45 protein-coding genes (2 of these 45 cut by a window edge) are annotated in these 57,671 nt (G+C 41.6%); 10 read left to right on the top strand and 35 right to left on the bottom strand.

The window, feature by feature from the left end:
* Nucleotides 1–654 carry the 3' portion of a 3-hydroxyacyl-CoA dehydrogenase NAD-binding domain-containing protein gene (locus tag ID165_RS06710; RefSeq protein ID WP_192349594.1) on the top strand. Its footprint begins 225 nt before the window's first position, so the window shows 654 of its 879 coding nt (coding positions 226–879); the start codon falls outside the window, past its left edge; it ends in the stop codon at nt 652–654.
* Between the two features lie 306 nt (nt 655–960).
* Here the strand turns inward: ID165_RS06710 and topA are convergent, their stop codons facing one another.
* The gene (gene topA, locus ID165_RS06705) at nt 961–3,288 is read right to left on the bottom strand and encodes a type I DNA topoisomerase (RefSeq protein WP_192349593.1); all 2,328 of its coding nucleotides are present in this window, start codon (nt 3,286–3,288) and stop codon (nt 961–963) included.
* A 154-nt stretch (nt 3,289–3,442) separates the two neighbouring features.
* On the opposite strand from topA, the gene ID165_RS06700 reads away from it, so the two are divergent.
* Together ID165_RS06700 and ID165_RS26655 are read left to right on the top strand one after the other, a co-directional pair.
* The gene (locus ID165_RS06700; protein ID WP_192349592.1) at nt 3,443–3,910 is read left to right on the top strand and encodes a histidine phosphatase family protein; all 468 of its coding nucleotides are present in this window, start codon (nt 3,443–3,445) and stop codon (nt 3,908–3,910) included.
* A 138-nt stretch (nt 3,911–4,048) separates the two neighbouring features.
* On the top strand, nt 4,049–4,330 hold the full coding sequence (locus ID165_RS26655) for a hypothetical protein (RefSeq protein WP_225587015.1): 282 nt from the start codon (nt 4,049–4,051) through the stop codon (nt 4,328–4,330).
* Between the two features lie 309 nt (nt 4,331–4,639).
* Here the strand turns inward: ID165_RS26655 and ID165_RS06695 are convergent, their stop codons facing one another.
* Nucleotides 4,640–5,413 (bottom strand): DUF1080 domain-containing protein, encoded by a 774-nt coding sequence (locus ID165_RS06695; protein ID WP_192349591.1) that lies wholly within the window; start codon nt 5,411–5,413, stop codon nt 4,640–4,642.
* A gap of 214 nt (nt 5,414–5,627) precedes the next feature.
* On the opposite strand from ID165_RS06695, the gene ID165_RS06690 reads away from it, so the two are divergent.
* The gene (locus ID165_RS06690; protein WP_192349590.1) at nt 5,628–6,527 is read left to right on the top strand and encodes a neutral zinc metallopeptidase; all 900 of its coding nucleotides are present in this window, start codon (nt 5,628–5,630) and stop codon (nt 6,525–6,527) included.
* Here the strand turns inward: ID165_RS06690 and ID165_RS06685 are convergent.
* The gene (locus ID165_RS06685) at nt 6,522–7,898 is read right to left on the bottom strand and encodes an exonuclease domain-containing protein (protein ID WP_192349589.1); all 1,377 of its coding nucleotides are present in this window, start codon (nt 7,896–7,898) and stop codon (nt 6,522–6,524) included. The two genes, ID165_RS06690 and ID165_RS06685, sit on opposite strands and share 6 nt — an antisense overlap.
* Before the next feature lie 230 nt (nt 7,899–8,128).
* Here ID165_RS06685 and ID165_RS06680 point away from each other — a divergent pair, with 230 nt between their 5' ends.
* Together ID165_RS06680 and ID165_RS06675 are read left to right on the top strand one after the other, a co-directional pair.
* On the top strand, nt 8,129–10,435 hold the full coding sequence (locus ID165_RS06680) for a TonB-dependent receptor (RefSeq protein ID WP_225587014.1): 2,307 nt from the start codon (nt 8,129–8,131) through the stop codon (nt 10,433–10,435).
* A gap of 10 nt (nt 10,436–10,445) precedes the next feature.
* Nucleotides 10,446–11,045, top strand: a complete 600-nt coding sequence (locus tag ID165_RS06675; protein WP_192349588.1) for a hypothetical protein — start codon at nt 10,446–10,448, stop codon at nt 11,043–11,045.
* 85 nt (nt 11,046–11,130) lie between these two features.
* On the opposite strand, the gene ID165_RS06670 is transcribed toward ID165_RS06675, so the two are convergent.
* The 4 genes from ID165_RS06670 to rmuC all read right to left on the bottom strand — a co-directional run bounded on the left by ID165_RS06670 (nt 11,131) and on the right by rmuC (nt 15,947).
* Nucleotides 11,131–11,640 (bottom strand): hypothetical protein, encoded by a 510-nt coding sequence (locus ID165_RS06670; protein WP_192349587.1) that lies wholly within the window; start codon nt 11,638–11,640, stop codon nt 11,131–11,133.
* A gap of 99 nt (nt 11,641–11,739) precedes the next feature.
* Nucleotides 11,740–13,188: a TrkH family potassium uptake protein gene (locus tag ID165_RS06665; RefSeq protein WP_192349586.1), complete on the bottom strand. Its 1,449-nt coding sequence runs from the start codon at nt 13,186–13,188 to the stop codon at nt 11,740–11,742.
* A gap of 3 nt (nt 13,189–13,191) precedes the next feature.
* Nucleotides 13,192–14,538, bottom strand: a complete 1,347-nt coding sequence (trkA, locus tag ID165_RS06660) for a Trk system potassium transporter TrkA (RefSeq protein ID WP_192349585.1) — start codon at nt 14,536–14,538, stop codon at nt 13,192–13,194.
* Nucleotides 14,539–14,702: 164 nt separating this feature from the next.
* Nucleotides 14,703–15,947 (bottom strand): DNA recombination protein RmuC, encoded by a 1,245-nt coding sequence (rmuC, locus tag ID165_RS06655; protein WP_192349584.1) that lies wholly within the window; start codon nt 15,945–15,947, stop codon nt 14,703–14,705.
* 467 nt (nt 15,948–16,414) lie between these two features.
* On the opposite strand from rmuC, the gene ID165_RS06650 reads away from it, so the two are divergent.
* Nucleotides 16,415–17,629, top strand: a complete 1,215-nt coding sequence (locus ID165_RS06650; RefSeq protein ID WP_192349583.1) for an Nramp family divalent metal transporter — start codon at nt 16,415–16,417, stop codon at nt 17,627–17,629.
* 93 nt (nt 17,630–17,722) lie between these two features.
* Here the strand turns inward: ID165_RS06650 and ID165_RS06645 are convergent, their stop codons facing one another.
* Nucleotides 17,723–18,274, bottom strand: coding sequence for a GNAT family N-acetyltransferase (locus tag ID165_RS06645; RefSeq protein ID WP_225587013.1), 552 nt, complete (start codon nt 18,272–18,274; stop codon nt 17,723–17,725).
* 298 nt (nt 18,275–18,572) lie between these two features.
* On the opposite strand from ID165_RS06645, the gene ID165_RS06640 reads away from it, so the two are divergent.
* A complete protein-coding gene (locus ID165_RS06640) occupies nt 18,573–19,364 on the top strand; it encodes a hypothetical protein (RefSeq protein ID WP_192349582.1) in 792 nt (263 codons plus the stop codon).
* Nucleotides 19,365–19,857: 493 nt separating this feature from the next.
* Here ID165_RS06640 and ID165_RS06635 read toward each other — a convergent pair whose 3' ends face one another.
* The 15 genes from ID165_RS06635 to holA all read right to left on the bottom strand — a co-directional run bounded on the left by ID165_RS06635 (nt 19,858) and on the right by holA (nt 37,646).
* A complete protein-coding gene (locus ID165_RS06635; protein WP_192349581.1) occupies nt 19,858–21,042 on the bottom strand; it encodes an MFS transporter in 1,185 nt (394 codons plus the stop codon).
* Nucleotides 21,039–22,058 carry an L-glyceraldehyde 3-phosphate reductase gene (gene mgrA / locus ID165_RS06630; protein ID WP_192349580.1) on the bottom strand — a complete coding sequence of 340 codons (1,020 nt, stop codon included), beginning with the start codon at nt 22,056–22,058 and terminating at the stop codon, nt 21,039–21,041. Before mgrA ends, ID165_RS06635 begins: the two co-directional genes overlap by 4 nt.
* Before the next feature lie 23 nt (nt 22,059–22,081).
* A complete protein-coding gene (locus tag ID165_RS06625; RefSeq protein ID WP_192349579.1) occupies nt 22,082–23,416 on the bottom strand; it encodes a YfcC family protein in 1,335 nt (444 codons plus the stop codon).
* A complete protein-coding gene (locus tag ID165_RS06620) occupies nt 23,417–24,541 on the bottom strand; it encodes a serine hydrolase (protein WP_192349578.1) in 1,125 nt (374 codons plus the stop codon).
* A gap of 345 nt (nt 24,542–24,886) precedes the next feature.
* Nucleotides 24,887–25,822, bottom strand: coding sequence for a DUF5996 family protein (locus ID165_RS06615; protein ID WP_192349577.1), 936 nt, complete (start codon nt 25,820–25,822; stop codon nt 24,887–24,889).
* A gap of 49 nt (nt 25,823–25,871) precedes the next feature.
* Nucleotides 25,872–26,570 (bottom strand): NAD-dependent deacylase, encoded by a 699-nt coding sequence (locus ID165_RS06610; protein ID WP_192349576.1) that lies wholly within the window; start codon nt 26,568–26,570, stop codon nt 25,872–25,874.
* Between the two features lie 210 nt (nt 26,571–26,780).
* A complete protein-coding gene (gene trmB, locus ID165_RS06605) occupies nt 26,781–27,440 on the bottom strand; it encodes a tRNA (guanosine(46)-N7)-methyltransferase TrmB (protein ID WP_192349575.1) in 660 nt (219 codons plus the stop codon).
* Nucleotides 27,441–28,838, bottom strand: a complete 1,398-nt coding sequence (locus ID165_RS06600; RefSeq protein ID WP_192349574.1) for a folylpolyglutamate synthase/dihydrofolate synthase family protein — start codon at nt 28,836–28,838, stop codon at nt 27,441–27,443.
* 3 nt (nt 28,839–28,841) lie between these two features.
* Nucleotides 28,842–29,798 (bottom strand): energy transducer TonB, encoded by a 957-nt coding sequence (locus ID165_RS06595; protein ID WP_192349573.1) that lies wholly within the window; start codon nt 29,796–29,798, stop codon nt 28,842–28,844.
* Between the two features lie 6 nt (nt 29,799–29,804).
* Nucleotides 29,805–30,194: a biopolymer transporter ExbD gene (locus ID165_RS06590; RefSeq protein WP_192349572.1), complete on the bottom strand. Its 390-nt coding sequence runs from the start codon at nt 30,192–30,194 to the stop codon at nt 29,805–29,807.
* A gap of 4 nt (nt 30,195–30,198) precedes the next feature.
* Nucleotides 30,199–30,885, bottom strand: coding sequence for a MotA/TolQ/ExbB proton channel family protein (locus ID165_RS06585; RefSeq protein WP_192349571.1), 687 nt, complete (start codon nt 30,883–30,885; stop codon nt 30,199–30,201).
* A gap of 1 nt (nt 30,886) precedes the next feature.
* Entirely contained in the window at nt 30,887–31,672 is a 786-nt protein-coding gene (locus tag ID165_RS06580) for a hypothetical protein (RefSeq protein WP_192349570.1), read from the bottom strand.
* Nucleotides 31,673–31,739: 67 nt separating this feature from the next.
* On the bottom strand, nt 31,740–33,455 hold the full coding sequence (locus ID165_RS06575; protein WP_192349569.1) for a TonB-dependent receptor: 1,716 nt from the start codon (nt 33,453–33,455) through the stop codon (nt 31,740–31,742).
* 3 nt (nt 33,456–33,458) lie between these two features.
* Nucleotides 33,459–36,446, bottom strand: coding sequence for a tetratricopeptide repeat protein (locus ID165_RS06570; RefSeq protein WP_192349568.1), 2,988 nt, complete (start codon nt 36,444–36,446; stop codon nt 33,459–33,461).
* Nucleotides 36,447–36,617: 171 nt separating this feature from the next.
* Entirely contained in the window at nt 36,618–37,646 is a 1,029-nt protein-coding gene (gene holA / locus ID165_RS06565) for a DNA polymerase III subunit delta (protein ID WP_192349567.1), read from the bottom strand.
* 417 nt (nt 37,647–38,063) lie between these two features.
* On the opposite strand from holA, the gene ID165_RS06560 reads away from it, so the two are divergent.
* Complete coding sequence (locus ID165_RS06560) at nt 38,064–38,792, top strand: tetratricopeptide repeat protein (RefSeq protein WP_370539739.1); 729 nt, start codon at nt 38,064–38,066, stop codon at nt 38,790–38,792.
* Between the two features lie 418 nt (nt 38,793–39,210).
* Here the strand turns inward: ID165_RS06560 and ID165_RS06555 are convergent, their stop codons facing one another.
* The 3 genes from ID165_RS06555 to ID165_RS06545 all read right to left on the bottom strand — a co-directional run bounded on the left by ID165_RS06555 (nt 39,211) and on the right by ID165_RS06545 (nt 42,564).
* A complete protein-coding gene (locus ID165_RS06555; RefSeq protein ID WP_192349566.1) occupies nt 39,211–40,260 on the bottom strand; it encodes an IS110 family transposase in 1,050 nt (349 codons plus the stop codon).
* 532 nt (nt 40,261–40,792) lie between these two features.
* On the bottom strand, nt 40,793–41,635 hold the full coding sequence (locus ID165_RS06550) for a universal stress protein (RefSeq protein WP_192349565.1): 843 nt from the start codon (nt 41,633–41,635) through the stop codon (nt 40,793–40,795).
* 8 nt (nt 41,636–41,643) lie between these two features.
* Nucleotides 41,644–42,564, bottom strand: a complete 921-nt coding sequence (locus ID165_RS06545; RefSeq protein WP_192349564.1) for a glyoxylate/hydroxypyruvate reductase A — start codon at nt 42,562–42,564, stop codon at nt 41,644–41,646.
* Nucleotides 42,565–42,750: 186 nt separating this feature from the next.
* On the opposite strand from ID165_RS06545, the gene ID165_RS06540 reads away from it, so the two are divergent.
* Nucleotides 42,751–43,596 carry a DUF2911 domain-containing protein gene (locus tag ID165_RS06540; RefSeq protein WP_192349563.1) on the top strand — a complete coding sequence of 282 codons (846 nt, stop codon included), beginning with the start codon at nt 42,751–42,753 and terminating at the stop codon, nt 43,594–43,596.
* A gap of 241 nt (nt 43,597–43,837) precedes the next feature.
* Here ID165_RS06540 and ID165_RS06535 read toward each other — a convergent pair whose 3' ends face one another.
* From ID165_RS06535 to ID165_RS06495, 9 genes are all read right to left on the bottom strand, one after another.
* Nucleotides 43,838–45,559, bottom strand: a complete 1,722-nt coding sequence (locus ID165_RS06535; protein WP_192349562.1) for a sodium:solute symporter — start codon at nt 45,557–45,559, stop codon at nt 43,838–43,840.
* Between the two features lie 103 nt (nt 45,560–45,662).
* Nucleotides 45,663–48,122 carry a PIG-L family deacetylase gene (locus tag ID165_RS06530; protein WP_225587012.1) on the bottom strand — a complete coding sequence of 820 codons (2,460 nt, stop codon included), beginning with the start codon at nt 48,120–48,122 and terminating at the stop codon, nt 45,663–45,665.
* A gap of 82 nt (nt 48,123–48,204) precedes the next feature.
* Nucleotides 48,205–49,335 carry an acyloxyacyl hydrolase gene (locus ID165_RS06525; protein WP_192349561.1) on the bottom strand — a complete coding sequence of 377 codons (1,131 nt, stop codon included), beginning with the start codon at nt 49,333–49,335 and terminating at the stop codon, nt 48,205–48,207.
* Nucleotides 49,336–49,512: 177 nt separating this feature from the next.
* Nucleotides 49,513–50,724: a lipopolysaccharide assembly protein LapB gene (locus ID165_RS06520; protein WP_192349560.1), complete on the bottom strand. Its 1,212-nt coding sequence runs from the start codon at nt 50,722–50,724 to the stop codon at nt 49,513–49,515.
* 27 nt (nt 50,725–50,751) lie between these two features.
* The gene (gene gyrA / locus ID165_RS06515) at nt 50,752–53,325 is read right to left on the bottom strand and encodes a DNA gyrase subunit A (protein WP_192349559.1); all 2,574 of its coding nucleotides are present in this window, start codon (nt 53,323–53,325) and stop codon (nt 50,752–50,754) included.
* Between the two features lie 96 nt (nt 53,326–53,421).
* Nucleotides 53,422–54,447, bottom strand: a complete 1,026-nt coding sequence (locus tag ID165_RS06510; RefSeq protein ID WP_192349558.1) for a hypothetical protein — start codon at nt 54,445–54,447, stop codon at nt 53,422–53,424.
* Between the two features lie 95 nt (nt 54,448–54,542).
* The gene (locus ID165_RS06505; protein ID WP_225587011.1) at nt 54,543–55,052 is read right to left on the bottom strand and encodes a hypothetical protein; all 510 of its coding nucleotides are present in this window, start codon (nt 55,050–55,052) and stop codon (nt 54,543–54,545) included.
* 115 nt (nt 55,053–55,167) lie between these two features.
* Nucleotides 55,168–55,827: a ribulose-phosphate 3-epimerase gene (gene rpe, locus ID165_RS06500; RefSeq protein WP_192349556.1), complete on the bottom strand. Its 660-nt coding sequence runs from the start codon at nt 55,825–55,827 to the stop codon at nt 55,168–55,170.
* Between the two features lie 197 nt (nt 55,828–56,024).
* Nucleotides 56,025–57,671 carry the 3' portion of a S8 family serine peptidase gene (locus tag ID165_RS06495; RefSeq protein WP_192349555.1) on the bottom strand. The gene runs 18 nt beyond the window's last position, so 1,647 of the gene's 1,665 nt are visible here — the last part of the coding sequence; its start codon lies beyond the right edge, outside the window — the gene reads right to left on this strand; its stop codon occupies nt 56,025–56,027.

Raw genomic sequence — 57,671 nt, 5'->3', positions numbered from 1 at the left:
AATCTTAAAGAAGCACTTCAGCGGGTTGATCTTGTCAGTGAAAATGTAACTGAAAATTCTGAAGTCAAAATGAACGTATGGAAAGAAATAGGAAATCTGGCCGCAAATCATACTATTTTTACGACCAATACCTCTTACCTACTTCCATCTCAGTTTGCCGAAATATCGGGAAGGGCGGAGAAATTCTGCGCATTTCACTTTCATGATGTATTTCATTCCAGAGTTGTGGACATTATGCCGCATGTGGGTACTGCTGTAGAGGTGATTGGTATTTTAGATGATCTTGGAAGAAAGCTGAATCAAGTACCTATTTTGATTAAAAAAGAAAACCCAGGTTACATTTTCAATACGTTGTTGATAGCTTGGATCGATGCTGCAGGCAGACTATTGACTGGAGAAATAGCAGAAGTAGAAGCTGTAGATAAATCCTGGATGATAAATTTCAATATGGCGGCAGGCCCCTTTGGGATCTTGGACAAGGTAGGATTGGATACGGCATGGCACATCACCAACTCCAAAAGAAATCAGGCGTCGAGAGCTTTTGCAGCATTGCTCAAAACCTACGTGGATCAGGGGAAACTGGGAGTCAAATCCGGTGAAGGCTTCTACACCTATCCAAATCCCAGCTATAAGCAGCCAGATTTTTTAAAGTAACTTGTTTCAGGATCCACAATTGTTCACCTGACTTAATTTCTTTAGGGTAATAATCAAAAGGAAGTAGCTCACCAACCCTTTCCCACCCCATGTAACTGTTACTACCCATCCAAATGGCTCATCTGGTGTTAGCTAAAAAATGTGGCCAATGGAATTAGCCTGTCGATATCGTAATCAGCTACAGTTCTCTTAAAAATTGTCTGCGCTAAAGCCGAAAAATTCCTCCGAGACAGAAACAAGCCTAAAACAATCTTTGATAGAATTGAATTAGGCTTGTCTATATAAAGTCCAAACTAGCTGTGTTAATTACTTTTTCTTGGCAAATCGCCCGCCCTTTTTCTTAGGTTCAGGCTGATTTTCAATAATATGAATCGTCTCTTCATATGTCAATGCTTCAGCTTCCTTATCCTTGGGTATCTTATAATTATTCTTACCCATCTTGATATAAGGCCCCCATCTACCGTTCAAAATTTGAATTTCAGGATTCTCATCAAAGGATTTAATATGTTTCTTTGCATCTGCTTCACGTTTGTCTTTGATCAGCTGGATTGCTTCCTCTTCAGTGACACTTAGTGGATCCATTTCTTTTGGAAGCGAAACAAATGAGCCATCATGACGAACATAGGGGCCAAATCTTCCTATGGCTGCCACCATTTTCTTATCCTCAAACATCCCGATATCACGAGGTAATTTGAACAACTCAAGTGCATCCTCCAGGGTGATATTCTCAATAAACTGCCCCTTTTTTAAGCTGGCGAACTGTTTCTCTTCATCTTCAGCATCACCGATCTGAACCAATGGACCAAACTTACCAAGTCTGGCAATTATCGGCTTTCCACTGACCGGATGATTCCCAAGTTCCCGGCTTGAGTTGATATCCTGTCTGGAAACCTGCTCGGTATCCTCTACATTCTTATGGAAATCCCCGTAGAAAGAATCCAGCATATCCTGCCAAACTTGCCCTCCTGCTGCGATATCATCAAATTCCTTTTCTACTCTTGCTGTGAAGCTAAAGTCAATAACATTTGGAAAATGCTCTACCAAGAAGTCATTCACCACCATTGCGATATTGGTAGGGAAAAGTTTCTGTTTCTCAGCTCCCGTATTTTCAGTTTTGGTTGCATCCTTGAATGCTCCCTTGGCAATGATCATTTCAACATATTCCCTAGGCGTGCCATCTCTGGATTCCTTGATCACATATTCACGTCTTTGTATGGTAGAAATTGTAGGTGCATAAGTGGACGGACGCCCGATTCCCAGTTCCTCCAACTTCTTTACCAACGATGCTTCTGTATATCTCGGAGCAGGTCTGGAGAATGTCTCCCTGCCTTTCATTTCCTGAAGATTTAAATTTTGACCAATAGTCAAAGGCGGCAAAAGTGCCTTGCCATCGTTGCTGTCATCCTCTTCCGGCTCATCATCTGTATCTTCCAAGTACACTTTAAGAAATCCGTCAAACTTGATGATTTCTCCGGTAGCAACAAGATTTTGTGGTTGATTGGAGATATCAACCGTAATAATAGTTTTCTCCAATTCCGCATCTGCCATCTGCGAAGCGATAGAACGCTTCCAGATCAGCTCATAGAGGCGTTGCTCGTTACGCTCTCCCGAAACATGGGAGTTGGCAAAGTCTGTAGGACGGATGGCTTCGTGAGCTTCCTGGGCACCTTCTGACTTTGTTGTGAATTTTCTTGATTTATGGTATTTGTCACCGTATGAATCATGAATCGCATTTTTGGCAGAAGCCATAGCGTCATCAGACAGATTCACACTGTCTGTCCTCATATAAGTAATCTTACCTGCTTCATACAGTTTCTGCGCTACAGACATGGTCTGCGCCACTGAGAAATAAAGCTTTCTACTCGCCTCCTGCTGAAGTGTAGAAGTGGTAAAAGGTGCTGCGGGAGATTTTTTCCCCGGTTTTTTCTCTAGATTAGCTACCGAAAAATCAGCTTCAAGGCATTTCTTTAAAAACTCCTCAGCTTCAGCTTTAGTATCGAATTTCTTAGGAAGTTCTGCTTGGAATGTCTTTCCTTCTACCTCGAAAATAGCCGTGATTCGAAAGCTGGACTTAGCCTTATGTTTCTCTATCTCCCGCTCCCGGTCTACGATAAGACGAACTGCTACCGACTGAACCCTACCTGCAGAAAGTCCTGTTTTGATTTTTTTCCAAAGTATGGGAGAAAGTTCAAACCCTACCAATCGATCCAAAATACGTCTTGCTTGCTGTGCATTTACCAGATCTATATCAATTCCTCTCGGATTTTCGATTGCTTTGGTAATCGCATTTTTGGTAATTTCCCGAAACACAATTCTTCGGGTATTCTCATCCTTCAGCTTCAATACTTCTTTTAGATGCCAAGAAATCGCCTCTCCTTCACGGTCATCATCACTCGCTAGGTAGACGGTTTCTGCATCCTTCACCAAAGCTTTGAGATTTTTGATCACCTCCTTTTTGTCGGCCGTGACCTCATAGGTGGGATTAAATCTATTTTTAATATCGATCGCTTTATCGCCTTTAGGCAGATCCCGCACGTGACCGTAGCTGGATGCTACCTTATAGTCCTTGCCAAGATATCCCTCAATGGTTTTGGCTTTGGCTGGTGACTCGACGATAACAAGGTTTTTTGACATAAAAAGCAATATTTCTGGGCATTCAAGCCCGTTTAGAAAAGCTAAAAATAGATGGCATTGTATTCTCGTCCAAATATTTAAAATTAAGCAGACCCGAATTGGTGGGATTTTTGATTAAAGTAACAATTACTTTTGAGGTTATAAATCACTTATCATGAAGCAATTGTTTTTACTCAGACACGGAGAAGCAGGTTTTTCCCAAGGTTCGGATTTTCAAAGACAACTCACCAAAAAAGGTCGAGAAAACCTGATCCGCATGGCCGAAGGCTTAGTTCCAACCCTAAAATCCGTTGATTTGATGTATTGCTCTACCGCAGAACGCACCTTGGAAACTGCTAATTTGATAGAGAAACACGTTATTATTAAGGAGAGTATCTTCACACGGGTGATCTATCAAGGCGACATGGGCAATATGATCGAACTACTTGAAAAAACTTCTTCCTCTGTGCAATCTTGCCTTTTGGTAGGCCACAATCCTACCATTAGTCTGCTTCTAGCGCACATTTCCGGGGAGCATTATCTGGGATTGCAGCCTGGGATGATGGCTGTAATGGATTTGGAAATATCAGATTGGAAAATGATCGGCTTTGGAACCGGGATCTTGAAAGAGATAATTCAATAATTAAAAATAATATCAAGGCAGCTCGCCCCCCCCGTAAAAACCACTTTTTCCATTTTTATCAAAAAAAACTATAGATAGATCGGATTATCAAACACAGTTACTCTATATTTGGATTATAATTCAGAGATAATTTGAAAAGTGAAGCCAACAATCCAAACCCTCACATTCTCTCTACCCGAAAATTCTTCTCCAAATTCGGAACTTTACATCCCGAAGCCTAGCCCAAAATATTCGAATGAATCCATCGCCGTGGAACCAAAATTTGATTTTAACCCTGACTTTGCATTAGGATTAATAGCAGCCTGTCCCGATTCTTTTCGGGAAGGGTTCAAACTGCGGGAAAATCAGTCACTTTGGAGATCTAGTCGTAGCAACCGCTACGGTGAGAGCGAAAAATGTAACATAGCGACTGATTTTTAGGCGGTTTGAAGCCTCAGCAGATTTTCTAATGCATAATTCGATTAAATCAAATGGCTAAACCGTTGAGTGCCCTTTTGAGTGCCCTTTATAGAATATAACTACCCAAATTATGATTGCCCCGACTAAAGTTTCCCCATTGTAAACTCAGTTTGTAGCTGAGAAATATAAGTTGCTTTATTCACCAAGTGTCTGATTTAGATTTAGCCTCAAAAAATCTTGGAAGAACAAACAGTCTTTCAAATGTTGTTTGAAACAGAATCAGATTAAACAAAAAGGCCCTGAATGGTATGGATTTAGGGCCTTTTTAGTTTAGAAGTCAGTAGACTTTCCGTCCAAATCAAGCTTTTTGATCCAGATATTTCTGTAAAACACATCGTGCCCTTCGGCCTGCAACTTTAACCCACCGGGAGTATCCGTAATTCCCTTTCCACCGTCATTTCCACCGTCCAAACCGGAGTTTGGACCGCCCCATACTTGTTGTATCTCCTTGTCTTCATGGATTTTCACACCGTTCAGATAGACTGTCGCCCTGGGCTTGGCTACCAGCTGGCCATTTTCAAAACGTGCCGCTTTAAACTCAATATCATAAGCATTCCACTTACCCAAACCATAGTATTCTTTGGAAGTAGGTATATGTTCATTGATTAGTGCAGCCATACCATGATCACCGTAATCTCCGTCTAGGATCTGGATCTCATATCTGTTTTGCAAGTAAACACCGGAGTTGCCTCCTTCATCTTTTATAAAAAACTCAACGTGAGCCCTAAAATCCCTGAACTTGTCTTTGGTCACAATATCTGCTGCCCCATACAAACCTCCCGCTGCCGCAGGATCATTACTGCTGATAGCCTTGCCCCCATCTACAGGATCCGTTACCTCGAGCCATTTGATAGGCATTTCCGCCCCAAATCTTGGGCCTTCCCAATACACCCAATTTTTCTCTAAGGATTTCTTTGAGCCATCCAGATAAAGTTTAGCTCCCTTCTCAGGCTTTACCCCAACTCCTGTTTGGGCATGCAAAACAGTAAATGCCAAGCCAAGAGCCAAGCTGAGCGAAAGTTTTCGAATAATTCCGGAATTCATAAATTTTGCGATTAGATTATTTTTTTTGAAATAAATTTAAGACAATGTTCAATTGTTGAATTTGGTTAATTTTAAACAAATTCTAACTTTTTATGCAATGAAATCGAGCATGACTCAAAAGTCACTCACTGGGATGATTATAAACCCGGGGAGATTCCCTGTCCGACGACAGGCGAGCATATGATATGGCCTTTAAAAAACAAAATATAATCAGATGAAATGGGAAGGAAGAAGACGTAGCTCCAATGTAGAGGATAGACGTGGCAAGAGCGGTGGCGGAATGAGCGGAGGAGGATTTAATCCTATGCTTATTGGCCCCCTGCTCAAGATATTATTTTCCAAAACCGGACTGATCATCGTTGGTATAGTCATTGCCATCTCGGTGATCACGGGCACTAACCCGCTTACCTTTTTGGGGAATTTCATCGACGGAGGCAGCCAAGGTTTTACCACTGAGTCCAATTACACTCCATCTGCGGAGGAAGATCGGCTGGCTGCCTTTAGCGAAACCATTCTGGCAGATACAGAAGATGTATGGAATAAGCTTTTGGAAAGCTATAGAGAGCCTACTTTGGTTCTGTACAGTGGACAGGTGTCATCTGCCTGTGGACTTGCCTCCAGTGCCACAGGCCCTTTCTATTGTCCCGGAGACGAGAAATTGTATATAGATCTGAGTTTTTTCAGGGACATGGAAGTGAAATTAAATGCTCCGGGAGACTTTGCCCAAGCTTATGTCATCGCTCATGAGGTAGGCCATCATATTCAGAAAATCATGGGGATCACTGATCAACTGAACAAACTGCGTGGACAGCTGAGTGAAAAAGAATACAATCAATATTCAGTAAGACTAGAACTGCAAGCAGATTTCTTGGCAGGAGTCTGGGCTCACCATAGCCAAAAATCTCTGGGATGGATGGAAAAAGGAGACTTGGAAGAAGCATTGAATGCTGCCAATGCTATTGGGGATGATCGTCTACAAAAGCAAGCTACCGGCCGCGTCACTCCAGATTCTTTCACTCACGGCACCTCGGCCCAGCGAATGAACTGGTTCAAAAAGGGCTTTGAAACAGGGGATATTAATCAGGGCGACACATTTAATGCTGCTAACTTATAGGTTGTATTTAGCCGACTCCAAAACCATAATCTGCTCAGCCCTTAGCTGATGGATAAATTGCCGCAAAAGGTAATAAGTCTCAGGTACCTGTACTACAGGATTCAGTTGGGACGGAATATCGTTGGAAATCCGGTCATTTTCCAAGTAGGAAAATTTGCTCAGCATACCGCTTTCAAACATACAATAAGCAGTTTCAGTCGGGTTTCTTCCATCCAGCTTGATCAGGATTTCCTTTTGACTCTCCCTGATCTTTCCCATAAACTCCGTCACACGCTTATTATATTCCTTTGGCTCCTCTTTGAAGCTGCAAGCTCCATTGCAACTCAGATCATCTACCGGATCACAGTTCGCTTTTCTAAGACCACATAGTTTGGGACACAAACCATACGTCTCAATACCTGTTTTCAGAAATGCATTTGCTTCCTCTAGGGAGAAAAAGGACTCTATAGGTTTGAAAAACTTGGTAATCTTAGAGATCTGAAACCTCCCATAGCCCGAATTATCCTCATAATGGAACAAGCCCAGCATACGTTTAGGAAGCTTCAAAGCAGAATTATATTTAGGCCATAATCTTTTGATTTCCAACGCTTCAAATAATAGTGCCATAAATTCACTTCCTGTAAGCTCCCACCTTAAATCAAAGACTTCCGCCTTAAGTTTTTGCTTAAGGTTTGGAAGTAACTGTCCTGAAAAGTGGCTCTTAAACCTTTCTCTGATATTTATCGCCTTTCCCACGTAGATGGCTTTGCCATGTTCGTCAAGCATATAGTAAACACCGCAGGCGGTCGGAATTTCCCTGAATTTTGAATGGGGAAAATTTGGCGGCAAAAAGGCTTCTCCCGTATTTTTCTTAAGCGATTGGTTGATAATCTGATAATCTGATTTGATCATTCGATCAAATAATATAGCCGTGGCTTTAGCATCACCCATCGCCCTGTGCCTAGCTTCAATCTGTATTTTTTGACTTTCGCAAAGTCTTCCCAGACTATAGGAGCCCATGCCAGGATATACTTTTCTGCTTAGGCGGACAGTGCAGAGTTTAGGTGTTTTGAGCTCCTTTCCTACTTTCAAAAATGCCTCACGAAGGAAGCCATAATCAAAACTGACGTTGTGAGCCACGAACACTCTACCATCGAGCAACTCCCATAGATCTTCCTGAATATCCGGAAAAGTGGGTTTATGCCTTACCATGAAATTATCAATTCCCGTCAACCCGGTGATATAGGTTGGAATCGCTTGTTCAGGATTCAGAAGCGTCTGATATTCTCTTACAATCGATTCTCCATCGTGTATCAAAACAGCAATCTCCGTAATACCACCATGCTTCGGTGCTCCACCGGTGGTTTCAATATCTACTATGGCAAATTCCATTTGCTAAAAGTATGAATTAGAATTTTCAGTTCAGAACAGATATCACAGAATGACATGATTTGTCTAGGTTTTGCCTAATCATAACTTAAAAGCAAATTATCAACACTTACTGGTAATCCAAATAACTATCAAAGGGCTCATTTGCTCTTATTTTTTACCATTTATCCCATTAATGCAACTTAGTTTCATTTATTCTAGTTTATAAATTCTACGACTTCTATTTTTGCATTGTGAATTTGAAATTAGGACTACTGCTAACATTGATTCTGTTGCTTGGATTTAAATCCCAAGCTCAGGATTGCAATCTTTCGATACGAGGAAAAATCATCCATTTGGAAAACAATGAGCCAATAGATGCTGCCTATGTGTGGGTTATTGAAGCAGAAGAAGGTGCTATCAGTGATCAAAATGGAAATTTCACTATAAAGAATCTCTGCCGTGGAACTTATACACTTACCATACAATACCTTGGACATAAGGATGTAAGGGATACTGTCCAACTGGAATCCAATACATTCAGCAAAACATACCGTCTGGAAGATGAGGCATTCGAGCTTGGTGGAGTAGAAATCCATGGTCATCGGGATGCGGTACAGACCACAACGGCCGTATCCGCTCTTTATGGGGAAAAACTAATGGAATCCAGAGGTGAAAACCTTGGAGAAAGTCTTAAACGAATCTCCGGTGTTTCCACCTTTTCTACAGGAAACAGTATTTCAAAACCCGTGATCCATGGTATGCATAGTAATCGGATTATGATTATGAACAACGGCATCCGATTAGAAGGTCAGCAGTGGGGAGCTGAGCATGCACCTGAGATCGACCCATTTCTTGCAGATGAAATCACGGTGGTGAAAGGTGCAGAAACAGTGAGGTATGGTCCAGAGGCAATGGGCGGTGTGATTTTGGTAAATCCTCCTCCTTTACCGACAAAAAGCACAAGCAAGACAAGCCTAAACCTGGTTGGCGGATCAAATGGCAGAATGGGTAACATCAATGTGGTCCACATAGGTGGTTCAGAAAGAATCAAAGGCTTAGGTTATCGTATTCAAGGCTCAGCCAAACGATCAGGAAATGTGAAGTCTCCCGGATATTTTCAAGAGAATACAGGAGTAAGCGAGCTTAATCTTAGCAGCTCCCTTGGCTATAGTAGTTCGAAACTTGGCGCGGAAGCTTATTACAGTCTTTTCAACACAGAATTGGGGATATTAAATGATTCGCATACCGGCAACCTTTCAGATTTAGAAAATGTCATTGCCAACGGCCGACCATTCGCAGATGGGGAATTCAGCTACGATATTGTCAATCCAAAACAAAAGGTAACCCACCACTTGGCTAAGCTAAAGTCTCACTACCATATCTCGGGAAGCTGGAAATTGAATTTTCAATATGGCTTTCAGCTCAACCATAGGCAGGAATTTGATAAAAGACGCGGGAGCCTGAACGATAAGGCCAGCTTAGATCTGGAACTGTACACCAATACCATTGACCTCTATGTGAACCATACACACAAGAATGAATTGAGCGGAACTTGGGGAATAAATTTCATCCAGCAAGCCAATACCAATGTGCCCGGAACCGGGGTAACGCCATTGATCCCCAACTATGACATGGTAAATACAGGTTTGTACGCAATGGAAAAATACTCAAAGGGACCATTGGAAGTGGAAGCTGGGGTGAGGTATGACTTTCGAAATGTCAACACCGCCAGATACATCAGCGAAGAGTTAAGGACTTCCAAATTAGATTATCAAAATTTCTCAGCCTTCATTGGAGGGCTCTACCATATCAGTCCAAATCTTACTTTCAATACCAATGTTGGCTCAGCTTGGAGACCACCGAATGTGAATGAGCTATTCAGTGAAGGATTGCATCACGGAGCAGCAGCTGTGGAAATAGGAAACCCGGATATGGATTCAGAAAAATCACTCAAGTGGATCAATGAAATCCAGTACGATGGCAAAAAAACGCATTTGGAGCTTACCGCATATCTCAATCCTATACGCAACTACATCTACCTCAATCCTACAGGTGAAACCTATGTGAGTCTGAGAGGTACATTCAATGTATACGAATACTTACAGGCAAATGCATTTTTCTACGGAGTAGACTTTGCGGGAAGTTATGAGTTGACAGATAAAATCAGCGGCTATCTAAAAGGCTCGATCGTACAGGCAAAAAACACGGATAACAAAAGTTATTTCCCGTTTATCCCAAGTAATCGAATGGATTGGGGAGTTTCTTATGACTTCGCGAAAGTCAGTGATTCGCGTACGAATAAACTAACCTTAAGCAATGTTCTGGTAGCTGAGCAAAAAAGGGAACCTGATTTTGACATTGCTCCTCCACCTCCTGCCTATGCCCTATTCAATATTTCTTACCAAAAGCAATTGAATATAGGCGATGATAAGCTAAATCTTGGACTTCAGGTGCACAACCTGTTGGACACAGACTACAAAGATTACATGAATCGCTTCCGATACTTCACCTACGACATGGGAAGAAATATACTTCTAAAAATCAATTATGAATTTTAATCTTCAACTTATGAAAACCACACACAAACTTTACCTCATCGCCTTAGCACTAATTTCTTTTGCAGCATCAAGTTGCAGCAGTGATGATCCCGTTCCGGAAAATGACGGTGAATTAATTACCGATGTCACACTTACCTTTCAGGAAATTGACGAAAGTGGAAATGCAGTAGGCGACTCTTTTGATTTCACAGCTTCTGATGCAGAAGGTATAGAAGTCGGTTCGGCTCCTGACATAGAAACTGTGACGTTGACCAAAGGAAAAACTTATCAGATGTCCATAGAAGTTTACAACTCTATAGCAGAAGAAGACATCACGGAAGAGATACAAGAAGAATCAGATGAGCATCAGTTCTATTTTCTAGGTTCAGCTTTTGTAGGCACTCCTGTGCTGTCTTACGAATACGATGATGAGGGAGGAGTCATATTGGGATTGAAAGGAATAGTAACCGTAGCCTCAAATCCGGGTACGAATAATGCCACTATGAGAATCTTGCTTCGTCATGCCTTGGACAAAGGCTATCCCGGTGCAGACAATCCACATTTTGAAGACTATGCGCAAGCCGGTGGAGAATCTGATCTGGACATTCCATTTCCACTTATTCTGGAATAAGCAAAGCTCACTTACTCTCTTGTTCTTTTATCCAAATTGTGTCGCAAATACGGCACAATTTGGTTTTACGGAAGTACTGGAAAAATCAAAAATTTGGAGAACAGATAGCTATCTCGGAAGCATCGAATTCCAATGTTTCATTTTGGTTTGAGCCTATACCTCCGGCTACCAAAATCACTCTATAATCAGGCCCTTCGTTGGCCAAATGGACTTTTACATGTCCGTCAAAGCTTTGGAAATCTTCATAACTCAGCTTATCTCCATTCATCAAAGCTCCAAGTACGGTTTTGCTGTGAAGATCTGATCCGCTTACAGAATTCAGCATTGCAGCCATGGGAGCTTCCGGATCTGAATAATTCCCATAATGCAAGTGAGCAGGGAATGTAGTGGAAGAAGTGCTTCTTTCTCCTTGCAACTGTATCGTCAACTCCAGATTACCATCGGTTAATTCTCTGACAGTAAGTGTTCCCGTATAGTCAAATTCACTGGCTTTGTAAAGCTGATACTCTAACTTCTGTCCAGTATAAATATCAGGATCAGATTCACTACAAGACCAAACACTCACCAGTAAAAAGAAGAAGAATATTTTTTTCATAATAAAAAGGCTTTCAATGCTCAACGGAAAGATATTCAATTCAGTTATCAATTTGGCTAAAAAGTTATAAGGACAAGAAACCACTGTTCAACTATCAAATTAATTAGCTCTCCAGAAGAAAGGAGTGAATAAGATCAACAGCGTAAATAGCTCCAATCGTCCCAGCAGCATAATTACCGCTAAGAAAATTTTGGCAGCAGGAGAGAAAAACGCAAAATTATCCACCGGCCCCACCATGCCTATTCCAGGACCGACATTCCCCAGCGAAGTAGCTACAGCTCCCAGTGAGGTAGCCAAATCATATCCCATAAGGGAAAGCGCCAAAGCTCCCAACACAAACGTCAACAAATAGATCAACAAGAAATTCATGATATGGGTGATGATTCTACCTGTAACCCGGTCACCGTTGATCATCAAAGGGACAATTGCTCTGGGATGAACCAAACGCTTGAATTCCAACCAAGAATTCTTTATAAATGTTAGGTGCCTCACAAACTTGATCCCGCCTGCCGTAGATCCTGCACAGCCCCCCAGAAATAGCATCATAAAGCAGATAAAACTAATTCCCTGACCATACTGAGTATAATCATCCGTCACAAATCCTGTCGTGGTGACAATTGAGACCACCTGAAATAATGACTTTCTAAAGGCCAATTCATGGCTTACACCTCCATAAGCAAAGATCGGATAGTAAAGCACTATTGAAAGTCCAAGCAGCGTCATTCCGTATGTCTTGAATTCATCACTTTTAAAAACCCGCTTGAACCTCCCCATCAGACCGAAATAGATCACTGTAAAGTTGGTGCCCGCCAAAAACATAAACACAATTGCTACATATTGAATAAAAGCAGAATCATAGTAAGCCATACTGGCATTTTTGGTTGAAAACCCTCCCGTCGCTAGTGTAGTAAGCGCATGATTTATCGCATCAAAAAACGTCATTCCACCCGCCCAATACAGCAGTGCGGCCAAGCCGGTAAGCCCTACATAAACGTACCAAAGTCGCTTGGCTGTTTCAGATATTCTTGGATGAAGCTTGTCAGAAGTCGGCCCGGGAGATTCAGCCACAAACAATTCAATTCCACCAATTCCAAGTAAAGGAAAAATCGCTACCGTTAAGACAATTATTCCTAATCCCCCAATCCATTGGGTCATACTTCGCCAAAAAAGCAAGCCTTTTGGCATCGCTTCTATATCTATCAATATAGAAGCTCCTGTAGTGGTAAGACCTGACATAGTCTCGAAAAGTGCGCTGGCAAATCCATCAATCTGATTGCTGAGCACATACGGAAGCATCCCAAATCCGGCCATAAAAATCCAGCTCAAAGCCACAATCAAATACCCTTCTCTCTTGCGGATATTTTGATCTTGCTTGGAAAAAGAGAAAAACAATGTCATCCCAAAGATCATAGTAATCAATGCCGAACTAAATATCGGCCAAGGATCTTCGTCGAAATAAATAGAAAAAACAGCCCCCGGAAGCATTAGGAGAGAAATTAGCACCAAGAGTGCTCCCATGATCTTTCCGATTTCTTTGAAATGAATCATGTCTTAGTGAAACAGTTTTTCGAGTGCGGTCTTGGCCTCGGGCAAAGCCAAAACTATTGCTTTGTCATTCAAATCCAGTTGAAAATCCCCGTCCGGGATAAAAACTTTCTCTCCACGTATCACTCCTGCCACAATAGCAGAATCCGGGAAATGCAATTCTCTCAATGGTTTTTTGACTAAACGGTTATTCTTGCAAACGGAATATTGGATAAACTCAGCATCTACTCCGTAGATACCCGAAACAGCCTCAACAGTTCCCTTTTTCAGAAATCTTGAAATTTCATTTGCAGCTACCAACTTTTTATTGATCAATGAATCTACTCCTATACTGTGTGAAATATGGATATATTCCCGAGTATCCACATGTGCGATGGTTTTATAAACCCCGTGATTTTTGGCTGTCAAACTTGCAATAATATTGGTTTCGGAAGACTCTGTCAGAGCAAGGAATGCATCCATCTGTTCTAAGCCCTCTTCAATCAAAAGTTCTACATTTTTATAATCACCGTTGATCACCAGTGAGCTTTTAAGGTTTTCTGCCAGCCACTTGCACCGCTCTTTATCTTTGTTGATCAATGTCACGCGGAAGTGATCTTCCAACCGGAGCGCTGTGGTCAAAGCCATGTCATCCCCACCGATGATCATTACATTCTTGATTGTATGCTTTACCTGCCCCAACACTTCCATAATGGTCTGGGTGTTTTTCTTATTTGAAATAAAAAAAACGTGATCATTGTTACGGATAATTGTTCCCCCTCGGGGTATAATTGTCTTTTGATCCCGAAGAATCGCAATAATCCTAATATCTTCAAAAATCGGATTGGACTTGGTATCCATGATCCGCTGGTTGACCAAAGGGTTGCTTTGATCCAGCGTGATTCCCACGATATTTAGCTTTCCTCCCTCAAAATCAAAAACCTCCGTAAAACTAGAGTTCTCAATCATATTAAAAATATGCTTGCTACAAAGCATCGTAGGAGATATCAAATTGTCAATACCTAAATTCTGAAAATAGGACAGATTCTCAGAATCCATATAAGAGTGATTTCTCACTCTCGCCATCACGCGCTTTGCTCCAAGTTGCTTCGCCAAAACCGCGGTGACAATGTTGGTTTTCTCTGAGGTAGTGACAGCCAAGACCATGCTCGCTCTATTCACATTAGCCCGCTTGAGAATTTCAAAGGAAGTAGCATCTCCCTGCACAGTCAACACGTCAAGTTTGGACGCTACATAGTCCAGAACTTCCCTGTCCGTATCTATCAGTGTGATGTCCTTATTATCGTAACTTAATTGCTCTGCGAGGTGGTAACCCATATCTCCTGCGCCTGCAATCACAATGTTCATCCCCATAGAGGTAATTCCCGTGATTTTTGAAATGGCAAAAATAGTAGCTTTCTAGATGGTAATCAGCTATTAAGCTATTTCTTTTCCGCCTTACAGGCCAAAGTAACAAAGCTAAAATCTAAAAACTCATTTTTAGGTGAGTTTTTTCAACTGTAATTCCCACATTATCCTTAGTCTTCGAGCAGCTTATTACTCTCCGCTTCCGGGAGCTCCTGTATGTCCTTTAGCTTCCGCTGGATCACCCTCGTCCTCGCTCCCACCAATTTGTCCAACTCGGAATTCGCCTCCGTAAGCTTCTTTTGAGTCTTTTCTATCAGTTCGCCAAACTTTCCAAATTCTGTCTTAATTGCTCCCAAGATCTGCCAAACCTCAGAACTTCTTTTCTGAATAGCCAGCGTTCTAAAACCCATCTGGAGACTGTTCAAAATCGCAGAGAGTGTCGTAGGCCCCGTCACAAGTACTTTATAGTCTTGTTGGATTTGCTGCGAAAGTCCCGGTTCACGGAGAATTTCTGCATAAAGGCTTTCTACCGGAACAAAAAGTATGGCAAAATCCGTCGTGTAAGGCGGATGAATGTATTTGTTCTGAATATCCTGCGCGGCTTTTCTCACTGCTTTATAAAGCTCATTTCTATACATTTCTATCTCCGGCTTAGATGCCACTTCATATGCATCTACCAATCTTAAGAAAGACTCCTGAGGAAATTTAGAATCTATGGGAAGCAAAACAGGTTCACTTTGACCGGGCATCTTGACAGCAAACTCCACACGCTCCCGGTTTCCTTTCCCCACCGCTGCATTCAACACGTATTGGTCAGGAGAAAGCAAATTCTCCAAAATAGCCTGAAGTTGGTATTCCCCCAGCACTCCACGGCTTTTCACATTGGTTAGTACCCGCTTCAAATCCCCTACTCCGTTGGCCAGATTTTGCATTTCACCAAGCCCTTTTTGAACTGCCTGAAGCTGATTGCTGACCATCTCAAAAGATTGACCAAGACGGGTTTCCAGTGTTTTTTGAAGTTTTTCATCGACAGTCTCCCTGATCTTTTCCAATCTCAATTCGGTCGTTTTCATCAAGTCTTCCTGTCTGCGGTTAAGTTCACCGAACTTTTCCCGCTGAAGGGTATTGAAATCCTGAACATTTTGTCTGAATACCTCGCCAAAGGATTTTAGGGCTTCATTTTGATCTTTGGAATTGGCACGGATGCTATTGAACACCAACTGAAATTGGTTAGTCAGGTTTTCATTGGCTTCCTTTCTGGATTGAGCCAGCGCTGATTCCAGTTCTCTGCTCATTCTGGCAAGTTCATTTTGCAGGAAAGCTTTTTCCTGATCATTCCCTTTTTTCAGGAAAAACAAAACCAAAAAACCCACTTGTAAAAAGACAAGCAGTATTAAAATATAATCAGTCGACATAGGTAATCTGTATAGCTCCGTGAAAATAGTCCTTTCATCCTTTTACGCCTAAAGATGAGAGCTATTTAGCGACAGACTCCGTCGGTATTTCTTCCATTGACACATGCACTTGTATGGTCAGAAAAACAATTAATTTAAAGTCTGGAACGGTTTCTTCAAATGGATGGGCATGAACTAAGAAACATCAAGAATCCTTACGTAGCCATTTATTACGTCGATGGCTGTCATTCCGGGGTAGCATATTTCTCTTCACTTTCTTCTACATGGATATCATTTCCAAAAAAGTAACAGTTATACTACAATGGCGAATAATGGTTTACCCGCCAATAATTTTTAAATTAGTTTGATCTAAATCCCAAAAATTGGCTTTTTTGAGTTTCTTTACTCAGTTAGCCAAAAGTGTAAGGTGCGGAAATCAGTTCTTTTCTTCAGGTTAACATAAAAGATGACTAGTGAATCTTAACGCTATGTTTAAAAATCTCGGCCCTGGGCCTATTGTAGCAGCCGCTTTTATTGGCCCGGGTACGGTCACCGTATGTACACTTGCAGGAGTCAATTTTGGATTTTCATTACTGTGGGCTTTGGGATTATCAGTGATTTCCACGGTGGTTCTTCAGGAGATTTCAGGAAGGCTGGGACTAATTACCGGCAAGGATTTGAGTCAGCTCATCCGTAATCAAAAAGGCAATCCAATCTTTCGATATTTTTCCATTGTATTGGTTTTGTTAGCTATAGGATTGGGAAACGCAGCCTACGAATCCGGAAATATATCCGGGACGAATTTAGGAATGCAGATTTTTTGGGAAGCACCTACCTTAACCCTTCCCGGAATTGAAGTCCAGTCCGGCAATCTGATCTTGGGAATTCTGGCCTTTACACTGCTGTGTTGGGGCAATTACAAATCCCTAGAACGGGTGCTTGTGGGGTTGGTGATCTTTATGTCCATAGCTTTCACAGCCACAGCCGTTCTTACCAATCCGGATTGGTCCAAAGTTTTCGCAGGATTTATTCCGACCTGGAATGATGCGAATTTACCTACACTCGTGGCTTTAATCGGAACTACTGTCGTTCCCTACAACCTGTTTCTCTATTCCAGTTTGGCAAAAACCCGTTGGTCAGGGTCTGCGGATCTCCCACGGATGCGGAAAGATATTGTCATTTCTATTGTCTTGGGCGGGATCATATCCATGGGAATAGTGATTGTGGGAGCTGCCAATTCCGGCATTGAAATCAACAGTGCTCTGGATGTCTCCAAAGGATTGGAAGGAATCTTCGGAAGCTTTGCCAAGTACCTTCTGGGCTTTGGGCTGATGGCCGCAGGACTCACCTCCAGTGTCACAGCGCCACTGGCGGCAGGATTGGTAATCTGCGGAATAATGGGTTGGGATCAAGCTATCCATTCCAAAGCCATGAGAGCTTCTATGGGAGTAATCGTCCTCTTAGGCTTAACCTTCGCTTCTCTGGGAATCAAACCTATACAATTGATCACCCTAGCGCAATTAGCCAATGGAGTACTTCTTCCACTGATTAGCGGCTGGATTATCCGGATAGCTTCGCAAAAGTCTATTTTGGGTGGCTTCCGAAATAAACCTTCGTATACTATCATGGCTGTTCTGATCTGGTTGGTTACCTTAGCGTTGGGGTTGAAAAGTATTCTTGCGGTGGCGGGGATTGGTTTTTAGGCAGAATTATTCTCGCGGCGGCGTGACAGCGCATTGCCCAACTTTCCCAAAGTTTAGAACCTTGGGAAAGTTTTATCCCCCAGAAAATTATTATTACTTGCGGATCCCCTCCCACTCCCTGTCCAGCACGCTATAATAGATCGTATCCCGTCGTCGCCCATTTGCAAGCAAAGTGTGGCTTCGGAGTATGCCTTCTTCCACGGCACCAAATTTCAGAAGCGCTTTTCTGGCAGGCATATTCAGCACATCAGTTTTGATTTCTACGCGCTTCAGCTTAAGCGTTTGGAAAGAATACTCAAGCATCAAAAGTTTCATTGCCTGATTGACACCAGTTCCGTGAAACTGACGACCAAGCCAAGTCCAGCCTATTTCTATTCGTTCATCTCTAGGAGAGTAATTCCCGAAAGCTGTACTTCCCACTGCCTGATTTATACTCTTGTCCCAAACCAAAAACTGTAAGCGCTGACCTTTTAACGCAGGCTTTGCCCACTCTCTGAATTCCTCTGGACTACTCAGATCATAGGTAAAATAAGTCCAAAGGCCAGAGTCATTCGTCAATGCCATCAAACTTGAAAAATCATCCTCTGTAACCGTTCGCAACAATACCCTATCGTTTTCTAAAATCAACTTGCGGTCTAACATCATCTATTTTTAAATTCCACAACTAAAATCCACCTTTCATACTAAAAACAGCTTGAAAATACACACTTTTTTTGGCTCTAAGTAACTTGCAAATCTTATTGATATTCATCTGTTTGTTTACCAAAACACTAAGCTTATTGCTCTTGATTTACAAATACAGCATTTTTTTCAATACTTTGTTAAAGTTAGCTTTTAACAGGATATTATCTAAAAAATAAAATTTTCTCTCTTAATTATGGATTTCAACAAAATATTTTTTTAAATTAAACAAAAGCGAAATTAACCCTAAACCCTTATATTCATGAAAAAGCTATTACTTTTCCTAGTTTGTGGGATGCTTTGGGTAAGTAGTCTCAAGGCTCAACAACCGCAGTACATGGTATTCGAATTTGTCAAAGTTGAAAACGATCAACTTTTTGATTATATCGAGTTCAAAGATCTAATGGAGAAAGTGTACCGACAAGCACTAAACGACAAGCGAATCAAAGGCTGGGACTTCTGGTCTCTACAATCCGGCGTAGATCAATCCGACTTCCAATACATCATGGTCACCTATTACAACGATCCCGTGCAGATGATGAATGGTCTTGATGAACAATCGATGATGGAGTACACCAAAATTGCCTACCCGCATCTAAACAGCATCCAGGTGGGCAAATTATTTCAAGAGTCACTCAAAATGCGGGACACACCTATGAGATTGTATATGAAGGAAATCTCTAAGACCAATGATAACTTTCAGATGAAACCAGGCGTACTGGCTTCCTTTGATTTGATGAAAGCATACGAAGGTCAATTTGACACTTACGAAAATGCAGAATCCGAAGTTTTCAAGCCGATTCACCAAAAGTATATTGAACAAGGCATGATGGGGCACTGGAGTTTGTTGAGAACCGCTTTGCCTCTTGGCTCGGAAGCTAAATCCACCCATTTGACAATGAATATTTACAAGGATTATATGCAATTCTTCAACGCACAATCCTATGAAGATATGAATCAGACAGAAGCTCAGCGGAAAGCGGTCAATGAAGGATTAAACTCCCGCGATCAAAAATGGGTTTACCTCGCAACATTGGAAAACGTAGTTCGATAGTCCGGTAGCAACTTACGTGGGGAGGCTTTGAAAGAAGCCTCTTTTTTATTGTTAAACCGAACAACACAACTCCCCTGATCTTATACTAGAAGCGAGATTTTTTAAGCCGCATAGAAACACAGTTTTTTAAGTTCTAGGATCGATAATCAAATTTATCAATTAACCCGAAATATGCATTAGCAATTCTACGCCACGACGTACAAGTTATTGCGGCCATTAATTGCTTCAAAATCAGCCATTAAATTGCCGTTTTCGAGTTCACCATATCCACCGCCGCAGACTCACTCTCCAAACAACCTGATTTTCTTGCAATTAATGTCCTTCCCGATAAAAATCGGGACAGGCTATAACGAACCCTAATGCATAATCCGGGAATAAGGTAAAGTCCAATTTTACTATTCTAGGTATCTATAGGATAGAAAATTGATACACTTGTTTATCTGAATCATCTGTACAATTACAAGGCTACTGATATAAAATTGCCTTCAATTTCTCACATCGCTTCCTTTTTGCTGCCAAAAAATCTAAAAAGCAGAAGCCCCGTCAATGGCCCTATAAATAATAAAGCCAAAACCTGATCAATTGTAAGCCAATATAAAAGATATTGTGCCAATTGAATACTTACGATGGAAATTGCGAATCCTATACAATTAACAAGAGTCAATGCAGTTCCACGATATTCCGGAGAGACACTTTGAGCTACTAATGTAGAAAACTGAGGTGAATCTGCAGCTACCAAAATACCCCAGACCAAAAGCAGTCCTATCCACAGCCAGCTTGGCAATCCAGCAGCAAATACAACCAAAACACAGCATATCCCTGAGCCTGCCAGTGCCAGTTGAGCTACTTTTTTACTACCTATTCTGTTTGCAAAAAAACCTCCCAATACACAGGAAAGTCCTCCTATTGCTATTACGAAAAATGAAAGTAAACTGTCAGTTGAATCCGTTACCCCATTTCCCTTGAAAAGAACAATTAACATCGGAACGAATGCCCAAAAAGTATATCCCTCCCACATATGTCCAAAATATCCGGAAGCAGCACTTTTTAGGGCTTTTATCCTGAAGAGTCTTGGCAAAAGACTAATGTCAAACTTTGAATTGATAGTGCGAAATGGCCCATCATGCACGAAAAAACCAATAATACCCCCTCCAAAAATAGCTAACCCCGACGTAGACCAAAGCACTAGCTTCCATGAGAAACTTAAATCCAAGCCTTTTATAAGGTAGGGAAAAGCTGTTCCCAAGACCAACGCTCCTACCAGAAGCCCCAAGGCAGAGCCAAGCCCTTTTTGAAAATAGTCAGCTGCGATTTTCATTCCTACAGGATAAATTCCTGCAAGGAAAAATCCCACCAGAAACCTACACGCTAAGACTATTGCCAATTGCATAGGAAGAATAACGATCAACAGGTTGGCACAAGCCGCAGAAATAGCGCTAAAAAAGAAAACATCACTGGGCGAAAAGCGATCGGGAATGGCAAAAATGGCAAAAATCAATGTTCCCAGAATAAATCCCAATTGAACCACGGAAGTGATAGTGGCTACAAGACCTGGGCTATTGAGGATCAGACTGAGTTCAGGAGCCACTGCATTCCCAGCAAACCAAAGCGAAGTACCCAGAAATTGAGCGATGACGATCAAAATCAGGGCACATCGGGATGTTAACCGGGCTTTCAAGCTCCGAAGATCCGGCTGATTGCTTCCACTTCTCCCGTGCTGAAAACAGAATTCTTCACCGCCGCGACATTATCGTCCAGCTGCCCAGGCTTGGAAACTCCTACCAACACAGATGTGATTCGCTGATCCTTTAGCAGCCAAGCAATGGCCATCTGTGCCAAGGTCTGGTTTCTACCAATCGCAATATCATTCAGTTTTGATATCATGTCGATCTTTTCATCAGAAATCTGTTCTGCTTTCAGATACCTTCCGTCTTTGGCCGCGCGGGAATCTGCAGGGATTCCTTTCAGATATTTATCCGTGAGCAGTCCTTGTTCCAGCGGAGAGAAGGCAATACTTCCCACTCCTTTTTCGCCCAGTACGTCCATCAGGCCATTTTCTACCCAACGATCAATCATTGAATACCTCGGCTGGTGAATCAACAGTGGGGTACCAAGACCTTCTAATATTTCGTAGGCTTTGGCAGTGTCTTCCGCCGAATACTGGGAGATCCCTACATAAAGTGCTTTGCCCTGTCTTACCAGAAGATCGAGTGCTCCCATAGTTTCCTCTAGAGGAGTATCCGGATCAGGTCTGTGATGATAGAAAATATCAACATAATCAACCCCCATTCGTTTTAGACTTTGGTCACAGCTAGCCACCAGATATTTTTTGGATCCATAATTCCCATAGGGTCCAGGCCACATATCCCATCCCGCTTTGGAAGATATTATCAGTTCATCTCTTAGAGAAGAAAAATCTTTCTTCAACATTCTACCGAAATTCTCCTCAGCAGACCCAAATGGAGGGCCGTAATTATTGGCTAAGTCGAAATGGCAAATCCCGAGATCAAAAGCCCTACGGAGAATAGAACGTCCGAGTGTAAAATCTGCATTGTGCCCGAAATTGTGCCAAAGTCCAAGGCTGATTTCAGGCAAAACCAAGCCGCTCTTTCCGCATCTGCGGTATTTCATCTGATGGTAGCGGTCAGCAGCAGGCAGATAAGGTAAAAGAGGTGAGTGATCGTTAATATCCATTAGTTAAAGGGTTGAGTGTCCAATTAAGCGAACCAAAATAGAGCGATAAAAACTGATATCAAACCTAAAACCATAAGAAGTAACCAACTTTTCCATAAATATGCGATCCAGTCGTCATACTTGATTCCAGCAGCGGCAATCACTGCCATCATGCCACCGTTGGTTGGAGTGACCAGATCCATTAATCCCGCGGCATATTGATAGGTAAGCACTGCAACTTGACGGGATATGCCCAGCAAATCCATTAATGGAACTGCCAACGGCGTGGTCAGTACTGCCTGCCCCGATGTACTGGGAACGGGTATATGAATAATAGCCTGACTTAAATACAGCCCTAGAGCTGCGAATTGTGCCGGCATATGTTCAAGTGGCTCAAACATCCCTTGGATAATAGGGTCGATTATCGCTGTATTCTGTAAAATCAAGTAAACACTACGGGCCAATCCTACAATTATCCCGGCAAATATCATTTCACCAAATCCCTCAGTATATGCTTTTGCAGTACCGTTAAGTCCCAATTTTCCTATTAACCCACAGCTTATACCAACAACAAAAAACAACGCACTCATTTCATTGTAGCCCCAATCTTTATAGATTACTCCCCAAGCCATTACACCTACGCCACTAAAAGTCAGAATTAATATAACTCCATGCCTAAATGAAATTTTTGCAGGTTTCATCGCATGGGTATCGGAATCCTCAACTTTCAGCTTGCCATACTTAATATGATAACTGCACCAGATTACTATTGCCAAAACCAGAAATAGCAATCGATAGGCAAATCCCTCTTCGAAATTCAGCTCGGCAATGCTTTGGGAAAGCAAAGAACCGAAGGGATTGAATGGCGAAAAACTTGCACCTACAAGTGAAGCCCCTAAAGAGATCGCTATGATGGAACGTATACTATAATTGATTTTTTTAGCCAAAATAACTAAAACCGGGGTCAATGCTATAATCTCCTCCTGCATGGCCATGGTACTTCCGCAAAAAGCAAAGACTATCCCAATGAGATATAAAAGCAAAAATTGCTTATTCCTAAAACGGTAGATCAGTGCCTCAATTCCGACTTGTAAAGCGCCTGTTTTTTCCACTACATAGAATGCTCCCCCGATGAGAAGAATCAACGCTACGATGTCTGCACCTAGAATAAAACCTTCAGGAATAGACAAAAGCACCTCGTAGATACTTGCATCCTTATCCTCAATAGGACGAAAACTTCCCGGAACTATTATTTCCCTTCCCGTTTCAGCATCCAGTACCCGCTCAAAGGAACCTGATTGAATGAAGTAGCCTGACAATCCTGCCAGAAGTATAAATCCCAACAGGATGATAATGGGATGTGGGAAGGATAGCTTCATCTATAAATCATTTAATGAGAGGTAAGATATAATCTGAGTAGCAATCTTAATTCTGAAATCCTCCTTATCCTGGGAATTAGAGAATAAGAAAATACCTGTCTCTGCTTCTTTGGAATAGAATAGTAAGCTGGAATATCCTGCCTGCCCACCGTAATGACCTATCCACTCACTATCGTTAATCAGAGTTTTCTGAAAGCCTAACGGCACATCGTTTCTAGCACTCTTAAGCCAGTCAAGTGCTTGATGGTACGCTCCCTTATCACCTCTTAGCAAATGAATCATAGCCTTGCCCATATCTGTGGTAGTCGTGACCAAACCTGAAGAAGGGGAAGGGAGGACTGGAAACTTGACCTGCTTTGACGCAATTCTCTTCCAAATGAAAGTTTTCTGATACCCTTCCACCTCAATTGTACTGCTGTTTGTCAAATAATTAGAATTCGTCATACCTGAAGCCATAAATACGCTGCTATAAATAAGGGAATCAAAATCTAATTTTTCAGATTGACCGAGTACAAAACCCAAGAAATCATAATTAGAATCCGAGTAAGTGTAGCTTATTGTATCATTGAGGTAGTCGGAAGGATCATTCAAAAACTCCTCTCCCCATACATTCAGGACTTGGGATTTTGGTGAAGATAAAATGAGTTCGTAGAAATTTTTGTCCCGAATACCGGATTGGTGAGACAACAGATCTTGGAATCGAATCGTGGCAAGTGAAGAAGAATTAAACTTTTCTCCTAAATCAAGCGAGTGTAAAGAATCATTGGCATCTATGCCCTTATCTTGTAAAATACTTGCCAATCCCAAAGCTGAAAATATTTTCGAAACCGAAGCAACTGGGATTTTACTGGTCACGGTCAGAAGATTTTTGGTTCGGAGATTTTCATACCCAAAAGCGTCCAAATAGAAAGCAGTATCATTCCTGACTATTGCTACTGATACTCCAGGCAAGAAATAGGTGGACATGGCCTGACGCAGTATAGAATCAATCCCTTCTTTTTTAGATGTAACTTTCAAAGTGGGGTTAAGGCGTACTACAGGAAAGCTTTGCCACCACTCCCAAGTTATAAATAGAGCCATCCAGAAAACCAAAACTGCCAGTATGATTTTGATTTTCTTATTCATGGGAAAATTTTAGTCAAGTTGGGTTTGGTATATTATGATAATTCTTCGAAAACAAGGTTTTGCCGCCAAAGACCGGGGAAATCGCATTTAAAATTTTTGTCACCTCCCGATTTCCGGGACAGGTTCTTTGGGATTTAACTGAAACCAAAACCCAATATTTTCTATAGCTATCTCAGAATTTCAGGTTTTTAAATCCCAAAGATCTTGCCGTGCCGGAAAATAATAAGAGTATAGCTTAAAACGTCTTTACGCGGTATAATAACCCCGATGGGGTGGCATTATTTCTATCAAGAAAGTTAAAAGCGGTTTCCCTGTGTCAAAGACTCAGAAATATATGCACTTTGCTTACTTATTATTCAAGTGCGAGAAATCACAATCAAGGTTTTTACGATCCCAATTTCCCGCCTCAGCAGCGGCTTCATAAGTACTTTGCAGAAACTCGATCAGCATCTCACTTGGATCCGGTGATTTACGAACTTCATCATAAGCTAGCATAAACTCTCCCATATCCTTATTCCAGTAAGCTTTATTGGGAGAAACTTCCGCATTCTGAAAACCCGGATAATTGGGATAGCAATACGCATAGAAAACCGGCGTTTTAAAAGCCTCGCTTCCCGGCCAAAACCCCACACTAAACACTTCATGTGAATATGCTTCCTGCATTACCACAGGTGGTATATTTGGAACTTGACCTGAAAATTCCGGTGCTCTATTCCCTGAAAAGCGCGTATAAGCCAAATCAAAAGATCCCCAAAAGAAGTGAATTGGGCTGCTCTTTCCGGTGAATTTGGTTCTAAAAACTCCAAACACATTTTGAATTTGAACCAATACTTTCCATAAACTTTGTGCTGCATTGGCCTGATACATAATTCGGTTTTTGTTCTTTGAAAAAGGTATAGGATCAGGAATCTCATTGGGAATCTCGTTGATCTTCACCTGAATCCCCAAAAAACGCAGCTTCTCCATCAATTGCTCATAGAAACTGGCTACCGTTTGTCCACCCAATGCAAAGCGATCCTGAGTACCATTACTGGTTTTTATTCTCAATTCGTGATGAATGAAATCAAAATGAATATTAAAAACACCTCCATCATAAGGAATACTGCCCGTAGTCAATCCTTGAGTATCCACATACAGCGAGACATGCCAGGAGTGATTCTGCCATGGAGATTTTTTGAGCCGTACTTTCCCCACTATCTGCGTCCACTGGTGTAAGAGATAGATGGTGTCTTTATTCTCCTCGAACTGAAATACCGGCCAAGAGTTCTTTTTGGGTGCCATAAATGAAAATTTATCCTTCAATTTATGGCTTTTCCCTGCTGAACAAAAATTAAATTCCAGACTTTAACACTTTCTCCAAAGTCTTCATTCCAATAGTGGCGTTTTCCCGTATACTGACCACATTTCGTCTGAAATTTATTGTTGGATTTTTTGGATCAATTACATAAATGGTGGTTTCAGTAACAACATCTTCAATTAAACTAGCAGCAGGATAGACCTGAAGGGAAGTCCCGACCACTACGAAAATATCAGCTGAAGCAACGATTTCACTCGCTTTTTCCATCATTGGAACTTGCTCACCAAACCATACGATATAAGGGCGCAGCTGACTTCCTCTCTCGCATCTATCCCCCTCTTTGATTTCCCAATGGTCCAACTCATAAACCAACCGGGGATCCACGGTGCTCTGAGCTTTTTTAAGTTCTCCGTGGAGATGAATAACCCGTGTGGAACCTGCACGCTCATGCAGATCGTCCACGTTTTGCGTGATGATGGATACCTCATATTCCTTCTCCAACTCAGCTAAAATCAGATGTGCCTGATTAGGTTCGCATTCGAGCAATTGCTTTCTCCGTTGATTATAAAAATTCTGGACAAGTCGTCGATTTCGATTCCATCCCTCCGGGGAAGCCACTTCCATTACGTCATGACCTTCCCAAAGCCCTCCGGAATCCCTAAAAGTTTTGATTCCACTCTCTGCAGAGATGCCTGCACCGCTGAGAACTACCAAGTGCTTCTTTTTGCTCATAATTCAATATGATATTTCGTGTATCCAAATGAATGTAGGTTCTAAGGTTCAATGGCAGATTGCTTTTAGTATGCTTCCCGCTGATCTACGCTGAAAAGGATCGCTGATAATCGCAGATTTTTTTAATTGCCATTAACTTAGATTCAACCGAGTCATTAGCCCAAATCTCCGCCGATCTGCGATCATCTGCGGGAAATAAATCAAATAACCTCAAATAAACCTGCATTTAAGGTACTTGATTTTTTCACCCTTGTCAGAAAACATCTTTTCGTAGCGGGTTTGTATCCCAAAGTGGTCATCTTTCCATTCGCTTTGATAGAAATCATGGGTGAAGCCGATTACTTCGATATCTTCCCTACTTTGGAAAAGTTCAAGAGAATAATTGAACAGCTCAGTGTTGTCTGTCTTAAAGTGTAAAAAGCCATCTTTCTCCAACATGGACTTATACATATCCAAAAAGCGCGGTGAGGTTAGTCTTCGCTTTTCATCCCCGTCCCTCGGGAAGGGATCAGGAAATGTAATCCATAGTGCCGAAATTTCATCCGCCGCAAAGTACTTGTCCAGAAGTTCAATCTGTGTCCTAAGGAATGCCACATTGTGAATACCTTCAGCAGTGGCTGTTGAACTTCCCTTCCAGATCCTACTTCCTTTGATATCTACACCTATAAAGTTCTGATTGGGAAAATTACGCGCTAAACCAACAGTGAACTCTCCTCTCCCGCAAGCTAACTCCACGACAATGGGATTTGGATTCTGAAACTGTAGTTCCTTCCAGTTTCCCTTGATTGTTTCAAAAATTGCCTTTCCGGCCTGAATAACATTTGGGTTCGCCTCGTTGTCTTGGAAGCGAACCAGTTTCTTTCTACTCATCTAAAGCTCTTCGATTTCTGCAACTACAAAAGTACTCCCTCCCACAAAAATCAAGTCATCTTTGTCTGCATTTTTTCTAGCAAATGCTAAGGCTTCGTTTACATCCGGAATTACTTCACTTTTCAAATTGAAAAAATGTGCTTTTTCTGCCAATTGAACGGCAGGTAAAGCTCTTGGGAGTTTAGCTTCACAAAAAACATAAGTCGCAGAGCTTGGAAGCATGGAAAGCACCTTGGAAATATCCTTATCCTGAACCATTCCCAATACAAACCAAAGCTTAGAAAACGTATAGGTATCCAATTGGGAAAGTATCTCACTAAAGCCTGCTTCATTATGCCCGGTATCGCAGATGACCGTGGGATGAGAAGAGAGCATCTGCCATCTACCTTTCAAACCGGTAAGTTCGGTGACATTTTTCAATCCTTCCAATACAGCTTCGTCCGGCAAATTCCATCCCATTTTCCGCATTTGAACGATTGATTCCAAAATACCAGGAAGGTTATATTTCTGATAATTTCCGTTCAGCCCGAAAGTCAGTTGGAAAAAAAAACCTTGTAGTGCCCCGGTTTGTGACTTCACAAACCGGTTAAAACCAACTTTAGAATCTAGCGTTTTATCACTTGCTGTCGTGGTCTGTGTCTTCACAGACCATTTTAATTCACCACTAGCTTGAATAGTATAATTCGTCTTTCCATCTTCCTCAGCTTCTTTATAGGCTTTCCAATTTTCATCTGCAAAAGTGATTGGGGCATTCATCTTTTTGGCCTTCTCAATAAAAACGGCACTGGTTTCCTCATGAGTTTCGCTGATCACCACAGGAATATTTCCCTTGATAATTCCTGCTTTTTCTCCCGCAATCAACGGCAAAGTAACCCCAAGAAACTGTACATGATCAAAGCCAATATTAGTGATCAAAGAAAGCTCAGGAGTGATCACATTGGTGCTATCGAAATTCCCACCCATACCTACTTCTACGATAGCAATGTCTACTTCCTTCTGTGCAAAATGCCAGAAAGCCATGCCCACTGTCATCTCAAAAAAACTAGGCTTCAGTTCATCCAGAAAGCTTTTGTTTTCTTCCACGAACTGAACGACTAAGTCAGGACTTATTTCCAGTCCATTAATTCTTATTCTTTCAGTAAAAGACTTGAGATGGGGAGAGGTATAAAGCCCGGTTTTATAGCCTGCACTCTGAAAAATAGCTGCCAGACTGTGGGAGGAACTTCCTTTCCCATTTGTGCCTGCCACATGGATTGACTTGAATTTGTGCTCGGGATTGCCTAGGTGGTCACAGAGCAAAATAGTGCTTCGTAGATCCTTTCTGAAAGCCGAGGCCCCCACCCGCTGGAACATGGGAAGGGAATTAAACAAATAATCCAGCGTCTCCTGGTAATCCATTTCCTAATCTACCTTAACGACAAATGTGATTTTACCGGTAGAAAACTCAGCAGCCGCACCACCTTGTTTTTTAAATGATATCTGGTTTACTACCTGACGATAATAAGCCAGCACATCATTTGAGACATTATATTCCAAAGGAACTGCCTGTACCACTCTTCCCATATCGTCAATGGTGATCTTAAAAACAATTCTACCGTTTCGGGTGGAAACTCTGTCATTGATATTCGGACGCTGAGCAAAGTCCCATCCAGCAAGATCTAAGCTATACCCATCACCTGAATTGGCACCTTTTCCGGAACCTACTCCCATAATGGCTCTTCCATCTACGGTTCCTTTCGGATCGCCTTCATCACCTTTTTCTTTTGACGTTCCCTGAGCTCCGCCGGAGGCAGGTGTAGTTCCTTTTCCCGAAGTCCCTCCTGCACCAAAGATGGCTCTCTGATCAATTTTTGGTTTTTCAGGAGCTTTTTGCACCGTTTCTTTCTCTTCTGCTTTCGCCGGGGTTTCCACAGGCTTTGCAGCTTCTTGCTTTACAGGTTCAGGCTTTTTGGTTTGCTCAGTAGCCTTTTCCTCGCCTCTGATAGGCGATGGTTTGGTAGTTACAGCTTTGTTTACTGATGGTTTGGGTTGTGCGGCAGGCTTAGCTGTCTCTGTTTTCGGGCTTGGTGCCGGAGTGGCTGGCTTACTCACTTCCGGGGCTATTTCTCCGGGAGCGGCTGCTTCTACTACCGGTGTAGGCACTTCTGAGGGAGCGTTAGGGCTATTCCGTTCACCGGAACCAGTCGGTGTAAAACCAAGATTAAGTTCCAGACCGAAGGTAGGCAAAGGCGGAACGGGCTGCTTCCATACCACAATAAAATAGAGCGCAATCAAAAGCAACACGTTGAAGATAATGGTGATTATCCACGATTTTTTCTTGCTTTCGTTCTCTATTTTATCTGCGTTCCAGTATTCCATTTCTTTCTAGAATGGTTTTGTTGCGATAGAAACATTTGCTTCCAATCCTGCTGCAATGCCTCCGATCTCCACCAAATACTCCACTGGGACATCCTTGTCAATATGCAGCACGACCTGACTTTTCTTGTCCTTAAGTAAAGAAGTCAATTCTCCTTTGATTTGTTCCCTTGGGACGATCCTATCATTTACAGAATACTTAAGATCCTTAGTCACTGTAACGGTAACTTCCTGCATCACGATATCTGAAGTTTCGCTCGAAGGTAAATTCACAGGCAATCCCGAAGGGGTAATGAAGGAAGAAGTAAGCATAAAAAAGATTAATAACAGAAATATAATATCTGTCATGGATGACATGCTGAATGCCGGATCAACTTTATTTTTAGCCTGAAGTCCCATAGTATCAATCTTGTAGCAAGTCAATAAATTCTATCGAAGAATATTCCATGTTGTGAACAAGCTTGGACACCTTCGATACCAGAAAATTATATCCCAAGTAAGCAATAATACCTACTACCAATCCTGCAGCAGTAGTGATCATCGCTTCATAAATACCTTCTGATAGTAGCTTCGGTGAGACCATACCCTCTTCTTGAGCTATGGCAATAAAGGCTTGAATCATACCGGCAACAGTTCCCAAGAAACCAATCATTGGAGCTGCACCGGATACTGTAGCGAGAAGATTCAAGTTTTTCTCCAACTTATAAATCTCTATTTTGCCTACATTTTCGATAGCTACTTCTATATTTTTTAATGGAGACCCTATGCGCTCAATTCCTTTAGCAATCATATTGGCAACAGGAGTATGCTCACCTGCACAGAGGATTTTTGCTTTTTCCGTTTGACCACTCTGAACCAGTACTTTTACCTGATCCATCAGATGTGCTGAGGTTTTAGAGGCTTTATTGAGCGTAAGTAAACGCTCTACAAAGATAAAAATCGCCAGAATAAACAATAGGTAAAGCGGAACCATCATGTAGCCGCCTTTGATCAAAAGATCCAGAAGACCAATAGTGTCCTTGGTGGCACCCATCGCCAGGCTGTCTGCTGCAGAAAGAGTATCTGTAGAGAGCGTTTGAAGTAAAATCATATTAATATTTCAAAATCCATAAATCCTCTGAGTACTGGTCTTTGACCCGAGCCAGCTCTTCATTGATAGCCGTCCAGCCTTCTGAAGTCCCTATAGCCAAACGATAATTAGTAACATCTTCGTATGGCAAAATCAAGTAAACGGTCTCAGCCCTGTTTGTATACTTGGAAACTTCCTTCAAAGCCATAGCCTCATTGGGAAGACTTCCTACTATAATATAGAATTGAGGACGTTCAGCTTTTTCCGTTACCCTCACCAAAGTTCCAGACTCCTTAGGTACAATAGTTGTACCGGTTTGGGCCGATTCAGAAGCGGGTAAAGCAGAACTCATAGAATCCAACTCTTCATACTGATTATCAATCTCTTTCATTTCTTCGCTTACGATAGAATTGACAGCCCCATTATCATCATTCTCGCTAGCCAAATCTTCCGCAGATTCTGAAACAAGCTCAGCCGAAAGAGAGGTTGGAACTACAGACTTATTCATTTGCCAAACAATCACTCCAACTACAGCCAGTGCCAAAACCGCAGCAATCCATATCCAAGAATTGTTGGATTTCTTTTTCTCAATTTTATATTCAGATCCAAGGTTCTTTACGGGTTGAGCCATAGGAGATTTTGCTTCCTGTATGGTTCTCTTCTTAATTTCCGATACGTCTATAGGACCTACTTTTCCCACCTCTTTCTTCGGAACTTCTGCCTGTGCCAAAGGGACAACTTCCACATAGGGAAGCCCGTAATCTTTAGGATCAGTCCAGTGCCTATTATCTGTGATTTTACCGGTCATTGTTTTCAGGGAATGTTACGAAACTAAATGAATTGAGTCTAAACCCCAACCCAAAGCTTCAATCATCTTAGAATTTAAAGGACGCTCCTCCGACAAACTGGATTCCTCTTACGGGATAATTCAGCCAACGCATATTTTTACCGTTCAGGATATTATTGCCTTCGGCAAAAATCGAGATCCGATCAGTGATCCCATAATCCGCTTTCAACTGCAAATCAGCGATTGTCTTCAATTTAACCACATCGTAAGGCCCCGAATCTGATGTGTCACTCAAGTCAGCCCCACGGGCTTTTATCCCTCCCATCAAATTCAAATTTGCCTGCACGATCAATCGCTCAATTGGAGTTACCTGATTATTGACTCTCAATTCCCAGATGGGTCTATTCCAAGGTTCAACTTGCGTGCCCAGATCGTACTGATACAGATCCAGTCTTCCATTGAGAGAATAAATATCAGAAAATTTGTACCCAAGTTCTGCATTGATATTATAAACCGTGGTCTTATCATCATATACTAGGCTAAACCTTGCTGAATCGGATGTTACCAGATTGTTTGAGTAATTATTCACAAAGAAATGCATCTGATTATAGCGACTCACATTGACTGCTCCTCTATAACTGAATGCACCTTGAAACTGGCCTTCGATACCTGCTTCGATTTTGTAATTCTGAACCGTATTGAGCAATTGCTCACTTGGTCCCAAAAAAGGATTTTCATTCACAAAACTGTAGTAGGTATTTCGCTGTACATCTCCGGATAATTCGGCGAAAAAGCCAAACTCTTCAGCGAACCGGTAATTAGCTTTCAGCACGGGAAACACATGAAAATCACTTGATTTATTCTCCAGTGAATCATTCTCAGAAACAAGGTTTACTCCTGCTGTGAAATTAAACGCCTCGTACTTGTATGAAATCGTAGGACGGATAGCAAAATACGTCCTCTTCAACGAATAATTCACATCTTCAGGACTGGTGGAAAAATAAGACAAACCTACCTTCCCAGCCCAATCATCAGTAGGCCTGAAGGTTCCACTTGCTGCTACCCCGATCTGGTTCTCCTTGACCATATAGCTATCTGTGAAGTTCCTAAAACTCAATTGGCCTTCGTAGGAAAAAGGGCCTACCTTTTCAAGTTCCCGAATACCTGCTTTCACCTCAACGGCTTGAAGCACATTTCCGTCAAACCCTACAAACCGACCATTTTCATCCGTAAGTTGATTGGGATCCTGCCCATAGAACTGATAACTATCCTGATTCCAACTGAGCCCACCGAACACTTCGAAAAAGTCTGTAAAGTAACTGCCATCAAATCCTAAATCAGTATGGGATTCCTTGGACTCTTCTTGCAACACAGGACCTTTTCCAAAACTCTGGTGATTGAGCTGGAATGAGTAATTGAAATCGGCGATATCCGTCCCCATGTATCTGGCCTCCAACAGCGGAGAAGAAAAATTTCCGTAGCCAGCACGTATGTAGCCTGGATATAAATCCAAACGTTTAGGTGTATAAACTTTCTGGGAAGGTTCAGCTTTCAGATCCAAAGGTTTAAGATTCAAAGGATAGCTTGTCACCAAGTAATTATATTCACTTAAACCCGTCGGTTTCGGCAATACTGGTAATTTTTCATACATTCTTGGCTGAACAGGCACAGTGAGTACCCGGTCTTTACGGATCACAAATTCCTGATCAGTCACTGCGCCTCTTTGCTGGGTCTGTGCCATGCCCCATCCGGATGTCAAACCGATAATTCCTGTCAAAAGGATAGTTTTCGCTAGCTTTTTCATGGTTTAATTAAGCGTTTGAAGTTTGGATTGAGCCATTTCTTTGATTTCAGCATTTGTAGAATTTTCTACTATAGATTCCAAGGTTGCTTTCGCCTGAAACTCCTCCCCGCTCTTCACATAATTATCCGCCAGCAGCAAAAAGATTCTTCCATACCAATAATCATAATTGACAAATGGACCCGACTGATCAAATATTAACTCGTTGGATTCTGTCACTTCACCCTTTTCCTGTAAAGCGAATGCCAATAAATAAAGCCCTTCAGCCCCCTGCTCTGTCTTGTAATCGTTCACCAAAGCCGTCAACGTCAATTCAGACAGTGGCTTCTGATTCAATTCACGCTGAGATTTTGCTTTGATAAGCAAAGCTTTGGGAGACGTTTCAGGGATCACTCCGTCCAGCTTGGATAAGCGCTCTGCCTGTGTAATTGCCTGTTGGTAGTTCTTCGTTTCAAAGTTGGCAACCATCAATCCCTGAATAGCCTCTGCTTCCTCAGGCTTGCTACGGGCATTTTGAACAGAAGTCTCCAAGTATGGAATTGCCTGCGCATAGTTTCCTCTTTCCAATTCTATCATACCCAGTTTCTGCATAGCACGGATTCGCTGAGGAGAAGCAGGCTCTCTTTCTAGAGTCTTGAACTGTGCCAATGCCTTATCAGTATCGCCAAGCTGCATATAGCTGTCTCCCAAGAAATACAGTGCATCAGCCCGCTGAGCTGATTGAGGATAGCTTTTCAGATAATTTTCGAAGCTTCTAACTGCCTGTGAATAATTTTTGTCGAAAAACGCTCCTTTTGCTGCTTCAAATTCAAGAGACTGTACACTTCCATTACTTGGATTAGCCCCTTTGTATTTGCTTAGATAGTCAGAAAACTCGCCTGATCTTCCCTGAAGAGCGAGCGTTTCCTGAAGTCCTTTTAGCGCAGTTTCTGCGTTTTGGGCATTTGGGTGATTATTCAAGATCGTACTGTAATCTTGGATGGTCTGCTCGTAATTCTGAAGTGAAAAATTTGCCACGGCTCTACCTTCCAAAGCATAGGGCACAAATGGACTATTTGGTTTAGTGCTCAGCAAATCAGTGAAAGAAACAGAGGCTGCCTTGTAGCTGGTCTCCTCCATATAGATCTGTCCACGCTGATAAAGCGCATCTTCCAAATACAAACTGCCCGGATAGCGGGAAATCAACACATCCAACTGTCCCAAGGCTTCCTGATTCCTAGACTGAAAATTCTGTACTACTGCCAATCGATAGTAAGCATAATCCGCTCCCGAATTCCCTTCATTGATCGCCCGCTGAAAAGTAGTGGCTGCTTCTCCAAATCTCTTCTGTACGTAGTGACAATCCCCCAATCTCAAAATCGCATCGTCGTATTGCTGCTTGTTGGCAATAATCTGTCTGTTCTCTGTGAATTTTCTGAACTGCTCCTCAGCTTTTGAATATTGCTGCGAGTTGAAATAAGCATAGCCAAGTCCATAATGGGTTTTGGCGACTGTGCCGTTTGCACCGGATGGACGCTGATTAATCACCGATTCGTAGGATTTAATTGCCTGGGGCAAATTATCTGCTGCAGAATTGATCTCTCCTTTCCAGAAGTGAGAATCCAAAACCATACCTTTATCTACCGGATATTGCAGTGATTTATCAAGGTAAGCCAGTGCTGGATTCCACTTTTGATCGCGGTAATAAACCATCGCCTGATAAAAAGCTACTTTCTGATAAGCTTCCCGGATTCGCGGAGATTTATTGGATATCTTATCCATCTGCTCTATGGCCCGGAGGTAATCGTTGGTATTTACAAGTGCTTCTGAGAGTAAATTCTCAGCTTCAGTCCTATATTTTCCAGAAGGATAGTTAGCTACATATTCATCCAAAGCGGTGATCGCAGATTGGAAACTGCCTTTCTGGAGATTTACTTTGGCATAGTTGAATATGGATTCTTCCTTAATCGCCATGTTAAAATCAGATTTGGCTGCTGACTGAAAACTTGTAGAAGCAAATTGATAATTTTCAAGCTTAAGGTATGCCTGGGCAAGATAGTAACTGGAAGCCTGTCCTATTTCATCAGTCGCCGATGCAGATACTTTCAGGTAATCGGTAGCCCGTTGATAGTTTTTGATTTCAAACTGAGCGATCCCGGCTTTATAGATTTCCTCTCTCCCTAACTCCCCCTTGCGGGAGTTGATGAAAGCATCGTAGTTTTCAGCAGCTTTAGGGAAGTTCTTTTTGGCATAATATGCCTCAGCTAAGTACAAATAAATTATTTCTTTTTTCTCTAGATTTTGCCCACTTGTCAGTTTCGGTTCGGCAAAGCTGATCAGTTGATCATAATTTCCCTGCTTGTAGTAAAGAGCTGCCAATAGATATGGAACCTTATCTGCATAGTAGGGGGATTGGGATGCAGTCTGAAGATCTGAAATGGCTTTGGAAGTGTTGCCATTTTCCATTGCAATGAAGCCGCTATAATAATAAGAATCAAAACTCGCCTGCTGGTTTAGCGCTTTACCCGCATCGAAAAAAGTTGCGGCTTGAGCATATTGGTTCATCTGAAAATGGGCATATCCCTGCTTGAACAACACTTCGGCCTGATCAGCCGCAGGCAACTTCTTTGCGTCGACCAATTCGTAGCTCTCTATTGCCTCCGCAAAATTTCTTTTGAAGAAAAAATGATCTCCCAGATACAAACCCGCAGTAGTCACGGAAGGATCATTTCCATGGTCATAAATATACTTTTTCATTAAGCCGGCACCATCGGGGCTTTCCAGCTGCAGTGCTGCCATAGCCCTGTTCAATTCCGCCGCTTTTGCCTGCCCTGAATTTACAGACTCTTCCAGAAGTCTTGTATTGTCATAGATACTTGCAGAAAAAAGCTGCTTGTCAAAAAGAGCCAGATTGTGATCTAGCTTCTGTTGGGGACTGGTCTGATAGAGGGTAGATTGAGAATATGCCTCTAAACTAAGTCCAAGGCCCGCCAGGAGCACAAGGTGATATTTCATGTGTCTATAATTTGTCTTTCAGCGGTCATTACCTGTCCCGGAAATCGGGATTCCCCGGCTGCAGGCAGGCGGGTCGCTTGATTAATAATCATCCCACTCGGTGATAACTTAGGTACGGGATCATGCCTTTCTGCCTTCGACAAGCTCGATTTCATAAAGTGGATTAGGTAATCAATGCAAAATCTTGTAAACAAGCTCTCGGAGGTTTTCTGCTTCGCTCAGACTTCCGGAGTCAACTCCCTTGAAACGAAGATCAGCCTCTTTGATGTATCCGAACACATCAATTACCTTGCCCAAATTATAGTTTCTGGACGCTACCATGTATTCTTTGACTACAAATGGAGGCAACCCCAAAAGACTAGCCAGCTGCTGCTCGTTTGCTCCAGATTTTTTCGCCTGATGGATCAAAGCAATTCTGGTAAAGTAGTTGAACATCAACGAAAACATGGGAATCACAGGGTTTGCCTTGGGATTCTGGATGAAATAATGGATTATCTGATTTGCTTTCACCACATCTTTGAAACCAATTGCTTTCAGGAATTCAAAATTATTGTAATCCTTATTGATGCCTATGTACTTAGAAATATGCTCAGAAGTAATTTTCGTCGGTTCCCGAAAATTGATAAGCATTTTACCTATTTCATTTGAAAGCACTTCCAGATTATTTCCGATAGAATCAGATAAAAGCTGAGCTGCACGTGAATCTATTGAATGCTCAGTCTCCTTAATAAACCCCTCTATCCAATCAGTAAGCTTGTAATCTTTAACCTTCTCGGAGCGCACATAAACCGTTTTCTTATCCAACTCTTTATAAAGGGCACTTCTTCCGTCCAGCTTTTTGTATTTATGGGCGAAAACCAAAATGGTACTTGGAAGGGGATTTTGCACGTAGCTGATAAGGAGTTTTTGCATATCCTCTTTTCCCAAATCTGTGAGACTTTGGGCTTCTTTGACTATCACCACCTGCCGGTCGGCCATCATTGGGAATTTCCTCGCATTATTGAGAATCAGACCTACATTTGAATCTTTTCCATACAGGATTACTTGATTAAACCCACGCTCATGTTCGGCTATTGCATTTTTCTCTATGAAATCCGTGATCTGATCAATAAAGAAAGGTTCCTCCCCATCCAAAAAGTATATGGGAGCAAACTTTTTAGCTTTCAGATCCTTAAGTACAGCTTGTGGTTGTTGGGGCATAATTCTAGGTAATCTCAGACCTTAAAGATAACAGGCCTATTCATTTGCCTGCAAAAACAGGGGAAAGATTCTTTGTTAAACTATTCTGGTCTTAACTTTGTCTTTGTAAGAGTAACAGCTTTTATCGACCGGTCAGGAGACGTCATTATTAAAAGTCCAAGTCTGAAGACCTTGAACTAGCCTTAAGAAAAAATTTGAGCCCTCTGCGTTAACCTCCGTACACTTTGCGGTTACTAAAACAGGGGTTCACCTAAAGATGTTGTAAAACGTCATGCTTAATAAACCCTATCTGTAGATTGCGTGTCCCGGCAAAAGTGAAAACTAAAACAGAACTAGCAATCATTACCCACATAAACTTGTGGTTAAAATATGCACAGCGTCCCTTTGCGTGACCTTTGTGGTTAAAAAAAATAGATTATGAGCTTCGAAAAAGGAATTGAATTATATAAATCAGGGAAATTTGAGGAGGCTTTGGCCATTTTTGATGAATTGGTAAAAGCTACTCCAAACCATACGCAGCTGCATCTTAATCGTGGCAGAATACTTTCCAGACTTGGGAGAACAGGGGAAGCCTTGGTAGAGTTTGACTTGATTACATCGCTGGAACCATACAATACAGATTTTATCTCTGACAGGGCGGTGGTCTTGCACCTGCTCGCGAGAAATGAAGAAGCCCTTACTGAGCTAGACCGTGCGGCAAATCTGGATCCAAAAAATCCTTACCGCTACAGCAGCCGGGCATATTTAAAAGATCGAATCGGCGACCTGAAGGGCGCAATTGTAGATTATCAGAAAGCCATTGAGCTGGATCCCGAAGATGCAGTCTCACACAATAATATGGGACTTGTGGAGGAGAAACTAGGTTACAAGGAAAAATCAAAGAAAAGTTTCGAGAAGGCCGATGATCTAGTGGGCTATAAGCCAAAAGAAACATCTACACCAAGTCCAAAACCATCTGAAGAAGGTTCTGACTTACCTAAAGTTGGTCAAAAATCAATTGAAAAACCTACAGCCCCAGCTCAAAAGAACGAAATGTCATTTAACCATTTCTTAAATACGTTGGGTTCTATGTTCACAAATGCAAAGACACGTAAAGAATTTGCTGATTATTTAAAAGGGGTGTTTGGCAAAAAAAAGAGTGAGTAAAAACTTAAGAAATCATAGTTTAAACAATACTTTTTGGTCTTGGGCAGTCTGAAGCCTGCATTATACTAGTGTCATGCCAATGCTTAAATGACGGGTAAGGCGGTAGGGTATTTTGGACTAGATCAAGGCACGAAAAACGAGCATAGCCGTAGCTATTTGAGGCTTTTTGTAACGCAAAGATAGTCCAAAAGACACCCCGGATTACTCGTTGGTTTAGGCTTGACACGACACTATGATCAAGTCAGAAGACTCATACCTTTGAACAAGTTAGATCTGAGATTTGAAATAAGAAGTGATCTGAGCGAAAAAAAACCTATAGAATCTATGTGGTGAAAAAGCATATAACCATATAGATTCTGTGTTAAAACCCTATTAGAAATCGATATTTTCTTAAATTTAATTTCCAAGTCAGCATAAGCTAGACTGTTAAAGGAGTAGCAGCATCAGGTTGTTGCTCCTTTTTTAGTTCATACTCCAGCTCAAAGACTGTTTTGGTTTTATACAGGATGTACATCAACTCTAGGATTTTTCGCTGAACAGCCACGACAGCTTTCATTTTTATACCGTGTCTTCCGACTAGTCTCGCAAAGTTATTCTTGTATAACGAACAATTCTTGATGGCACAGAGAGCTGGTAAATGCACTGATTTGCGAAGGTGTCTATTTCCTTTTTTAGAGATTTTGGGTTTCCCTTTGACGGAAGTTCCGGACTGTTTTTCTCTTATATCCAAGCCTGCGTAGCTGACTAGCTGCCGTTTGTTCATGACCAGCTCAAACCCGTTTGTTTCTGCTAAAGCAATTACTGCTGTTAATTCCCCCACACCTGGAATTGAAGTCATATAACTGATGTTCTCCTCCAGATTTGGATCGGACTTAACCAATAAATGGATTTCCTTCTTGATTTCCTTTTCCTGTTTATGAAGTAATGCTTTTCGGGCCTTTAGTCGTTTTAGGCTATTGGCATTCGAAAAAGCCTCTGCATTTTCGGCATGCAGTTGATTGGCGACAACAACCCTTTCACAGACGGTCTGGTCTCTTTCCCGGGTAAGCTGTTTAAGTTTTCTAAAGATGGGTTTTGGTGGAGTCCAGGTCTCTAGTTTACTTTCAAGACCAAACTGGGCGATGGCTTCAGCGGCGGTATTGTCTGTAATGGTCTTGATGGATAACGTCCGCATGTAATTACTGATTTTGTTGGGCAGAACGATGGCAACCTGCTGCTCTTGTCCCACCAACCAGTGGACGAATTTCTCATGGTAAACTCCCGTTGCTTCTAATACTGCTGTTAGGTCTAGGGATGCTTCGGTAAATGACTTTGCCCACTTGAGAAAAGCCTTAAATCCTGACATGTTGTTTGCGAACGCTTTTCTGGCTTTCAGAGATACACTAAAATCATCAAGAAGGACCCCAACTACACAGACCAATTCCTTCTGGGCTACATCTACTCCAACGGTTTGTTTGATCACATTCATAAAATAAATGGTTAGAACTAAAGAAAGTGAAAGTGGATGTCTCCCTTCCGTTTTGTCTCCTTGTCGACATTCAAGCTGTTACCAAACGCAAAAAAGCTTACCGGCACGCTTTACATTCTGTTTAAACTCCAAGAGAAAGAAGAGGATGAGGCAATATCTATGTGCGAATATATCTTGAGATTATTTAGTCACATATAGGCTCTCATCCCCCACCACTTTACAATAAATATAATCAGTTAAAGAGGTGCTTTTTTATACTTTTGCTAACATAGGAGAAGCATAGCAAACATACAAGAGCGATCATTCATCTGCAGTTATCCTTGCTATTTTGGACTTTGATTTTTTTGTTACTTTATGGTAAAAAAAGGCAGTTTGGACGTCCTGTTTGTGAAGCATGAACAGAGGCAGCAATTAACCCTCTACACTATTTTAAAAGAATAGCAGTCTGAAGACTATGTTAGATCCAGGTCTGAAGAACCAAATTGTATATCCGCAAAAACTCCGCGAACTTTGCAGTTAAAAAAACTACCCTTTAAAAAGACTTAATCACCCATAGCGGCTTGTTGATAAAATAGGCCATTTTTTTTGAAAGGCTCTTCGAAAAAATCTGATCAAAGAAAGATTTCTTTTCACTAAGTGTAATCAACATATCACCCTTGGCAGTCTGCAGATAATTCTCAAGACCCAGTGCGATATCGTCTCTGAAGGTTTTCAGAACATAATTGACTTTATCATACTTAATGAAAGGCCGTATCTCTTCCACCATAGTCATGTGAAGAGATTTATCCAGGGCTTTTTGACTGGTAGTGACATGAACCAAATCAATCTCCGAATCAAAAAATCCGGCTACTTCCACGACTTTTTGAATTGCAAGCTTATCCTCTTCCAAGTAATCACTGGCATACACAAGCTTGCGGGGAGCCTTGAAGTAAACTTTCCGGGGAACGACAAGAATGTCATGATCTGATTGCTCCACAAGTCTACTGGCTCGTGAGCCTATGATATTTTCTCTGAAATCATTCACCCCTTCGGTTCCTACCACAATCAAGCCGGCATTTATTTCCGCCGCATATTCTAAGGTCTCCCGGACGATATTACCTTCTTTCACCGACGTAATACAGCTTTTTAATCCATTCTGTATGCCTTCCCTGACAACAGCTCGCTGCAAATTATCGAGCTTTTCGGAGACAAACTCATTCTGGTACTTGCCTGATGCATCTGAAGGAAACAGTTTTCTGTAATCCTCCCGATTAAGCACATGGAAAAGAATCAAATCAGCTTTGTACTTTTCACCCAATCTGGTTGCATACTCAATAGCGTTGAGAGAGCATTCAGAAAAATCCGTTGGGCACAATATTTTAAAAATCTGTTCCATAGCGTATTTTAGTAACCTCTTTTTCGATTAACAACATTAATAAGCTCTCTGTTTTCCTTGATCCGTTTGATGTTTTCTATCACTTGAGGTGCAGCCGCCTTTGGATTTGTCACACTCGCTATGTGCGGAGTCATCGATATTTTATTGTTTTCCCAGAAAGGATGGTCTTTTGGTAAAGGTTCCTCTTTATATACATCCAACATGGCACCGGCCAACTGTCCATTTTCCAGTGCTTTTATCAAATCAGCCTCTACCAAATGTTTACCTCTGGCCACATTGATGAGATAAGTATAGGGGTTGCATTTCTCAAAAAGCTCAGTATTCAAAATATTCTCAGTGTCAGGTGTAAGTGGTAGCAAGCAGACCAACACATTCACCTCCTTTAAAAATTTCTCCAATCCTTCCTTAGAATAATAGGGATATTCAAAATTAGGTTTTTCTGAAAATCCAAATCCCACTACATGAAACCCCATGTAGCTGAGCTTGTCCATCACATCTTTACCCAATGCTCCCACTCCCATCACTCCCACGGTCACATCCAATTCCGGGTTGCTCATATCCCATACTTTTTTTGTTTGGTTTACTTGATAGCGAGCCGTTTGCCTGTGGAAATTCAACACAGCCATTATCACATAGTTGGTCATAGAAAAAGTTAGCTTTTCATCCACTATACGAACAATTGGTATGGACGAAGGAATCGACTTATCTCTAAGAATATGGTCTACGCCGGCTCCCATGGAGCTGATCAACTTCAAATTTGGGAAATCTGAAAGCATGCCTTCAGGGTGCTGCCACAGAAAAACATATTCGACTTTATCAGGTTTGGTAATCTCAGGATAGATTTCAATTTCCAAATCAGGATCTAATGCTTTAAATTCTTTGATCCAAACGTCCGGGTTCTTGCCGGGGCTTATAATTGCTAAACTCATACTATTCTATACGGATGTGATACACTGAGGATGAAAAAATATGGTAAACCTTTTAGGCCGTGTGAAAAATTGCGCATTATACTTTATAATTTTTATTTAAAAAGCATAAAATTGCAGCACTTTTCCAAACATACTTTCAAATTTTACGCTTAAGAAACTTTAATCCAAATTATAACTTCTATCCCAATGAAACAAAAGATTGCTTTCACCTTAACCTTTTTGCTGTGCGCACTAATCTCCTTTGCTCAGCAGATCCAAATGCCTCAAGCATCACCTTCAGCAAAGATTGCCCAAAAAGTGGGCTTGACAGATGTAACTGTGGATTACAGTAGACCAAGTACGAAAGAGCGCAAAATTTTTGGAGAACTGGTTCCATACGGACAAGTCTGGAGAACCGGTGCAAATGGTGCCACAGTACTTTCCTTCTCTACAGACGTACTGATAGATGGAAAATCTATTCCTGCAGGCCAGTATGCACTTTATTCTATTCCGGGCAAATCAGAGTGGGTGATGATCCTTTCCAAAAACATCAAATTATGGGGAGCTATAGGATATGATCAAAGTGACGATGTACTTCGCTTTAAAGCCAAGTCTACAAAACTCAAGAAAAAGAGTGAAACCTTCGAAATAAGCTTTGCCAACATGACTGATACAGGATCTGACCTATCATTGGAATGGGAAAACACCCGTGTGGGCTTCAGAATAGAAACTGAAGTAGATCCTCTTGTGATGGCGCAAATCAAGGATTATGTAATCGATGGAAACAGTAAAGACCCTAGCTTACTTTACTCTGCTGCCAGCTACTATTACACCAACAGTAAGGATATGAATCAGGCATACAATTGGATCAATGAATCTGTGGAAGAAGATCCGAAATACTGGACTATGCACATGAAAGCTAAAATAGAAGCTGCTTTAGGCAAGAAAACCACTGCAGTAGAAACTGCCGAAAAAGCAATGAATTTGGCCGATGAAGCAGGAAATCCGGATTATGTAGGTTTGAATGAACGATTGATCAAATCTTTGAAATAAATTCTTTTGGTTTAGTTTTCCGTCAAAATCTGATGGAAATATAATAGAAGCCTCCCCATTTGGGAGGCTTCTATTAGTTAGGGCATACTGAGACACGCCAATAAAAGATCAAAAGCTATCATTTTGAATGATTAACCCATTTTTCATGCGAACGGTTTTTCAGCAAGTGCAAGGGTATTGTCCACAATAGGACTTAATTCCTACATCAGAAAATCCCAAAATTGGGATTTTCAAGCCCTAGTTAGTCTACACTGGTCTTCCCAGGGGTAATCACTGCCTGAATTAATGCCGCAAATAGCATTACTGCCAAACAGCCGATAGGGTTATACCATAAGAATCCTATATCCCAAAGCTTACCGTCCGCTACATCTCCATTTCTGAAATGCACAAACAAAACCAATGCTTGGGAAAGCAGAGCTGCAATAAACACTGCTTGTCCCTTCACCCATTTCATAAAAAAAGCAACAAGGAATATTCCGAGAATCGTCCCATAAAACAAGGAACCAAGTAGATTAACAGCCTGAATCAAGTTTTCAAACAGCGACGCATAAGTAGCAAAGAGAATAGCTCCTATACCCCAAAAAGCTGTAAATAACTTAGATGATTTCAGGTAATGTTTATCACTGGCATTTTTCTTAATGGATCGCTTATATAAATCTACAGTGCTTGTAGATCCCAATGCATTCAATTCTGACGCTGTAGAGGACATGGCGGCAGAAAAGATCACAGCGAAGAGTAAGCCTATAATTCCCTTGGGCAAATGATCCATCACAAAGCGCATAAACACATAATCTGTATCCCTAGTCTCTGCCAAGGGGTCATTGGTCACTATTAATTCTTTCACATCATCTCTAATCCGGTTTTGCATGGATTTTAAACCGGTCAGTTTGTCCCTAATTTCAGATTCTCCACGTTTATCCTCCGCATCTATTGCCTTCAACATATCCAGGTAATAAATTTTACTTTCCTCAAAATTCACCGCATATTCTGCTTCCAACTCTTCCAACTCACCTGCATATTCGCTTTGACGTAGCTTATCCGTTTGTACTGTGTTGAACACTACGGGAGGTAAAAAGAACTGGTAAAAAACAAACACCATCACGCCTATAAAGAGAATAATGAATTGCATGGGGATCTTCAAGAATCCATTCATAATCAACCCCATCCTACTCTGGGAAAGCGTCTGCCCAGAAAGATAGCGCTGTACCTGGCTTTGATCCGTGCCAAAATACGAAAGGAAAAGAAAAACCGCAGCAGTCATTCCAGACCAGACATTGTATCTATCCGAAATATCAAATTCCAAGTTGATCATATTCAGCTTGTCCATCTTTCCCGCTACATGAAGGGCTTCCCGAAAGGAAATAGGAAGCATCTGTATCACAATAATTCCAGCCAGAATCATCCCGCCCATCATCACGGCCATTTGCTGCTTTTGTGTGATGGAAACAGCCTCTGTACCACCAGAAACTGTATACAGGATAACCACCGAGCCGATTAGGATATTTGTAGCTGTCAAATTCCATCCGAGTAAGGTGGACAAAATAATCGCAGGTGCATAGATGGTAATTCCCGCTGCCAAACCTCTCTGGAGTATAAAGAGTAAAGCCGCAAGTGTCCTTGTTTTCAAATCAAAGCGATTTTCCAAGAACTCATATGCGGTATAAACTTTCAAACGATAATAAATCGGAATAAAAACCACCGAAATAATAATCATTGCCAGCGGCAACCCAAAGTAAAACTGAATAAACCTCATCCCGTCTTCATACGCCTGCCCGGGTGTGCTCAAAAATGTAATTGCCGAGGCTTGAGTGGCCATTATGGACAAACCAATTGACCACCAGTTCATGGAGTTTTTACCCCTTAGATAAGAATCGAGACTATTAGCTCCATAGGTTTTATAGACCCCGTATGTAGCTATAAGTGCCAATGTCCCAAAAAGAACTATCCAATCCAGCGTGCTCATGCGTAGGCTACTTTAAGCCAATAGAAAAAGGCCATAAGTAAAAAAAGGCATGCCATCAATCCCGCATACAGGTATTTCCAACGTATAGGTTTTTCCTCCAAAATTACTGTTCGATCAGATTGATAAATAGTTTAGTCGCTCCCGGTACTCCTGCAGGCAGTTCTCTAAAGAACGAGATTCCTGTATAAATATAGGTACCTTCACCATAGGTGGTATAAATCAATGAACCTCTCAGAGGCTCTTCGCCCGGGTCTTGGAAAGAAAGTGGAGTAGAATATTCCGGAGCGATATCTGATTCAAAATATAATCCTCTTTCCTGAACCCAATCGTCAAAATCAGCTTCCGTTATCTTATTTGGACCAGCCAGAACGGGATGATCCCAATCAGCCTCAAAAGGAGAATTTTCTACTGTGACCCGATCTCTGCTGATTGCAAATGGATAAGGCCCGAAATTTTTAATCAGAAGAGGTCTACTCACGTTGTACTGCACCACTACCGTACCCCCGTTTTCTACATACGTCATTAGATTTTCTTCGTTGGCGGCAAGTGCTGAATTTGTGTTGTAAGCTCTGATTCCCACTACGATACTTTTGTATTGAGAGAGATTTACCAAAGAATAATCGGTAATTTCTGTAACTTGATACCCTAAAGATGAAAGTACCGCCGGCACATCGTCCCCAGCCCCCATGATGTATCCGATTTTCGCTTTGGAAACATTCCAGTTTTCCTGAATCAAATTGATGGCAGCCTTAGAAAAATAGGTGAGATTCGGGATATGCTTATATGAAATCCGATGGGTAATCTGATCAAAAACTTGGCCTTCAGAAGTGCTGAATCGAGCGACAACTTCTCTCTTTTCATTTTTATCCAATTTGAATGAAACTCGGTAAATTCTCTTTCTCTGAGTTAGGTTATCTTCTACTCCCAACATTTCGTATTCAGAATCTTGAAGATTTTCAAAAGACAATTCACCTTTTTTTAGTTTACCGTGAAAATTGACAGTAACTGTGACTACAGGGTCTACTCCGGGAATAAGAAACACATTTTGATCGGATACTTCCAAGTCAATTTCCGGAACAATCGTAAATGGCTGCTTCACTTCTCCATCGACCTGATCATTGTATTTGTATTCCAAAGGAATTGCTATGTTGAACTCTTGTCCTTCAATGTTGAAAGACAGCTCTCCTCCTACTTTCATGTCGTTGAAAGGCTTACCTATCATTTGCTGATCTCTTATATCGTAGATCGCATCCATTACAGGATTTTCCAGCCAATAAGGCTGTGAAACAGGAGCATTTACATCCGGTTGAAATTCAACGGGAATTTCAACCGGATCATTCTTGACAGCTATCTTTTTCCCGGAAGAATAGTACGTGTCATAAAGCTGCAGTGAAACATCCGTAATCAAAACATCTGAAGGATTGTTTACTACAAGGTTTGCCTTGATGTCCTCACCCCCAAAGCCCAGTTCCTGATTCGTGACAAACTCCATTTTCAAACCTATTACCTGAAAAATCAACCTATCCAATTTCTGCGCCTTTTCTGCGATCCAAAAAGCTTCGGGGTCATGTGCTGAAAGCTTAGCCCGAATCTGCATCAGAGATTTAATATTGGCTACGGGATTTTTAAAGTCAAACTCTTCAATCGCAGTTTGAATCATAGCCTCTATTTCCTGCCCTCCATCAAACTCTCTCCAGCGGCTCTGAATTCCTTCAAAAGCTGACATTTCAAACGATTCTCCTTTGATGAATTGAAGATGATCCTCGGCGGCGCCTATTCTTGGGGTAGCTCCAAATCCCTGGGATTTGTGCATGGTTCGGCTATCCGCTGCAATTTGGCTATACGTCTTTCCAAGCAAATTATCGTATTCACCTACTTGAAAAACAGCATATTTCTCGGTCTCTACAGGCTGAAATTCTCCACCAAAATTATACGAGTTCCAAAAGAGTCTTCTTGTCTGCCAAGTATCCACATAGTTTAATTGTTCAGGAAATGCTTTTGGATCAGCAGCTAAGTCAAAAGCTTCTTCAGCCAAAATTGCAGAAGTAGTATGGTGTCCGTGATTACCTCCTCCGGGCACAGTGTTGAACCGGGTAATAATAATATCAGGTTTGAACTTTCTGACTACCCATACTACATCTGAAAGCACCTTTTTCTTATCCCAATTTTGCAGAGTTTCATCCGGATTTTTAGAATAACCAAAATCCAACGCTCTGGTAAAAAACTGCATTCCCCCATCTATCTCACGCGCTCGAATCAATTCCTGAGTTCTGATCTGCCCCAGTTCTATTCCCAGTTCTTTTCCCAGCAAATTCTGACCTCCATCACCTCTCGTCAAACTCAAATAAGCTACCTGTACATGTTCTCCATTCCCAAGAGCAGCAATCAGCTGTGTATTTTCATCATCAGGGTGCGCAGCTACGTAAAGCACTCTTTTGGTTTCTTTTAGCTGAAGTAGCTGATGATAAATCTGTGAGGAAGGAAGGGTCTGTGAAACACAAATCAAACTATTCAGCAAAAGGCAGATAAACACTAAATAGCTGAGCATAATAGGCTTGGTCATAAATGGGCATAGTTTATCCCTACAAGCTAGAACAAGGCCAATGGAAATAAAAATATTTTTTGATTAAAGGAAAAAGAACAGGCTAACGGTTAACCATTTTTCTCAATTTTCCCGGAATGGTGTACCCCACAGTAAACTCAAAGAAGTCAGCCTTTGCTTTATGTGCCTTGATCTGCACTCCTGCAAATACGTTATTATTCATTCTGTAGCGCACGCCTATTCGCTCGTAGAATCCAGTGGTTTCCTGGTTATAGTGTGCTTTACTTAAATAAACACCGATCGCAATAGGCATATATAAATTCTCCGTCAATTTCCATTCCCAGGAGCCCACCACAGCAAAGGAATTCACATCAGAAAAATTAATACTTTCACCGGGGTATCTATCTCTAGCCCCTGCGCCATAAAACCAATCAATTCCTATACCTCCTCTATATTTATATGAAATTTCCCAGAGATAATTCACTCCCAAACCTCCTCTGAAATAAGCTGGCTCATCAATTTCATAACTTTTCAATCCTGTATAGGCCGCAATATTCCATACCCCTACTTTCTCTAAGGGAGGAAAAACAGGACTGGCACCGGGATTGAATTTCTCTTGGTCTATATTCATTCGAAGCCCAATTGCTATGGGAACAAAATTGATCCCTGCGTTAGGCTTTTTGATAGAACCATTGGAATAATGCTTTGTGCCTACAGAAGCGAAGATCCCAAATGACTTAGACAGTTCATAATTTGCTTTTAATCCAAAATGAACATGCACATTAAGTGCTGTACCCACAAATCCATTGAGTGGATTGGTGTCAGTGTCAAACGGATTCATATTAAACCCAAGACCAATTTGAGCGAAATAGCCGAAATTGAGTTTTCGGTAAATATTATTCTTACCAAAAGGGAACTCCCCAAATCCATAAACCCCCATTGGCCTTCCTATTTCAGGATTATAGCCAACCGAAGAAGTCACTCCCAATCCATAACTAGGATATCTGTTTATGTAATTATAATATGTAGCGTTGGAACTTCTCCAACCAACCCGTACATCAATAGCCGAATAATTAATTTTATTAATTAGCTCATCCGCCCAGTCCTTATTGTTGCCAATGATAGGCCCTTGATCATAAGAAACTTCTATGAATCTTTTCGATTGTGCACCGACTTGGTTAAAGCCCAATACAAAAAAAATACACATTATAATCGGCACTGTCTGCAATCGCATCACTTCTTTAAATTTTCGAATGCAAAGATAAAACTATTGCAAAACTCAGTCCATAATATTTTTTGAAGACACTTATTTCCAACTTTCACAAGCACCTTCCGGATTCCTGTAGTTGGATTTAAATAAAAAGGCCTCTGAATCAAAATTCAGAGGCCTTTCAAGGGTCAAATCAGTAGATTACAGATTTTCCTGCCAGTTGGCTCCTTTCAGTTCTATCAACATTTTATTGTATTTCTCAACTTCTTCAGTATTCTTCAGGCGCGAGTGAACTTGAAATAAAATAATCATTACTTCAGTATTCTCAGGTTTAATTTCCAAAGCCTTTTCGAAGTACCCTACAGCTTCCCTGTAATAAGAATTTGCTTCCTCTCCCATTGATGCGGATTTAGCTTCCCACTCGTCATCAGATAGGGCATTTAATTCATTGAGAATTTTTAAAGACTTATCCAATAAAAGCGCACCTGCATAGTAATTGCCATCATAGAATTCAGGATCTACTTCAACAGACTTTTTATAATCAGCCAACGCTCCTTCACTATCACCCGCTTGCTCCTTGAGATAACCTGATCTCAAAAGGATTCCGGCATTGTTTGGATCGTTTTTCAACGCTTCCTGAATAGAAGCCATTGCCTCATCCATTTTATTCAACTGAAGCAATAATTGGATTTCATATTCTGCAAGTACTTTATCTTCAGGATAATCTTCTCTACCCTGCATGATGATGTCATAAGCGGCTTCAGGATTTTTATCCTCACCGCTCAAGATTTGAATCATTAAGTAGTAAACAGTCAATTTGTTGTACTCTTCTATATCAAGCAAGTACCCGAAATGCTTCTTCGCTTCATCGAATTTGCCCAAATCATTTGCAATAAATCCTGCATTGTAGTGTACTGTTGTATCGGTAAGATCTATTTCTCCAGCCAAATCAAAGAATTCATATGCCATCTCAAGATCCTCGTCATTATACCTATCGATCGCTTTATCAAACGATGCATTCTTAAGAGTAAAAATAGAGTAAGGTCTCAAATTATCAGGTACTCCAGGCATATCTTCAGCATAGATATCTTTACCTACACCTTCATCTTTTTTACCTCCGCCCATTTCAAAGGCCTTGTTATATGTCTCCAATGCGGCTTTTCCCGTTTCTACAGTAGCAGCTGTATTGGAGGAGTCGGATCCAAACATCTTGGTCTGGATTTGAGCTTTAAGCAGATACGTAGCGGGATCATTTCCTGTTTCCGGATCAGAACTTGCTGCTTCGATATCAGCCATCGCTGCAGGTAAGTCTCCTGATTTAAAGTTCTTCCCTGCAGAACGAACCACTTTTTTTTGTCCAAAAGCCAAGGTCGTTGCACCGATCAAGGCGATTGATAGAATTAGCTTCTTCATTTTAGCGTATTTATCTTGTTTGGTTGGTTATTCGTTAATTTCATTTGATTCATCAGAAGCATCATCAGATTCGTCAGTTGGGCCCTCATCAGCAGTGTTATCAGCATTTCCACCCGTTTCTAATACTGCATCTATAATCGCTTCAACCTCTTCTTCCTTAGAAATCTTCTCAACTGAGGAAATTTCGTCATTTTCTCCGATTTTAATCAATCTTACTCCTTGAGTAGCTCTTCCCATGATGCGAAGCCCATCTACCGAAATACGAATGGTTATACCTGATCTGTTAATGATCATCAAATCATCGGTTTCGACTACTTCCTTGATTGCAACCAGTGCCCCGGTCTTCTCCGTAACACTCATTGCCTTCACTCCTTTTCCTCCGCGATTGGTAATTCTATATTCGTCAAGGCTGGAGCGCTTGCCGTAGCCCTTTTCAGAAACTACGAGCAAAGTTGCGTTTTCCTCGGATGCACATACCATGCCAATAACATAATCGCTATCATCATTTAACCTGATTGCTCTAACACCCGTAGCAGTCCTTCCCATCGGCCTTACTGCTGTTTCATTGAAGTGAATAGCTCTACCGGATTTGGCTGCTATCACTATATGCTGGCTACCGTTAGTCATTTCCACATTGACCAACTGGTCATCCTCACGGATATTCAATGCGATGATACCATTTGTCCGTGGACGGCTATATTGTTCTAGTGTAGTCTTCTTAATAATCCCCTGTTTGGTTACCATCACAAGGAAATGATTGTTCAGATAATCCTGATCATTCAAGTCCGCAACCTGGATGATCGAACGTATCCTGTCATCCTGCTCTATGCTCATTAAGTTCTGAATAGGCCTTCCTTTAGAAGTCTTGGATCCTTCAGGAATCGCATAGGTTTTCAGCCAGAACAACTTCCCCTTGTCTGTGAAGATCAACAGGTAATTATGAGTGGATGCTGTAAACAGATATTCTGTAAAATCATCTTGTTTGGTACTTACACCACGTGATCCTACCCCCCCTCTTCCTTGGGTACGATACTCCGTAAGTGCAGTGCGCTTCACATATCCTTCATGGGAAACCGTAATGATCACTTCCTCATTTGGAATCATATCCTCGTAGCTGAAATCTTCCGCATTATGCTCGATTTCAGTTCTTCTATCATCAGCATAGCGGGTTTTCATTTCCGCCAGCTCTTCCTTGATGATCTCCATTCTCTTTTCTTCACTGGCGAGGATTTCTTTGAGCTCTTCGATCAATGCCATGATCTCCTCATACTCATTGATGATCTTATCTCTTTCCATTCCGGTCAATCGCTGTAATCTCATGTCGAGAATAGCTCTTGCCTGAATTTCGCTCAGATCAAATCTCTCAATTAAACCATTTCTGGCAGTTTCAGGATCAGCAGAACTTCTGATCAAGGAAATCACCTCATCCAAATGATCCAAAGCGATCAAATACCCTTGAAGAATATGTGCTCTCTTTTCTGCTTCTCTCAGTTCATATTCCGTTCTACGAATCACTACCTCATGGCGGTGATTGACATAATGAACGATCATATCCTTCAAATTCAATGTCTGCGGTCTACCTTTCACCAAGGCCACGTTATTCACTGAGAATGAAGTCTGTAACTGAGTGTGCTTATATAAATTATTAAGAACTACACTGGATATTGCATCTCTTTTTAATTCATACACAATCCGCATTCCAGAGCGATCTGATTCATCACGAATTGCGGATATTCCATCAATCTTTTTCTCATTGATCAGCGCGGCGGTCTTCTCTACCATGCTGGCCTTATTTACCATATATGGAATCTCGGTGATGATAATCATCTCCTTATTTCCACCGTCTTTGATTTCCACATTGGCTTTACCGCGCATCACCACTCTACCCCGGCCGGTTTCAAAAGCAGCTTTCACACCGTTGTAGCCATAAATAATACCACCTGTAGGGAAATCTGGAGCTACGATGTGCTCCATCAATTCGGATATGGTGATTTCATTGTTGTCAATATACGCTACAATTCCATCGATAACCTCGCCCAAGTTGTGAGGGGCCATATTAGTCGCCATACCTACAGCGATACCTGATGCTCCATTCAATAGAAGCGCGGGAACTTTGGCAGGCAAAACGATGGGCTCTTTAAGGGAGTCATCGAAGTTGAACTGAAAATCTACTGTCTCCTTGTTGATGTCAACCAAGAGCTCCTCCGCAATACGCTTCAGTCTTGCTTCAGTATAACGCATAGCCGCAGGATTATCCCCATCGATGGAACCGAAGTTACCCTGACCATCCACCAATGGATATCTCAAGGACCATGGCTGCGCCATACGAACCATCGTTTCGTAAACGGCAGAGTCACCATGCGGGTGATACTTACCGAGAACCTCTCCGACAATTCTTGCAGATTTCTTATAAGGTTTGTTATGTAATACTCCCAGTTCCTGCATCCCAAAAAGGATTCTGCGGTGTACCGGTTTCAGTCCGTCACGGACATCAGGAAGTGCTCTTGAAACAATAACCGACATCGAATAATCGATGTAGGCACCACGCATTTCCTCTTCAATATTAATGGGTATGATGTTCTCGTTTTCTCCTTGAGCCATATAATGCTATTCACGGGGTCGATTAAGGCTGCAAGATAGTAAAAACCGAATGGTTTTGAAAAGAGATTACAAACACCAAAGGGGATAATCAAGACTTTAATACCACTGCCCTACTTTCCTGTTCTGAAAATTGAACATTCCGCTTCCTCTGTACTCAATTCCATTGTGCATATGCTTCATGACAACACCACAGCCGGCAATTTTGCAACGCTTGGTTCCGGGAAAACGAACCGCCAGTCCCACTTGCATAGCATATACCTTTTGATCCAGATCCATAACTTCAGAAAAGTCCGATGCTGCATATGTGAATTTACGGAAATCCGCACCTCCTTTGACAAATATCTTGGTATACTCTGAGAAGTCACGCTCTATTCTCAACCCTAAGCCGTAGTAATTCTTATCTGACACGGCCAGTCTTGGTTCGTAGGGAACCGGACCATCATCCAAAACTGCATCATAAGCTTTCTTAAGATTCAACTTACCAAACTCAGCTTCAAATACGAATTTCCAAGGATAATTCTGGCGTACCCGCTGTCTAAGTTCTGACTGCATGTATATGTTCGAAGAAGAGTAATGTCTATATCGCCAATTGAGGAATGCCCGTCTTCGGTTGGCATCATATAACACCAAACCTACAGTCCCATACAATTTATCCACTTGGTAGGTGGCTCCCTCGAAGTCAAACTGATAATCCCCTCCCTGCATAGGTGCTAGATTACCCCATTCTTGGCCGAATCCTCCACCCACTGTGAGAAGGTTGAAAAGATTGATCCTTACACCTCCATTCCAGTTTGGGAACACCCAGTCCCCGCCCTTCATCTCCAGCCGATTTTCTTCAGAAATATCCAGAGGGCCTCCCTGCAAATTTTGATATCGATTGAACGAAGGGTACAAATCTACATTTTCAGAATAGAAGCTCGTGCCAAACTGCTGATAAGCACCTCCTCCCGACAGTTCCACGCTGAACATCTCCAAGACATTTCGGGTGATATTGCCCAATCCGGATTCACTTTTGGGATTTTTGGCTTTTTCGGAAATCCCAAAAATATCTTCCTGCTGTGCAAATGTCATTGTCAACACAAAACAAAGAATAACGGAAAGGGGTAGCTTTTTTAAATTCATACTTTTCTAAACGAATGTGTGGAACTCTTTGGTGTGAAATTAAAAAAAAATGCCTCCCGGTTGGGAGGCATCTCAATATTAGCTATAATATAATCTTATTTACCATCTGTAGGCTCGGATGTATCTTCTTTTTCAGCTTCTTGTTTTGCTTTCATTTCTGCAATCATAGTATCAAGTTTCTCTTTTACAGCTGGATCCTCTTTTGTAGCTGCCAATACTTTATTGTATGTCCCTGCTCCCAAAATCTCCTCGTCCATGATCAAGCCAGTTTTGTATTCTTTCAAAACACCCTGAAGAGACTCTTGAAACTCTTTTACTTCCACAAATGCAGCCTTTTCTTCTTCAGTAACTTCTGCTTCAGTCATTTTAGCATCGTCCCCCCAAGCAGCTTTGATCTCATTATATCGGCCACCACCTTGAAAAATTTCATTTTCCAAAATCATAGACTTTAATTCCTCTGTCTTTGAATTCACATAATTATCGAATGTCACCTCAACATTCGCATATTTAGCCAATTCCTCGTCGGTGACTTTCTCTTCATCTTGTGCGTAAGCAGCAAGCCCTAGGAACGCGAATAACGCTCCGAAAAGCAATACTTTTTTCATAATCCGGTTGGTTTTAATTTCTATTACAATTCTCAATAAAGCCCTCAAAACCCAAAAATTCAAGAAACATGTAAGGTTTTTAAGGTTTTTTATGATAAATGGTATGACCAAATAGTTACACCATCCCAATACCCTTTAGCAGGCGTATTGTTTGGACGGGTTCAGAAGAACTAAAAACAAAACTTCCTGCCACCAATACATCAGCGCCTGAGGCTATCAATTTAGGGCTATTCTGAAGATTTACTCCCCCATCTATTTCAATTTTTGTGTCGGCACCTTTCGCCAGAATCAAATCCTTCAGCCGGGAAACCTTGGAATATGTGTTTTCGATAAACTTCTGCCCTCCGAACCCAGGATTCACAGACATCACACACACCATATCAATATCCTGAATCACGTCGGACAACAGTTCTACAGGCGTATGGGGATTAATGGCCACTCCTGCTTTGACTCCAAGGTTGTGAATAGCCTGTAGCGTGCGATGCAGATGTGTACATGCTTCATAATGAACCGAGATGATTTCTGCGCCTGCATTTCTAAAAGCTTCCAAGTAATTATCAGGATTCACGATCATCAAATGTACGTCCAGGGGCTTTCTTGCGAAACGATGAATCGCTTCGGTCACAGGAATTCCAAAAGAAATATTAGGAACAAATACACCATCCATTATATCCACATGGATATAATCAGCTTCTGAGGAATTAAGCATTTCCACTTCGCTTTGGAGATTTGCAAAATCAGCAGCTAATATGGAAGGGGCAACTAATGGAGACATATGTAGGGAATAGGGAATTGATTATATGAAATCGAGCATGACGAAGAACGTCACATAACTTGTCCCGAACTTACTTCAGGGGAGGGATGATTATTTCCTGTGCGGGATTCTCCCGAGAATCGGGACAGGCTATCTGACCATACAAAATTAATTATAAACAGATGAAAAAACTAAATTAATACACACTCCCCAAATTCCTATTGTCTTATTAATTTGCTTTGTCTCACCAGTGAACTGTCTTGCATACGGATCAAGTAAAATCCAGGCTTCAAACCTTGTAAAAGAATCTGAAAAGGTTCTTTTACTGTGGCTCTGTTCAACCTTACGTTTTCAAGTATGCGTCCGTTGAAATCAAACAGGGAAAATTCAGCACTTAAGCTATTTCCGAAATGGATATTCAGCTCATCACCTACTATTGGATTCGGATAGACTTTCCAGGCCAAAGCTTCTTCATTTTCATCCACTCCAAGTATTTCTCCATACAGTGCATCAAAGAAATTTGGAATGCCATACCCCAACAAATTATCAGGTTCATCTGCCTGTGTCCCACTGTTCAATAAACTTTCGATCAGTTTGTCCTTCGTCCATTCGGGTTTGGCTTCCCATAATCCAGCGGCTAAAGCAGCTATCTGAGGAGCCGAAAAAGATGTGCCATTAGAGTAGCCTACCGAGCCATTTGACCTAATAAGTGCTGCACCGCTACCAAAAGCAGCCAAATCAGGCTTAATCCTTCCGTCTCCCGTGGGGCCACGGGAGCTAAAACCTGATACTGCCAATTCTCTAGTGACTGACCCTATTGCCAGAATCCCTTTCACATCCGAAGGCGAATTTAAAGTAGATTCTAAAGGCCCGGTATTCCCTACACTGTTTATTACCAGAATCCCTTTACTCGCTGCAATACTAGCTCCTTTAGCAATTATGGTGGTCTCCCCGTCCAAATCAGCCCTTGTGTAGTTCATCTCCGGATCATCAAAATCCCAGTAGCCCACCGAACTGTTAATAATATCTGTACCCAAGCTGTCGGCATATTCGGCGGCACGAACCCAATTGTATTCTTCCACCCGGTATTCAGTGGCTATCTCTTCGGTGATTGCAAGGATATAAGCTGCGTCAGGTGCCCCCGCGAGCATTTTACCCGGCTCATTGGATGCAATCAGCGAAAGCACATTAGTACCGTGTTGACTATCAGAATACACATTCTCATTCCAAGGCCTGACAAAATCCCTTGTCCCGACTATTTTCCCATTTGCCTGCAAATGAACCAATGGACTGGCAGTATCAGACCCGGGAAATCCAGCATCAAAAACAGCAATAGTCACACCTTTTCCAGTGTACCCTTCTTCATGCATCCTGTCTATGCCCAATAGTGAATTCTGAAAATCGTACGTCTCTTCATCGACTGCCAAGACCCGGGCGCTTTCTGTTGGTTTGGAAAAATGGTCAGTAGTGGCAGATGAGTAACTACTCCTACGGGCTCTAGCATTGGGATTGGGTACAAAACTCCTCCCAACCAACACTACACGATCGACAAAAGGCAAAGCTTCTAACTCTTTTACATGTGCTTCATCACTTACCAACAACGTAGCATTAAACCATTTAGTGGAATACAGAATATAGTCCGACTTCTCATAGACCATATCCACATATTTCTGTGAAACGGGAAGGTCTAAACTATCTGGTGCCACACCTTCTCTGGTTCTACGATCCAGTGCTTTCTGACTTAGAAATTCACTTGGTCTCTCAAGAGACAGACTTTCTTGCGGCTTGTATTTATAGAAAACAGCATAGCGGTCTTGTGCTATCAAATTGGCACAGCAAACAAATACCATTAATACGCAAACCGG

The organism is Algoriphagus sp. Y33, assembly GCF_014838715.1.
Lineage (GTDB): Bacteria > Bacteroidota > Bacteroidia > Cytophagales > Cyclobacteriaceae > Algoriphagus.
This window is presented reverse-complemented; position numbering and strand designations above follow the sequence as displayed.

Bases quoted from the DNA above. Each gene is read 5' to 3' on its own strand.
- ID165_RS06545 (WP_192349564.1), bottom strand. From the start codon at position 42,564: ATGAGTTTAGCAATTATAAGCCCCGGCAAGAACCCGGACGTTTGGATC.
- ID165_RS06675 (WP_192349588.1), top strand. From the start codon at position 10,446: ATGAAAACCACACACAAACTTTACCTCATCGCCTTAGCACTAATTTCT.
- ID165_RS06700 (WP_192349592.1), top strand. From the start codon at position 3,443: ATGAAGCAATTGTTTTTACTCAGACACGGAGAAGCAGGTTTTTCCCAA.
- holA (WP_192349567.1), bottom strand. From the start codon at position 37,646: ATGCCCCAACAACCACAAGCTGTACTTAAGGATCTGAAAGCTAAAAAG.
- ID165_RS06690 (WP_192349590.1), top strand. From the start codon at position 5,628: ATGAAATGGGAAGGAAGAAGACGTAGCTCCAATGTAGAGGATAGACGT.
- ID165_RS06540 (WP_192349563.1), top strand. From the start codon at position 42,751: ATGAAACAAAAGATTGCTTTCACCTTAACCTTTTTGCTGTGCGCACTA.
- gyrA (WP_192349559.1), bottom strand. From the start codon at position 53,325: ATGGCTCAAGGAGAAAACGAGAACATCATACCCATTAATATTGAAGAG.
- ID165_RS06650 (WP_192349583.1), top strand. From the start codon at position 16,415: ATGTTTAAAAATCTCGGCCCTGGGCCTATTGTAGCAGCCGCTTTTATT.
- ID165_RS06585 (WP_192349571.1), bottom strand. From the start codon at position 30,885: ATGATTTTACTTCAAACGCTCTCTACAGATACTCTTTCTGCAGCAGAC.
- ID165_RS06580 (WP_192349570.1), bottom strand. From the start codon at position 31,672: ATGACCGGTAAAATCACAGATAATAGGCACTGGACTGATCCTAAAGAT.
- trmB (WP_192349575.1), bottom strand. From the start codon at position 27,440: ATGAGTAGAAAGAAACTGGTTCGCTTCCAAGACAACGAGGCGAACCCA.
- ID165_RS06610 (WP_192349576.1), bottom strand. From the start codon at position 26,570: ATGAGCAAAAAGAAGCACTTGGTAGTTCTCAGCGGTGCAGGCATCTCT.
- ID165_RS06525 (WP_192349561.1), bottom strand. From the start codon at position 49,335: ATGCGATTGCAGACAGTGCCGATTATAATGTGTATTTTTTTTGTATTG.
- ID165_RS06570 (WP_192349568.1), bottom strand. From the start codon at position 36,446: ATGAAATATCACCTTGTGCTCCTGGCGGGCCTTGGACTTAGTTTAGAG.
- ID165_RS06620 (WP_192349578.1), bottom strand. From the start codon at position 24,541: ATGAATAAGAAAATCAAAATCATACTGGCAGTTTTGGTTTTCTGGATG.
- trkA (WP_192349585.1), bottom strand. From the start codon at position 14,538: ATGGGGATGAACATTGTGATTGCAGGCGCAGGAGATATGGGTTACCAC.
- ID165_RS06575 (WP_192349569.1), bottom strand. From the start codon at position 33,455: ATGAAAAAGCTAGCGAAAACTATCCTTTTGACAGGAATTATCGGTTTG.
- mgrA (WP_192349580.1), bottom strand. From the start codon at position 22,058: ATGGATATTAACGATCACTCACCTCTTTTACCTTATCTGCCTGCTGCT.
- topA (WP_192349593.1), bottom strand. From the start codon at position 3,288: ATGTCAAAAAACCTTGTTATCGTCGAGTCACCAGCCAAAGCCAAAACC.
- ID165_RS06510 (WP_192349558.1), bottom strand. From the start codon at position 54,447: ATGAATTTAAAAAAGCTACCCCTTTCCGTTATTCTTTGTTTTGTGTTG.
- rmuC (WP_192349584.1), bottom strand. From the start codon at position 15,947: ATGTCGACTGATTATATTTTAATACTGCTTGTCTTTTTACAAGTGGGT.
- ID165_RS06625 (WP_192349579.1), bottom strand. From the start codon at position 23,416: ATGAAGCTATCCTTCCCACATCCCATTATCATCCTGTTGGGATTTATA.
- ID165_RS06535 (WP_192349562.1), bottom strand. From the start codon at position 45,559: ATGAGCACGCTGGATTGGATAGTTCTTTTTGGGACATTGGCACTTATA.
- ID165_RS06555 (WP_192349566.1), bottom strand. From the start codon at position 40,260: ATGAATGTGATCAAACAAACCGTTGGAGTAGATGTAGCCCAGAAGGAA.
- ID165_RS06590 (WP_192349572.1), bottom strand. From the start codon at position 30,194: ATGGGACTTCAGGCTAAAAATAAAGTTGATCCGGCATTCAGCATGTCA.
- ID165_RS06550 (WP_192349565.1), bottom strand. From the start codon at position 41,635: ATGGAACAGATTTTTAAAATATTGTGCCCAACGGATTTTTCTGAATGC.
- ID165_RS06670 (WP_192349587.1), bottom strand. From the start codon at position 11,640: ATGAAAAAAATATTCTTCTTCTTTTTACTGGTGAGTGTTTGGTCTTGT.
- ID165_RS06530 (WP_225587012.1), bottom strand. From the start codon at position 48,122: ATGACCAAGCCTATTATGCTCAGCTATTTAGTGTTTATCTGCCTTTTG.
- ID165_RS06505 (WP_225587011.1), bottom strand. From the start codon at position 55,052: ATGAAAAAAGTATTGCTTTTCGGAGCGTTATTCGCGTTCCTAGGGCTT.
- ID165_RS06615 (WP_192349577.1), bottom strand. From the start codon at position 25,822: ATGGCACCCAAAAAGAACTCTTGGCCGGTATTTCAGTTCGAGGAGAAT.
- rpe (WP_192349556.1), bottom strand. From the start codon at position 55,827: ATGTCTCCATTAGTTGCCCCTTCCATATTAGCTGCTGATTTTGCAAAT.
- ID165_RS06520 (WP_192349560.1), bottom strand. From the start codon at position 50,724: ATGAAGAAGCTAATTCTATCAATCGCCTTGATCGGTGCAACGACCTTG.
- ID165_RS06560 (WP_370539739.1), top strand. From the start codon at position 38,064: ATGAGCTTCGAAAAAGGAATTGAATTATATAAATCAGGGAAATTTGAG.
- ID165_RS06640 (WP_192349582.1), top strand. From the start codon at position 18,573: ATGAAAAAGCTATTACTTTTCCTAGTTTGTGGGATGCTTTGGGTAAGT.
- ID165_RS06645 (WP_225587013.1), bottom strand. From the start codon at position 18,274: ATGATGTTAGACCGCAAGTTGATTTTAGAAAACGATAGGGTATTGTTG.
- ID165_RS06600 (WP_192349574.1), bottom strand. From the start codon at position 28,838: ATGGATTACCAGGAGACGCTGGATTATTTGTTTAATTCCCTTCCCATG.
- ID165_RS06695 (WP_192349591.1), bottom strand. From the start codon at position 5,413: ATGAATTCCGGAATTATTCGAAAACTTTCGCTCAGCTTGGCTCTTGGC.
- ID165_RS06595 (WP_192349573.1), bottom strand. From the start codon at position 29,798: ATGGAATACTGGAACGCAGATAAAATAGAGAACGAAAGCAAGAAAAAA.
- ID165_RS06665 (WP_192349586.1), bottom strand. From the start codon at position 13,188: ATGATTCATTTCAAAGAAATCGGAAAGATCATGGGAGCACTCTTGGTG.
- ID165_RS06685 (WP_192349589.1), bottom strand. From the start codon at position 7,898: ATGGAATTTGCCATAGTAGATATTGAAACCACCGGTGGAGCACCGAAG.